54 protein-coding genes (2 of these 54 only partly in view) are annotated in these 56401 nt (G+C 64.2%); 11 read left to right on the top strand and 43 right to left on the bottom strand.

Annotated elements, in window-relative coordinates; genetic code table 11:
• On the top strand, positions 1-71 hold the final stretch of the coding sequence (locus ACTQZK_RS01035; protein WP_441898027.1) for a nucleoside hydrolase. 814 nt of this gene lie to the left of the window's left edge; the window shows 71 of its 885 coding nt (coding positions 815-885); the start codon falls outside the window, past its left edge; it ends in the stop codon at positions 69-71.
• Between the two features lie 33 nt (positions 72-104).
• Here ACTQZK_RS01035 and ACTQZK_RS01030 read toward each other — a convergent pair whose 3' ends face one another.
• From ACTQZK_RS01030 to ACTQZK_RS01010, 5 genes are all read right to left on the bottom strand, one after another.
• Positions 105-956, bottom strand: coding sequence for an ABC transporter ATP-binding protein (locus tag ACTQZK_RS01030; protein WP_441898026.1), 852 nt, complete (start codon positions 954-956; stop codon positions 105-107).
• 27 nt (positions 957-983) lie between these two features.
• Positions 984-1838 (bottom strand): ABC transporter permease, encoded by an 855-nt coding sequence (locus ACTQZK_RS01025; protein ID WP_441898024.1) that lies wholly within the window; start codon positions 1836-1838, stop codon positions 984-986.
• A 2-nt stretch (positions 1839-1840) separates the two neighbouring features.
• Complete coding sequence (locus ACTQZK_RS01020; protein ID WP_441898022.1) at positions 1841-2716, bottom strand: ABC transporter permease; 876 nt, start codon at positions 2714-2716, stop codon at positions 1841-1843.
• A gap of 5 nt (positions 2717-2721) precedes the next feature.
• Positions 2722-4014 (bottom strand): ABC transporter substrate-binding protein, encoded by a 1293-nt coding sequence (locus ACTQZK_RS01015; protein ID WP_216528585.1) that lies wholly within the window; start codon positions 4012-4014, stop codon positions 2722-2724.
• A gap of 139 nt (positions 4015-4153) precedes the next feature.
• Positions 4154-5185: a phosphotransferase family protein gene (locus ACTQZK_RS01010; RefSeq protein WP_441898019.1), complete on the bottom strand. Its 1032-nt coding sequence runs from the start codon at positions 5183-5185 to the stop codon at positions 4154-4156.
• 347 nt (positions 5186-5532) lie between these two features.
• Here ACTQZK_RS01010 and ACTQZK_RS01005 point away from each other — a divergent pair, with 347 nt between their 5' ends.
• Positions 5533-8277, top strand: a complete 2745-nt coding sequence (locus ACTQZK_RS01005) for a cation-translocating P-type ATPase (protein WP_441898017.1) — start codon at positions 5533-5535, stop codon at positions 8275-8277.
• Between the two features lie 40 nt (positions 8278-8317).
• Here ACTQZK_RS01005 and ACTQZK_RS01000 read toward each other — a convergent pair whose 3' ends face one another.
• Genes ACTQZK_RS01000 through ACTQZK_RS00990 form a run of 3 tightly spaced genes read right to left on the bottom strand, consistent with a single transcriptional unit; the run spans position 8318 to position 10741 of the window.
• Positions 8318-8686, bottom strand: a complete 369-nt coding sequence (locus ACTQZK_RS01000) for a hypothetical protein (protein ID WP_441898015.1) — start codon at positions 8684-8686, stop codon at positions 8318-8320.
• Between the two features lie 4 nt (positions 8687-8690).
• Complete coding sequence (locus ACTQZK_RS00995; protein ID WP_216528587.1) at positions 8691-9053, bottom strand: hypothetical protein; 363 nt, start codon at positions 9051-9053, stop codon at positions 8691-8693.
• On the bottom strand, positions 9050-10741 hold the full coding sequence (locus ACTQZK_RS00990; RefSeq protein WP_441898013.1) for an SGNH/GDSL hydrolase family protein: 1692 nt from the start codon (positions 10739-10741) through the stop codon (positions 9050-9052). The genes ACTQZK_RS00995 and ACTQZK_RS00990 overlap by 4 nt, the downstream gene beginning before the upstream one ends.
• 304 nt (positions 10742-11045) lie before the next feature.
• Here ACTQZK_RS00990 and ACTQZK_RS00985 point away from each other — a divergent pair, with 304 nt between their 5' ends.
• Positions 11046-11990: a MarR family winged helix-turn-helix transcriptional regulator gene (locus ACTQZK_RS00985; RefSeq protein WP_114565799.1), complete on the top strand. Its 945-nt coding sequence runs from the start codon at positions 11046-11048 to the stop codon at positions 11988-11990.
• Between the two features lie 33 nt (positions 11991-12023).
• On the opposite strand, the gene ACTQZK_RS00980 is transcribed toward ACTQZK_RS00985, so the two are convergent.
• From ACTQZK_RS00980 to ACTQZK_RS00965, 4 genes are read right to left on the bottom strand one after another with little or no spacing between them, the layout of a single operon-like run.
• The gene (locus ACTQZK_RS00980) at positions 12024-12749 is read right to left on the bottom strand and encodes a hypothetical protein (RefSeq protein ID WP_441898011.1); all 726 of its coding nucleotides are present in this window, start codon (positions 12747-12749) and stop codon (positions 12024-12026) included.
• A gap of 15 nt (positions 12750-12764) precedes the next feature.
• On the bottom strand, positions 12765-14621 hold the full coding sequence (locus ACTQZK_RS00975; RefSeq protein WP_114565801.1) for an FAD-dependent oxidoreductase: 1857 nt from the start codon (positions 14619-14621) through the stop codon (positions 12765-12767).
• A 13-nt stretch (positions 14622-14634) separates the two neighbouring features.
• Complete coding sequence (locus tag ACTQZK_RS00970; protein WP_216528591.1) at positions 14635-15126, bottom strand: FMN-binding protein; 492 nt, start codon at positions 15124-15126, stop codon at positions 14635-14637.
• A gap of 57 nt (positions 15127-15183) precedes the next feature.
• Complete coding sequence (locus tag ACTQZK_RS00965) at positions 15184-15753, bottom strand: cytochrome c3 family protein (RefSeq protein ID WP_441898008.1); 570 nt, start codon at positions 15751-15753, stop codon at positions 15184-15186.
• Between the two features lie 481 nt (positions 15754-16234).
• On the opposite strand from ACTQZK_RS00965, the gene ACTQZK_RS00960 reads away from it, so the two are divergent.
• Complete coding sequence (locus ACTQZK_RS00960) at positions 16235-16855, top strand: TetR/AcrR family transcriptional regulator (protein WP_114565805.1); 621 nt, start codon at positions 16235-16237, stop codon at positions 16853-16855.
• A gap of 78 nt (positions 16856-16933) precedes the next feature.
• The gene (locus tag ACTQZK_RS00955; RefSeq protein ID WP_441898006.1) at positions 16934-17929 is read left to right on the top strand and encodes a DUF5692 family protein; all 996 of its coding nucleotides are present in this window, start codon (positions 16934-16936) and stop codon (positions 17927-17929) included.
• Between the two features lie 341 nt (positions 17930-18270).
• Here the strand turns inward: ACTQZK_RS00955 and ppdK are convergent, their stop codons facing one another.
• The 9 genes from ppdK to rpsP all read right to left on the bottom strand — a co-directional run bounded on the left by ppdK (position 18271) and on the right by rpsP (position 27894).
• Positions 18271-21009: a pyruvate, phosphate dikinase gene (gene ppdK / locus ACTQZK_RS00950; RefSeq protein WP_114565808.1), complete on the bottom strand. Its 2739-nt coding sequence runs from the start codon at positions 21007-21009 to the stop codon at positions 18271-18273.
• 57 nt (positions 21010-21066) lie between these two features.
• Positions 21067-21951 (bottom strand): pyruvate, water dikinase regulatory protein, encoded by an 885-nt coding sequence (locus ACTQZK_RS00945; RefSeq protein WP_114565809.1) that lies wholly within the window; start codon positions 21949-21951, stop codon positions 21067-21069.
• Positions 21952-21955: 4 nt separating this feature from the next.
• Positions 21956-24046 (bottom strand): glycine--tRNA ligase subunit beta, encoded by a 2091-nt coding sequence (gene glyS, locus ACTQZK_RS00940; RefSeq protein WP_441898003.1) that lies wholly within the window; start codon positions 24044-24046, stop codon positions 21956-21958.
• On the bottom strand, positions 24043-25008 hold the full coding sequence (locus ACTQZK_RS00935) for a glycine--tRNA ligase subunit alpha (RefSeq protein ID WP_216528594.1): 966 nt from the start codon (positions 25006-25008) through the stop codon (positions 24043-24045). The genes glyS and ACTQZK_RS00935 overlap by 4 nt, the downstream gene beginning before the upstream one ends.
• Before the next feature lie 48 nt (positions 25009-25056).
• Positions 25057-25620: a signal peptidase I gene (gene lepB, locus ACTQZK_RS00930; RefSeq protein ID WP_216528595.1), complete on the bottom strand. Its 564-nt coding sequence runs from the start codon at positions 25618-25620 to the stop codon at positions 25057-25059.
• A gap of 483 nt (positions 25621-26103) precedes the next feature.
• On the bottom strand, positions 26104-26823 hold the full coding sequence (gene trmD / locus ACTQZK_RS00925; protein WP_441898000.1) for a tRNA (guanosine(37)-N1)-methyltransferase TrmD: 720 nt from the start codon (positions 26821-26823) through the stop codon (positions 26104-26106).
• A 43-nt stretch (positions 26824-26866) separates the two neighbouring features.
• Positions 26867-27388 (bottom strand): ribosome maturation factor RimM, encoded by a 522-nt coding sequence (locus ACTQZK_RS00920; RefSeq protein WP_441897998.1) that lies wholly within the window; start codon positions 27386-27388, stop codon positions 26867-26869.
• A complete protein-coding gene (locus ACTQZK_RS00915; RefSeq protein WP_114565815.1) occupies positions 27389-27643 on the bottom strand; it encodes a KH domain-containing protein in 255 nt (84 codons plus the stop codon).
• A 5-nt stretch (positions 27644-27648) separates the two neighbouring features.
• A complete protein-coding gene (rpsP, locus tag ACTQZK_RS00910; RefSeq protein WP_114565816.1) occupies positions 27649-27894 on the bottom strand; it encodes a 30S ribosomal protein S16 in 246 nt (81 codons plus the stop codon).
• Positions 27895-28284: 390 nt separating this feature from the next.
• On the opposite strand from rpsP, the gene ACTQZK_RS00905 reads away from it, so the two are divergent.
• Both ACTQZK_RS00905 and ACTQZK_RS00900 read left to right on the top strand, forming a co-directional pair.
• On the top strand, positions 28285-28608 hold the full coding sequence (locus ACTQZK_RS00905) for a DMT family transporter (RefSeq protein WP_441897996.1): 324 nt from the start codon (positions 28285-28287) through the stop codon (positions 28606-28608).
• A 25-nt stretch (positions 28609-28633) separates the two neighbouring features.
• Positions 28634-29359: a B3/B4 domain-containing protein gene (locus ACTQZK_RS00900; protein ID WP_216528598.1), complete on the top strand. Its 726-nt coding sequence runs from the start codon at positions 28634-28636 to the stop codon at positions 29357-29359.
• Positions 29360-29441: 82 nt separating this feature from the next.
• On the opposite strand, the gene ACTQZK_RS00895 is transcribed toward ACTQZK_RS00900, so the two are convergent.
• From ACTQZK_RS00895 to ACTQZK_RS00885, 3 genes are all read right to left on the bottom strand, one after another.
• On the bottom strand, positions 29442-29948 hold the full coding sequence (locus ACTQZK_RS00895) for a GNAT family N-acetyltransferase (RefSeq protein ID WP_216528599.1): 507 nt from the start codon (positions 29946-29948) through the stop codon (positions 29442-29444).
• A gap of 146 nt (positions 29949-30094) precedes the next feature.
• Positions 30095-31507, bottom strand: coding sequence for a signal recognition particle protein (ffh, locus tag ACTQZK_RS00890; RefSeq protein WP_114565820.1), 1413 nt, complete (start codon positions 31505-31507; stop codon positions 30095-30097).
• Between the two features lie 425 nt (positions 31508-31932).
• Entirely contained in the window at positions 31933-32268 is a 336-nt protein-coding gene (locus tag ACTQZK_RS00885) for a hypothetical protein (protein WP_441897993.1), read from the bottom strand.
• Positions 32269-32514: 246 nt separating this feature from the next.
• On the opposite strand from ACTQZK_RS00885, the gene ACTQZK_RS00880 reads away from it, so the two are divergent.
• Positions 32515-32730: a helix-turn-helix domain-containing protein gene (locus ACTQZK_RS00880; protein ID WP_441897992.1), complete on the top strand. Its 216-nt coding sequence runs from the start codon at positions 32515-32517 to the stop codon at positions 32728-32730.
• On the opposite strand, the gene ACTQZK_RS00875 is transcribed toward ACTQZK_RS00880, so the two are convergent.
• From ACTQZK_RS00875 to ACTQZK_RS00810, 14 genes are all read right to left on the bottom strand, one after another.
• Positions 32671-32877: a hypothetical protein gene (locus tag ACTQZK_RS00875; RefSeq protein WP_441898223.1), complete on the bottom strand. Its 207-nt coding sequence runs from the start codon at positions 32875-32877 to the stop codon at positions 32671-32673. The two genes, ACTQZK_RS00880 and ACTQZK_RS00875, sit on opposite strands and share 60 nt — an antisense overlap.
• A gap of 455 nt (positions 32878-33332) precedes the next feature.
• Entirely contained in the window at positions 33333-34253 is a 921-nt protein-coding gene (ftsY, locus tag ACTQZK_RS00870) for a signal recognition particle-docking protein FtsY (RefSeq protein ID WP_114565821.1), read from the bottom strand.
• Between the two features lie 286 nt (positions 34254-34539).
• Entirely contained in the window at positions 34540-38100 is a 3561-nt protein-coding gene (gene smc, locus ACTQZK_RS00865) for a chromosome segregation protein SMC (RefSeq protein ID WP_441897990.1), read from the bottom strand.
• 6 nt (positions 38101-38106) lie between these two features.
• Positions 38107-38952 (bottom strand): ribonuclease III, encoded by an 846-nt coding sequence (gene rnc, locus ACTQZK_RS00860; RefSeq protein ID WP_441898220.1) that lies wholly within the window; start codon positions 38950-38952, stop codon positions 38107-38109.
• A gap of 68 nt (positions 38953-39020) precedes the next feature.
• Positions 39021-40046, bottom strand: a complete 1026-nt coding sequence (gene plsX, locus ACTQZK_RS00855) for a phosphate acyltransferase PlsX (protein ID WP_216528601.1) — start codon at positions 40044-40046, stop codon at positions 39021-39023.
• A gap of 204 nt (positions 40047-40250) precedes the next feature.
• Positions 40251-40430 (bottom strand): 50S ribosomal protein L32, encoded by a 180-nt coding sequence (gene rpmF / locus ACTQZK_RS00850; protein WP_114565823.1) that lies wholly within the window; start codon positions 40428-40430, stop codon positions 40251-40253.
• A 256-nt stretch (positions 40431-40686) separates the two neighbouring features.
• A complete protein-coding gene (locus tag ACTQZK_RS00845; protein ID WP_441897988.1) occupies positions 40687-42537 on the bottom strand; it encodes an ABC transporter ATP-binding protein in 1851 nt (616 codons plus the stop codon).
• 119 nt (positions 42538-42656) lie between these two features.
• Positions 42657-43205, bottom strand: a complete 549-nt coding sequence (locus ACTQZK_RS00840) for a YceD family protein (protein WP_225749280.1) — start codon at positions 43203-43205, stop codon at positions 42657-42659.
• Complete coding sequence (locus tag ACTQZK_RS00835) at positions 43205-43678, bottom strand: ATPase (RefSeq protein WP_103265837.1); 474 nt, start codon at positions 43676-43678, stop codon at positions 43205-43207. The genes ACTQZK_RS00840 and ACTQZK_RS00835 overlap by 1 nt, the downstream gene beginning before the upstream one ends.
• Positions 43679-43841: 163 nt before the next feature.
• Entirely contained in the window at positions 43842-44324 is a 483-nt protein-coding gene (gene coaD, locus ACTQZK_RS00830; RefSeq protein ID WP_114565826.1) for a pantetheine-phosphate adenylyltransferase, read from the bottom strand.
• Between the two features lie 27 nt (positions 44325-44351).
• Positions 44352-44945, bottom strand: a complete 594-nt coding sequence (rsmD, locus tag ACTQZK_RS00825; RefSeq protein WP_418831755.1) for a 16S rRNA (guanine(966)-N(2))-methyltransferase RsmD — start codon at positions 44943-44945, stop codon at positions 44352-44354.
• A 1-nt stretch (position 44946) separates the two neighbouring features.
• The gene (locus ACTQZK_RS00820; protein ID WP_441897985.1) at positions 44947-47151 is read right to left on the bottom strand and encodes an ATP-dependent DNA helicase RecG; all 2205 of its coding nucleotides are present in this window, start codon (positions 47149-47151) and stop codon (positions 44947-44949) included.
• Positions 47144-48778: a DAK2 domain-containing protein gene (locus tag ACTQZK_RS00815; RefSeq protein ID WP_441897983.1), complete on the bottom strand. Its 1635-nt coding sequence runs from the start codon at positions 48776-48778 to the stop codon at positions 47144-47146. Before ACTQZK_RS00815 ends, ACTQZK_RS00820 begins: the two co-directional genes overlap by 8 nt.
• Before the next feature lie 86 nt (positions 48779-48864).
• Positions 48865-49212: an Asp23/Gls24 family envelope stress response protein gene (locus tag ACTQZK_RS00810; protein WP_114565830.1), complete on the bottom strand. Its 348-nt coding sequence runs from the start codon at positions 49210-49212 to the stop codon at positions 48865-48867.
• A gap of 219 nt (positions 49213-49431) precedes the next feature.
• On the opposite strand from ACTQZK_RS00810, the gene rpmB reads away from it, so the two are divergent.
• Positions 49432-49623 carry a 50S ribosomal protein L28 gene (gene rpmB / locus ACTQZK_RS00805; RefSeq protein ID WP_114565831.1) on the top strand — a complete coding sequence of 64 codons (192 nt, stop codon included), beginning with the start codon at positions 49432-49434 and terminating at the stop codon, positions 49621-49623.
• 129 nt (positions 49624-49752) lie between these two features.
• On the opposite strand, the gene ACTQZK_RS00800 is transcribed toward rpmB, so the two are convergent.
• Genes ACTQZK_RS00800 through rpe form a run of 5 tightly spaced genes read right to left on the bottom strand, consistent with a single transcriptional unit; the run spans position 49753 to position 54249 of the window.
• Positions 49753-50472, bottom strand: a complete 720-nt coding sequence (locus tag ACTQZK_RS00800) for a zinc ribbon domain-containing protein (protein WP_216528604.1) — start codon at positions 50470-50472, stop codon at positions 49753-49755.
• A 49-nt stretch (positions 50473-50521) separates the two neighbouring features.
• A complete protein-coding gene (locus ACTQZK_RS00795) occupies positions 50522-51427 on the bottom strand; it encodes a Nif3-like dinuclear metal center hexameric protein (protein ID WP_441897981.1) in 906 nt (301 codons plus the stop codon).
• Positions 51428-51472: 45 nt separating this feature from the next.
• Positions 51473-52282 (bottom strand): histidinol-phosphatase HisJ family protein, encoded by an 810-nt coding sequence (locus tag ACTQZK_RS00790; protein ID WP_114565834.1) that lies wholly within the window; start codon positions 52280-52282, stop codon positions 51473-51475.
• 52 nt (positions 52283-52334) lie between these two features.
• Positions 52335-53540 carry a cysteine desulfurase family protein gene (locus ACTQZK_RS00785; protein ID WP_216528605.1) on the bottom strand — a complete coding sequence of 402 codons (1206 nt, stop codon included), beginning with the start codon at positions 53538-53540 and terminating at the stop codon, positions 52335-52337.
• 4 nt (positions 53541-53544) lie between these two features.
• The gene (rpe, locus tag ACTQZK_RS00780) at positions 53545-54249 is read right to left on the bottom strand and encodes a ribulose-phosphate 3-epimerase (RefSeq protein ID WP_441897979.1); all 705 of its coding nucleotides are present in this window, start codon (positions 54247-54249) and stop codon (positions 53545-53547) included.
• A 211-nt stretch (positions 54250-54460) separates the two neighbouring features.
• On the opposite strand from rpe, the gene ACTQZK_RS00775 reads away from it, so the two are divergent.
• Positions 54461-54937: a methylated-DNA--[protein]-cysteine S-methyltransferase gene (locus tag ACTQZK_RS00775; protein WP_114565837.1), complete on the top strand. Its 477-nt coding sequence runs from the start codon at positions 54461-54463 to the stop codon at positions 54935-54937.
• Positions 54934-56401 carry the 5' portion of an NAD(P)H-hydrate epimerase gene (locus ACTQZK_RS00770; RefSeq protein WP_216528606.1) on the top strand. Its footprint extends 569 nt past the window's final position, so the window shows 1468 of its 2037 coding nt (coding positions 1-1468); its start codon is at positions 54934-54936; its stop codon lies beyond the right edge, outside the window. The genes ACTQZK_RS00775 and ACTQZK_RS00770 overlap by 4 nt, the downstream gene beginning before the upstream one ends.

Below are 56401 nucleotides of genomic sequence, written 5' to 3'. Positions count from 1 at the left end.
TCGATCCGGAGGCATTCAAGGAAAACGCTTTCCTCTCATGGGAAAGAGCCTTGGCGCGCCTGGGGTTGTAAGGGGGACGCCTTCCCTCGAGCGAGCGGCGCGGATCAATCCTTCATCACGGCATGCACGAAGGGCGCGCATCCGGCAACGCACACCAGCACGGCCGCACCGTCCGAAACATCCGGCGCGGGAATCGCGAGCCTTCCCGCGCGAAACGTGCCGTCGGACACCGTTCCTTCGATGGCCGACGATCCCCTGAAGCACCCCTCCACCGTCTCGTTCGCGGGCGCCAGCAAGACCTCCGAAGGAGGAGCGTCTTGCAGCACCCGGCCCTCGCTCACGTAGATCACCCGATCGCTCATGACCAGCGCCTCCTGCGCATCGTGCGTCACCATGACCGAGGTCATGTCGAAGCGCCGATGAAGCTCCAGGACAAGCGCGCGCATTTCGTCGCGCAGCTGCTCGTCAAGGCCGCTGAACGGCTCGTCCAGCAAAAGCACCCGAGGCTTGCCCGCCAGGGCGCGGGCCAACGCCACACGCTGCTGCTGCCCGCCCGAAAGCTGGTTCGTCCGCCGGTCGCCCATGCCCTCCAAGCGAACCGCCCGCAAAAGCTCTTCAGCCTCGCGGTGGCGCTGAGGCTTGGACGCCCCCTGCATCCTCAGCGCGAACGCCACGTTGTCGCGCACGCTCATGTTGGGAAACAGGCGAATATCCTGGAACACGATAGCTGCGCGGCGTTTATACGAGGGCAGGTCGTCAACGATTTCGCCGTCGAAGGAAACCGTTCCGCAATCCTGGGGCATCAGCCCCGAGACGATCTTCAGAATAGTCGATTTCCCTGCGCCCGACTCCCCCAGAAGCGACACGAACTCCCCGTTGGAAACCGAGAAGGAAACGTCGTCCAGTATCGACTTGCCTCCCAGGGAAAGCCCGATTCCATCAAGAGAAAGGTGCATGCAGACCTCCTGTAGCCCGTTGCCTTATCACCCGTACAGCTCGCCGTCCTCGCGCATACCGAACCGCCTCATCAGCCATTCGAAGAAAAGAAACACGGCGAACGTCGAAGCGATGAACACAAGCCCGTACGCCGCGGCAATGGTTCGATCGCCTCCCGAAAGGTAGGGAAACATTACCACGGCAAGCGTCCTCACCGCGCCGCCGCCGATCAGCAACGTGAGGAAGTACTGGGAAAACGACATGATGTACGCCATGGACAGCGACGACACGATACCCGGAAGCAAGGCCGGAAGGGTCACATGCCGCACCGCCTTCAACGGAGACGCCCCCAGCGCTTTGGCCGCGTCCTCGAGCCGCGTGCCCACCGCGTCGGTCATATCCATCATGATGACGGCGGAATACGGCAGCGCAACGATGGCGTGGGCCAAAACCACCCCCGGAACCGTTCGCGCGATGCCCGCCTTGATGAACAGCACCTGCACGCCCATGGCGAACACCGTCGTCGGTATGAGAAACGGCGTGACGAGCCCGAAACTGAACGCCTTGCGCCCCGCCCATTCGTAGCAGCTGACGGCGCGCGCCGCCAACGCTGCGACGAGCGTGGTCAGCACTGCCGCGGCCAAGGCGATGAGCACGCTTTGGACCATCATCGAAAGCCCCGTGTCGCGGCCCTCCGACAAAACCAGCTCCACGCCTCTTAGGGAAAACGATTGCGGCAGCAGGTGGGGCCAGGCCCAGCTGTCGGCGAAGGCCCACAGGGCCACCACCGCGATGGGCAGCAAGACGATCGCCGCGTGCATGGCGACGAACACCTTGGACAACCTGCCCTGCCGCGCTGCGTAAGCTCGCTTGCTTGGCTTCGGCGTGCCGATAGACGCCATGCTCACCGCTCCTTCCGCTCGCGTTGCACGATGGCGAAGTACGCGACGGCGAGCACCGTGCAGATCAGAGCCATCACGCCGTTCAACGCCATCGCGTAGCAGCGATTGAGGATGTCGGGATCTTGGAACTCTATGTAGGCGAGCACCGGAAGCGCCTTGGGAAGCGTCGGCCCGAGCAAGAACGGAACCTCGTAGGATCCGAACGCGAATGCGAACACCACCAAAAACGCCTTCGCCACCGCACCTTTGCACAAGGGCAGGGTCACCTCGAAAAACGATCGCAACGGCCCCGCGCCCAGCGTAGACGACGCCTCGCCGAGCGACGAGCTTATGTTCATCATGATGGAAGCCGTGCAAAACGCGACGAAAGGCACTTCCTTCCACAGGTACACCGCGATGATCCCCCAGCCCGACGAAGCGCCCACCACCGAAACGACGGATCCCGGATCTTGAGCCAGGCCGAGCCAGCACATGAGCCGCGGAACGAGGCCCGAGCCCGCGAACAGGCAGATCACCGCCAAGGCAACCAGAGCGTGCATGACCATCAGCGGCAGGCGAATGCCGACCAGCCGAACGAACCGGCCTGATCTGGCTCTCGTCATGAACCCGGCCAAAGCCACGCCGCCCACGACGGCCAGCACCGAGGACACCGCCGCTAGGTACAGGCTGTACGAAACGGAGTCCTTCAAGTCCGACCGAGCGAACACCTGCACGTAGTAATCCAAGGTGAAATCCGTGCGACCGAGAAACGGCATGATCCCGAACCCCTGCAGCACCCCGTTCGCCACCCCGTAAAAGAAGACGGCGAGCAGCACGGCCGCGGGAAGCGCAAGCACGTACGGAACCAACCGTCTTCTTATGGTACGGGACAGCGGCATGACGACTACTTCCCTACAACCTCGTCGAGCCACAGCTGCTCGATAAGGGGAACCACCGGACCTGCGGCCTCGGCAACGCGCGCGCCCAGCAGCTCGTCCAACGCAAGCTCGCTGCCCTTCAGCTCGATTCCCTCGAAGGCCGCCCGATCTTCAGCCGGCAGCTTCTCCATGTCGAGCACGCTGATGTTTCCCAGCTCCTTGTACTGGTCGAGCTGCATCTGCGGGCTCATGACCTCGTTGATGGCCACCAATGCCGCCGCCTTGTGGGGAGCGTTTTGCGCAATGGCCATGAAGTTCGTGTTGCCCACGGTTCCCGTGTCCAGCAGAAACGGCTTGACGGTCTTCGGAAGGGCCCCGTTGTCGACGTCGGACTGGGGGCTTCCGTAGCCCATGCCCAAAACCAGCTCGCCGTCGGCGAACATGGACCGGACCGTTGCGGAATCCGCCGGGAACGTTGCGCCCTGGTTCCACAAGTACGGGTTGAGCGAGCGCAGGTATTCCAGTCCGGGATCGACGATGGCCTTCACTTCTTCGGTCGTCGGGTCGGTCATGCGCGAGAGCTTTTCGAACTCGTCTTTGCCGACGACGCCCGCAATCAGGCACTCGATGAATCCCGTTCCCGTAAAATCGCCCGGCTGAGGATACGTCACCTTGCCGGGGTTCTCTTTGCAAAACGCCGTGAATTCCTGCAGGGTCCTCGGCGGGTTCGGATGGGAAGCCGAATCGATCCACAGATGCATCTGCGCTTTGGCGTACGGAGCCTCGAACCCTTCGGTAGGGCTGCCGAAGTCGTACGCGTTGTCGGCAGCGTCTTTGTCGCAGTACTCGTTGAAATTGGGAAGGTACTCGCAGAACGGGCCCCACAGGTACCCGTTCTTCTTCGTGGAGTAGAAGTTCTCGCCGTTGATCCAGATGAAGTCGATGGTCCCCTCGCTCACGCCTGCCTGCATCTCGCCCGAAAGCTGCGTGAGGATGTCGTTGATGTCCATGCCGACCAGGTCGAGCGTGATATCGTACCGCTCTTTCAGCCGCGGCGTTAGAACCTTCTCGATCCACGTGTTGCGAGGCTCGCTGCCGCCCCATCCGTACCAGGAAACCGTCTGGCCCTTCGCTTCTTCCAGGACCGCGTTCCAATCAGCGTAGTCGATCGAAGCTGCGGCGGCGCCCGCGTCGGATCCCCCGCCCGAAGCGCCCGAGCATCCCGCGAGCGCCCCGCCGCACGCGATCGTCAACCCCGCCGTCGCTCCCAACGCCAAGAAACGACGGCGAGAGTACATCTGCTGCGCAACCTTGTCCATACCGATTCCTTCCCCTTGTGCCATCATGATACGATCATGAGATTCATCAACCGTACACTAGTAGTATATATCTAATAGTAGATCATAGCTAGTATATGTGCGAACCAGATCGCTCAGCGGCGCGCATCGTGCAGCGCTCTTACGCGGACCGCTTCAAAAACGCTTGGCGTTTCAACTGCGCGAAGAAGCCGTCCGACAGATACGCTTGAATCTTGCGAAACGTCTTGTCGTTCTTCAAAGGCCGGTTGGGATCGTGGTATTCAACCTGCGCCATAGCGCACCAGGTAACGCCCCGCAAGCACGTGAGGGTAAGGTAAGCGAAGAACCGCTCGACGAACCCCTCCGTCGGGAAGCGCCCATCCACGGAATCGATGTAAGCGCGCACGAACAGATCGCGGCGCGCATCGTCGAACACGATATCGCTGTCCCAGAACGTCGTGGTGGGAGCCACGAAGAACGCCACGTCCTGCGCGGCGTCGCCCACGATCGGCTTTTCCCAGTCGACCACGTAGGCGAAGTTGCCCGCTTCGGGAATCAGGAAATGGGCCGCGATGCACTCGGTGTTCACGATGTGCGAGCGCATCGGGTCGCCCTCGTGCGCTTCCACCACGCGATCGCACGTTGCAAGAAGGTCCTCGATCTCGCGCGCCACGTGCGCATCGACGAACCTCGACCCGGCGTAAACCCGGTACATGCGCAGGCTCTCATCCCTGATCTCCGCCAACGGGTTTCTCGGCCTGATCAGCGTGCATTCGTCGGGAACGGCAACGCTGTGAATGTCGGCCAGGCTTTTCGCTGCCTTCGAAAGATCGTCGTCGCGCTCGAGATCGAGCAGGCGCCCCGCGCAGAACCCGATGACCTGAACGCCCCTGTCCACGACGCTTCGGGTCTCATCGACGTAGACCGCGCTCGGCGTGCGGCCGGATACGGCAAGGGCGCGCAGAGCGCCGTGCTCGTACGACGCCTGCTCCCGCAAGCCCAACTGGCTCGCATAGTTCATGCGCAGCACGTAGCGCGCGCCCGTCACCGGGTGGTCGAAGGCGAAATTCGCATTATGCTCCCCGTTTCCCAAAGGAATCGCGGCAAGCGAAGCGCCGCGAGGGATGTCCAGCGCCTCGCGCAGCGCATGCGACGCGCGAAGATAGCGGCAAGCTTCGTCCATTCCGTGCATTGCGCCCCCTAGCAAGCATGATCGGCAAGATATATATCAGACTATGTGATTTATTGGATACTGTCTAGTATTTGCATAGTTTATCTACCAAGGAGCATGGCGCTTGAGCGACAACCGGCATACGGCAGCCGAGCAAAGCTCCTTGGCAAGAATTCACCGGATTCGTCATTGTAGCGCACTGACCGTTGCGAAAAGACGATCATGCCCCTTGTTCGAGGATGGTAATGGTTCGGCTACCGGCAGATGACGGTTCGGCGAGCAACGAGCTTGCCCGATTATGGTGAACGAAACACCGCCGAACGATTCCCGACGGCCGCGAACCGCAACCGCCACGACGAAGGGGTCCTATGAGCAACCATCAACCACCGAAGCGCCGCGAGCAGCACAGCGCCGCTCGCATCCGCGCGCCCAAGAACGCCGAGGAACGTCAAAACGTCGCGCAGCACGCCTGGCACGCCATGTCGCGCGAACAGGCCATCAAGGAGCTCGACACCTTCCCCGACGGCCTGTCGCCCTCCACGGCGCATGACCGGTTGGCCGAATTCGGCCCGAACGAGCTCAACGCCAAGCCTCCGCGCACGTTGGCGAACATGGTGCGCGAGCAGCTGTCGGACCCCATGATCCTCATCCTCTTGACCGCAGCCGCGCTTTCCGCCCTGTTGCAGGAATGGGTCAAAGCCGGAATCATCGCGGCCATCGTGGTGGTCAACGCCGTCATCGGCATCGTGCAGGAGCAGAAAGCGCAATCGTCGCTGGAGGCGCTGCGCAGCCTGAGCGCGCCGGAAGCCCGCGTCATGCGCGGCGGCATCGAGACCGTCGTGCCTGCGCGCGACCTGGTGCCCGGAGACCTCGTGCTGCTCGGGGACGGCAGCATGGCCCCGGCCGACCTGAGGCTGACCAGCACGGCGGGACTGCGCATGCAAGAGGCTGCCTTAACCGGGGAATCGGTGCCGACGGACAAGAACGCCGCATCCGAAGCGCTTCCCGGAGCCCCCTTGGGAGATCGCGCCAACATGGCCTTCGCCACGGCCATCGTCACGGCGGGGCGCGGCGAAGGCGTGGTGGTGGCGACCGGCATGAACACCGAAGTGGGGCGCATCGCCGGCATGCTCGAGGAAAGCGACGGCCTGGACACGCCCATCAAGCGCAAGCTCGCCTCCTTCGGCAAGGGCCTCACCATCGTGGGCGTGGTAGCCGCGCTGGCCGTGATCGCCATCGGCCTAGCTTACGGGCGACCGCTCGCTCCCCTGTTGCTGCTGGCCGTGTCGCTGGCCATATCGGTGATACCGGAAAGCCTGCCTGCCACGGCAACCGTGACCATGGCGCTGGGAGTTCAGCGCATGGCGCAGCACGAAGCCCTGGTCAGGCGTTTGCCCGCCGTTGAAACGCTGGGCGGCGCCACCGTCATCTGCACGGACAAGACCGGCACGCTCACCGAGAACCGCATGAACGTGGTGCGCGTGGCCCTTGGGCCCGACCTTGCTCGAAAACGCCAGCTCGACCCCGAGCAAGCACGCGAGAAGCACGCCCGCCTCTTCGAGCACCTTGCGTTCACCGCCGTGCTCTGCAACGACGCGGTGCTCTCCCCTGCGGAATCGGAAGCCGTCGGCGACACGGTGATCGGAGACCCCACCGAAGGCGCGCTGCTCCTGCTCGCGCGCGACGGCGGCATCGATCCGGGAGAGCTGCGCGCCGCGTACCCGCGCCTTGCCGAACGCCCCTTCGATTCCGACCGCAAGCGCATGTCCACGGTGAACGACCGCGAGGGACAGGCCGTCGTGTCCGTGAAGGGCGCGCTCGATTCGATGCTGCCGCGTTGCGCCTACCTGCTTGACCAGGACGGCCCCCGTCCCCTTACCGACGAAGACCGCGAGCATGCCCTCGCGCTGGCCCAAACGCTCTCCGACGAGGCGTTGCGGGTGCTGGCCTTCGCAACCCGCGCGCTTGCGGGCGCGCCGGACGAAGACGACGACATCGAACGCGACCTGGTGCTGATCGGCATCGTGGGCATGATGGATCCGCCCCGACCGGACGTTCGGCACGCGGTCGAAACATGCCGAACCGCAGGCGTGCGCACCGTCATGATCACGGGAGACCACGCCGCCACGGCACGCGCCATCGGGCGCGACCTGGGCATCCATCGGCCGGGAGACCTCGTGGTTACGGGCGAGGAGCTCGACCGCATGGACGACGAGGCCCTTGACGAAGCCGTCAAGCACGCTTCGATATTCGCCCGCGTGTCGCCTTTGCACAAGCTGCGCATCGTGCGCGCGCTTCAGCATGGCGGCGAGGTCACCGCCATGACGGGCGACGGCGTGAACGACGCTCCCGCGCTCAAGGCCGCCGACATCGGCGTTGCCATGGGCATCACCGGAACCGACGTGGCCAAGGACGCTTCGGACATGATCCTCATGGACGACCGCTTCACCACCATCGTCTACGCGGTGCGCGAGGGCCGTCGCGTGTTCCGCAACATCCAGAAGGTGGTAGCGTTTCTGGTCGCCGACAACGTCGCCCAGATCATCGTGCTGCTGACGGCGCTTGCCCTCAACTGGAACGCCCCGCTGACCGCCGTCATGATCCTGTGGGTGAACCTGGCAACGGCGTCGCTTCCGGCGCTGGCCCTGGGCGTAGAGCCTGCCAGCCGCCACATCATGGAGCACCCGCCCATGCGCGCGAACAACCTGCTCGACGCAAAGCTCGCGCGCCGCGTGGGGTTCCAGGGCGTGTTCATCGCCGTCTTGGCCTTGACCGCGTTCGCTATCGGCCGCGAAGCGGAAGGGGACGCGCTCGGCTGCACCATGGCCTTCGGCACGCTGGCCTTCTCGCAGGTGCTGCGCGCGCTCAACCAGCGCTCCACCACCGACCCCGTTTGGGACCGCGGCGAAACGCGCAACCCGCAGCTTGCCTGGGCTGTGGGCGCAAGCTTCGCCCTCATGATGATCGTGCTGCTGGTGCCGCCCGTCATCGAGGCATTCGGCGGCACTTCCATGAACGCATGGCAGTGGGCGCTCGTCGGCGGCTTCGCCCTCCTTTCGGTCGTGCAGACCGAGATCGCGAAAACCATCGGCCGCTGGCGCGCAAAGAGCTAACCGCGCGGAGCAAGCTCGTCGACGGCGCCCTCGCGCAACGCTAGATGCGCGGCCCCAGCTGCGCGCGCGTTCGGCGGACTCCCAGGACGCCGAACGCGATGCCCGCAAGGGAGCACGCGAGGACGATCCACGGCCAGATGCCCGGCTCCACCACGCGGGGAACCGCAAGCACGACCCACGGCCCCAGCATGTCCATCACGGTGCCGAGGGCGAACGAATCGGCCGCGCGCACGAGGACGATCCAGGCGAGCGAGAACGCCGCCGCGCACGAGCAGGAGGCGATCAGCAGCCCGTAGCGCGCCCTCGCGCGCACGAGCAGGGCAACAGCGGCTGCGACCAGCAGCAACGCCATGACGATCCAGAGCACCTGGGCAATTGTGAGCAGCGTTCGGATAAGTTCGATGTCCACGGCCCTACCCCCTCTCGTCCAACGCGGTCGACACGCGCTCGACCGCATCCTGGGCGCGCTCCGCCGCATCCTGGGCCCGGTCGACGATACCCGCCGCACGTTCGGCGATGCCGCGCGCTTGCTCGAGCAGATCCTCGAGCGACTGGGCGCGCTCGACCGTCAGCTGCCCCACCGCCAGCAGATCGGGCACTGAGTAGGACACCTCGCGCCCGATAAGCTCCGCCACGGGGACCCGCGCCCACGGCGCCGCCATGCCCAGCGCCACGACCAGGCACAGCGCCGCCAGCAGGCGGTCGGGCGTGAGCGCGTCGCGAACGCGGCGCAGCACTGCGCGGGCGGTGTCCGCAGCGGTCGCCGGCCTGCTCATCGACGGTATCCTTCGCGCTTGCGGCGCGCCGCGCACGCTCCTAGAGCACCGGTCGCCATAAGGCATGCAACGACAGCGAGGGCTCCCGGAGCCCCGTCGCCCGTGGACGCGAGGCGCTGGGGAGCGGGCACGGGCTCGGTCGGCGCGGGAACGGGCACGATCGGCGCAGGATCGGGTACGACCGGAGCGGGATCGGGCGCACCCGGCGCGTAGGTCGCATCAACGACCCCGTTCACCAGCTCGGCGATGAGCGCATGGCCGTCATGGTTCGGATGCGGGTCGACGTTGAACGAGATCGAGCCGTCGGCGGCGCGCCCGATGGAGACGTTCGTCAAGCCGGGATTGTTGAACGGCTCGTACAGGTTCACGACGGCGTAGCCTTCCGTGTTCCGGACGAACGCCTCGTTCATGATCTCGATGTAGCGCGCGCCAGCGCTGCCGAGGTCAATGGACAGGAGCAGGTCGGGATCCACATGCGCGGCCAGCTTGGAGAACAGCGTGCGCACGTCGAGCACCTGGCCGTAGAACGGGTTGTACAACGTGGTCCAATACACCTGGGCGCGCGGCGCGCGGGCATGGACGGCATCCAAGATGGCCGGCTGGTTCGTCGTCGCGAACGTCTCGCAGGCGGCGAGCAGCTCAGGGTCGGCGACAAGGGCCGCGTTGATGCGCTCGATGGCGGCCGACACCTTCTCGAGCAGCTCTTTGACAGGGTCGGGGCGCACGGCGACGAGCGCGTCGCCCGCTTCCGAAACGAGCGCGTCGCCCGTGTCCACCGCCAGCGCGGCTGCGTCCGGACCCGCCGCACCTTCGTCGGCGATCGCCGCCTCTATCTGCGCTACATCCGCATCGCTTAGATCGCTGATGGGCTCGAGCGCCTCGGCGATGATCTCGATGAACCGCCCCAGCAGGTCGTTCGAGCCGATAGTCACGCTCACCGCGGTCGCATCGGCAAGCGCCGCGTCGTAGGCGCCCGCCTGCAGCGCGTCGAGCAGCTGCGTGCTCGTCCAGCCCGAGGCAGCCAGGTTGTCCGTCACCGACGGGCCGAACGCGTCGGCGAAGTGCGCGCCCACCAGCGACACGAACGCGTCGGAGGGCGTGGGTTCCTGATCGTAGCACTGGTCGCTGTTATCGTATTCGGACAGCGCGTAGCCGGCGGCGATGCTGTCGCCGAACGCCACGTACTTCGTGAGCAGCGGCGCGCAGGCTATGCGCTCCTTCGCGATGCCCGCGGCCGCAAGCCGTTCGACCATCTCCGCATTGCGCACGGTGAACGTCGTCGTGTCCGCGAGTCCTGCGAACGCGGCGGGGTCCACATCCACGACGCCCTCGATGTCGATGCGATCCACCGCGCCCGATGCGGCCGCCGCGCCGCTGAAGGCGCCCGCCGCGATGCCCTCCACCGCGTAGGTGGCGGGATCCTCCCACGCCTTCATCACCATGATGGAGGCGGGGACCGCGACGATGCCCGCAGCTCCCTCCGGCAGTCCGGCCAGCACGACCGCACCTTGCGCGGCACCCGCGTCGCGCACGATCGTGTACGACATGTCCATGCCCGACTTCTTGTGCACGACGGTGCCCCCCTCAGCCGCGATCGCCTGCAGCGGGCAGAGCGCGAGCACGAGCGTCGCCGCCAGGATTCCCGTCGCGATGCGGCGCGCACCCGGCATGATCGATCTTCCAGCCATTCCCTCGCTCCTTCTTCGAGTTCGGACGAATCGCTTGCGAATGCCGGTTCCGGCGTTGGGACGCCGTCTGATCAGCATTCCAGCGCATCAAGCGCCACTGCGACAGCATGAGTATGGCGTGCGCGCATGCGGCACGCAAGCGCGGTGGCAGGAAGCGGGGACCGACGGCACGAAAGCCGACGGTCGAGCGGCGAGCGGCGGCGCGTGGAGAGTTTGCGCGACCGAGCCGTCATCCTGCCATGCAACCCCGAGAAGGGCTACTATTGTTTCACTACTGAAACAATTACAACGAACGGGGAGCAGCATGGCCACCGCCGCGGGCGCGCACGACGAAGACGATCTGAAGCTCGATTCGACGTTCTTCGTCGCTTTCGACCTTACTCATCGCGCGCTCAAAAGCGGCCTGGCGCAAGCAAGCGACCTCAGCGTGACCCAGTACCGCGTGCTCGTGAAGCTTTTGGCCGCCCGGACGACGGGCGCAACCCAGTCGAGCCTCGGCAAGCTGCTCGCGCTCAAGCCCAACGTGGTGACCCAAGCTATGAACGTGCTCGTAGACGCCGGTTTTGCCACGCGAAGCGGCGGCAAGGCCGATGCGCGCGTGCGCACCGCGCGCATCACCGAGGCGGGCGTTCGCCATGTGGCCGAAGCGAACGAGGCCATCGTGGAGCGCCTGTACGCGCTGTTTCCAACCGAGGATGCGGTTCACCGCGCCATCCTTGAAGCGTCCATAGCCGCCGGCGCGAGCATCGACCCGCCGCTGGGCGGCGATGCGTCGTCGCGCTACGCTGCATCGCGCGCACTCGTATCGCTTGAACTGGTGAAACGCGGGATGGAAGACGCCCTGCGCACCGCATGCGGCGCGTCGCTCAGCGAATGTCGCGTGCTGCAGCGCCTTGGCGAGGTGAACGAGCCCTTGCGCATCGGCGACCTTGCCACGCAGCTGCAGATGACGCCCGTAGCCGTCGCGCGGGCGGTAGACGGACTTGTCGGGCATGCATGGGCGCAACGGCTGGCAAGCCCGCACGACCGCAAAGCCGTGTTCGCGGCCGCTACGCCTCAGGGCCTGCGCCAGCAGAAGATCATCGTGCGCACCATCGACCTCCTTGCGCGCACGCAGCTGTGGAGCCGCCTCGACGACCATCAGCGTCGCGCGCTCGCCCGCGCCTGGCGCGTCGTCATCGCCGACATGCAAGCGCGCAAGGAGGCCGAGCGCAAAGCAGCGCTCGGCCTCCTGCAACCTCTCGAGTAAGACGCCGGAGCCCGCCGGCGTCGCAGCGCCCGCCTACGCGCACGTCTTCTTCAGCAGCGCGGACGCGCCGAACAGCATTCCCAGGTTCACCACGACGTCGGCAGCAAGCCACATTCCCACGACGCCCACGTTGATGCTCGCCGCGTTGATGGCGGAAAACGTGCCCACCGTCAGCACCATGACCGCAAAGCCGCAGCCCGCCGTGGCCGCCACAAGGTTCCAACCTGCGCGCTTCTCGTTCCGAGCACGCGCCAGGCACGCGCATACCACCATCGACGCGGTGCCGAGCAGCGTGCCGATGAACGCAGCCCACACGACGAGCGCGGCTACCAGCACCGGCAGCGCCGGCAGCTTCGAGCTCATGGAATGCACTTGCACACCCGACAGGATTCCCGAAAGCACGACGAACAGGCACACGATGGCCGCAAGCGCCGTAGCCCAGCCCCACAGAAACGCGGTCACCGGTTTGCCAGCGCCCGGCACGCCGCGCGCGAACAGCAGGCCGTGCAACGCGACCCCGGCCGTGGACAGCACCATCGCAAGCGAGGCCAGGAACAGAAACGCCATGAAGGCCGATCCCGTCAGGATGGAGCACACCACGTCCAAGATGGGAACCCCGGAAGCCGATATGTAGTCGTAAGCTAGCGCGCCGGACAGGTCCATGGCGGCCAGACCGATCCTCCCGACAACTGCCACGGCCAGCGCCATCAGGAACAGCATCGCGTACGGACGGGCCATGCCCTTCAGTTGCTCTTTCATCTCGCATCCCCTCCCTTACGCGCCTGCGCCGGTCATCTCGTGCTCCACCGCAGAGGTGCCGCACAGGTATCCGCCGCAAAACGCCAGTCCGACGTCGCCCATGAGCGAACCCAGGATAGGGTCGCCCACGTAGCTGTTCTCGCCGCAAGCCCCTCCGGCGGTGTGCCACCCGGCGTACAGGCCCTCGATGGGCCGCCCATCGGTGCCCATAACCTGCATGTCCTCGTTGATCAGCAAGCCCGCTTTCGTGCCGTACAGGTTGCCGCCGATGCGGCACCCGTAGAACGGCGGCTCCTTGACGGCGTGCAGCCATTCGGGAGGCATCGGGTACAGGTAATCGTCCTCGCCCTTCTCGCAGCACGCGTTCCACTTTTCCACGGCCTCGGTCAGAACGCCTTCGGCCAACCCCAGATCGCGTTCGAGCTCTTCCAACGTGTCGCGCTTCTTCAACACGTCGGCGTCGATGGCGTCCTGCACGCCGTGGTGCCAGTCGCGGTAGTGCTCGGGCACCTTGTCGATCTGCTCAAGGTCGGGCGTGATGAGCTTGCGGCAATGCTCCTGCGCGAAGCCCGCCAGGTGATCCTCGTAGTTCGCGTCGAAGATGATGTAGGAGCGATGCCCCGGAGGCGTCATCTGGATGGTGGCCAGATCGCCCAAGGCGTAGATGGCGTTCGCGCCGTCCTCGGCCACGCGGCTGTCCAGGTAGCGCAAACGGTTGCCGCAGCGATCGATGGTCAGCCACGGCTGGCGCGACAGCTGCGTCATGCCGTCGTAGAGGAAGCGCGCCCACTGCCCGCCTTCGGCCTGCCAGTCCACGCCGCCGTCGAAGCTGGCGGAGCTGTTGAACCCGGACACGTCGGCACCCGCGCCCAACCCCATGCGGAAGCACTCGCCCGTTTCGCCGCCCACCAGGTAGCTTGACGCGCAGCCCATGGCCGCCGTGGGAATGTACTTCTCCAGAAGCGCCTTGTTGTTGCAGAAACCGCCCGCCGTGAGAATGACTGCGCGAGACGCGTGGATGTACACCTCGCGCTCGAAGTCCTCCTTGGCCACCAGGCCCACGATACGACCGCCCGCATCGCGCACGAGCGCCACCGCCGGGCACTGGAACTTGTACTCGACGCCCTTGCGCTGCCCGTAGCTGAACATGGCGTCCGTGGCGTCTTTCATCTTGAGCACGTGATGGTCGAGCGTCGAGTTCTTCGGCGCCACGTACACGGGAACCTCGCCCAAGCGCCACCGCACGCCGCAGTCCGCCATCCAGTCCAGACTCTTGCCGCCCTCGCAGGCAAGCTTGTAGATGAGCTTGGGATCGGCCGCATAGTGATACTCGTCCATGGCCCAATCGGTCAGGGCCTTCGGATCAAAAGGATAGGACGGGAAGGCGAAGCGCTTCTCGTCCTGCCCGCTGTAGCCGCCCAAGATCCCGCACATGCCGGCCGATTGTGCGTTGCCGCCGTGCAATCCCATGGCCTCGACGCAGATGGTCTTCGCGCCCAGCTCGGCTGCGCGCGCCGCCGCGTTCAGGCCGCCGCCGCCCGCGCCCACCACGCAGATATCGCATTCGTAGTCCCACTTCTGCGGCACCGCGCGCGGCGGAATGGGCGTTGCGTCGTCTGCGGGAAACGCTGCCGCGTTATGCTCGCGATACGTGCCGTCCTCCCACGAGGCGTTCGTCGCCGCGCTGTCGGGAACCTGAACGTTCTTCGACCCGTCGGCTGCCCAATCGCCGATGACTCCCGCCGGCACCGCATGCGCCGCGGCTGCGGGCATGACCGCCGCAGCCGCCGTGCCGCCCACGACCGCCGCCGCGCCCGTCAGGAACGCGCGGCGCGACATTCCCTCCGCGCTGCGTCCGTTATGCTCCTTCATCGCAATCCCCTCCCTAGTTTCCCGCAGAGACGGCAGCGCCTGCGCCTGTTTCCGCTTGCGCAAGGGCGTCCTCAACCGCCTGCTTGACGCCGGCAGTGGTGATGGTAGCCCCGCTCACAGCGTCGATGTCGGCGCCCTGCGCCGCGTCGATCAGGGCCGCGTACTTGCCGTCGCGGATGGCCTCAAAGCCGCCGACGCTTTGCGTTTCGCCTTCCTGCGTTGTTTCTATGCAGGTCAAGCGGTTGTCCTGAACCAAAAGCGTCACCGTCACCAAACCGTCCATGCCCTTGCCCGTGCCGGTGTACACGCCGTCGTGCAGCGTTCCTTCAGCCTTTTTCGCAGGATCGACCGTCACCTGCGCCGCCCACGGATCGTCCGTGCGCAGCGCCAGCTGCTCGGCGCTCGCCGCATCTTTCGATCCTGATCCCTCGAACCCCGCGCCGCACCCCGTAAGGCCCAGCGTCAGCGCCGCAGCGCATCCCGCAGCCACAGCCGTCTTCTTCATACGCACCCTCCTCGGTCTTCGGGAACGGCAATCGAAACCGCGTTCCCGGTCCAGCCCCTAACGCTTCGAAGCGTCGTTCCATCCGACGGGAATTTCGTAGTCATGGCAGGTATTGCAGTACATCTGGGAAGCTTCGTGGACGCCATGGCAGTTGCTGCAATCGATGGCCTCCCCCTGATGCGAGCGATGCGGGTTCACGCCCGCCCGGCCTCCCCAATCCTGCGTTGCGGCCACGGCGCTCTCCCAATCATGGCAACCGCTCTGCGCGCACATGCCCTTGTCGGCGGTGACGCCCGTCCGCGTGATGCGGCCCGCCTCGTCCGTTTCGAAATCGCCGGATACCCAGGCCACGCCTTCGGCCACCTGTTGATCGATCTTCGCCTCGTGGCATTCCAGACAGGTCGCGTTCGCTCGCTCGTGCGCGTTCGCCAGCAGCGTTTCGTCGTGATAGTAGCCCTCCACGTACGCGTCCATCGGATCGTGGCAGATCGCGTTACAGAAGCCGGGCTGCTCGTGCCACACCCAAAAGCCCCCTCCCGCGGCAACCGCCGTAATCGCGACCACCGCCGCCACGATCGGCCATTTCCTCTTTTCGGAGCGCTTCTCGCTCGGCTCGTTTCCCTCCATGGCCCCTCCTTTTCCCTTTAGTTCATTGTTGTATCTTTTTCGTTTCACTAATGAACTTTATGGAGCGCATGCTAGCATCTTTGCGAGCGCGGCGAAACCCGCCGTTGACGAGCGGAATCGTTTCGTCAACGAAAGCGGCGGGGACGCGGGGCGCTTGCGGCAATGCGGCGGTCGCGCCGTACGACGCCCCTTCCGCGTAACCGATACGCCGCATAGCGCGCTCTCCCATGCAGCGCCCCTTCCGTGCAGGGCGCGCACCATGCAACTCGCACGCTCACGACGCTCTCTCCCATGCAGCGCGCCTTCCGCGCTGGCTCCTTCCGCAGGCGGGCCTTATTGACGCTTTGCGAAAAGTGTTAATTGACGATCCGTCAATGATGGGCGTATGCTGCGCTCATCAGGGGATCGACACCATCGCCTTTGCAAGCGGCTTAGCGAAAGCAGGCAAGCGCGAAGAACGACCGTCGGCAAGGAGGGAACCATGGGCACCGCGAACGACAAGGCGGCACGAAGCGCGCCGTCGGCTACGCGCCGCGCGGACATCGTGGCAGCCGCTCGGGCGCTCTACGAAGAGCGCGGGCTCTCCAAAACGTCCGTCCAGGACATTACGGATCGCGTGGGCGTAACGCGCTCGCTGTTCTATCACTACTTCCCCGACAAGGAGGCTGTGACGTCGGCGGTGCTTGACGACTACGTTGCCGATTTCATCGAAGCCACCCATTATTGGAACGCCCAGCGACGCACGGGCGACATCGAGCACGCCCTTTCGAGCGTGGTCAAGCTCATGCGCCTAGGCGTGTTCGAGCACGACGCCTTCCGCCGTTCGCTCGCCTCGCGCGAGAACGCGGCGCTCTACATCGACTTCGTGAACCGCGTGGCCGACCGCATAGCCACCTACATTGTAGAGACCACGGTGCAGGACTACAGCGCGCGCCATCGCGTGCGCATCGACCACGTCTACGAAACGTTCTACGTCCTTATCTTGGGAATCGTGGGCTACCTGCGAACGCACCCCGACGCTGACGACGAAGTGCTGAAAGACCTTATCGTGCAAACGCTCCACATGGACAGAGGGCGTCCCGAAACCGACGATACCGAATAGCGCCAAGCGGCGCGTATACCGGAAGAAACAGGTCGAAAGGCGACCTGTGCGAAGCATACCCGAAAGAAGGAGGGTTCCATGTTGTTCCAAGTGTACGGCGAGAACGCCGTGTACCAATGGCTCGGCTGGGCGATGGTGTTCATCTGCCTGATCCTGGTCAACGAAGTGGCGCGTCGTTCCAAGGCGGGAGGCGTGTTCTGCTTCCTGATCCTGCCCGCAGGGCTGACGGCGTACTTCATCGCCATCACCATCGGCGCCATGTCAGGCGCTCAGTGGTCGCTCGACAACCCCACGCATCTGTACATGAACAGCTGGTTCCACTACGCGAAGCTGTACGCGGCAACCATCGGCTGCATCGGCTTCATGGCACTCAAGTACAAGTGGGGAAAGATCGGCAAGTCGCATTGGTTCAAGTGCTTCCCGTTCGTCATCGTGGCCATCAACATTCTGATCGCCGTGGTGAGCGACTTCGAAAGCGCCATTCGCGCCTGGGGCACCACGTGGGTGTCCACCGAGGGCGTCACGCTCTACGGCGGCTGGCACAACGTGTTCAACGGCATCGCGGGCATCTTGAACATCTTCGTCATGACCGGTTGGTTCGGCATCTACGTGTCCAAGAAGAAGCAGGACATGCTGTGGCCTGACATGACCTGGGTGTTCATCATCTCCTACGACATCTGGAACTTCTGCTACACCTACAACTGCCTGCCCACGCACTCCTGGTACTGCGGCCTGGCGCTGCTTCTGGCCCCCACCGTGGCGGCGATGCTGTGGAACAAGGGCGGCTGGATCCAGAACCGCGCGTTCACGCTGGCCATCTGGTGCATGTTCGCGCAGTGCTTCCCGCTGTTCCTGGACGACAGCGTGTTCGCCGTGCAGTCCGTGAACGACCCGAACGTGAACCTCGTCGTATCGGTGCTGGCGCTGGCGGCCAACGTGGCCGCGCTGGGGTACGTGGCGTACCGCAGCAAGAAGCTTGGCAGAAACCCCTACACCAACGAGATCTTCGTGGGAACGAAGGACTACGAGCAAGCCATGGCTCGTCGCGAGGACGCTCCTGCTCAGACGGCGTAGCGCCTGGCATATCGCAAGGCTTGCAACCGACAGCCTACATGCATCTTGCTTGAAGAACGGCCTGGGAATCCGGGCCGTTCTTCTTTGCACCCCGGCGTCTCTCGCGCGCAATCCCCTCCCCCGTCACCGCAACCGCCGCCGGGATCCGGGCCCCGGCGCGCGAGGCGCGATCCCCCTCCGCAACGCTCGAGCCCGGACGCGGGTTTACCAAGCAGGCCCCGCATTGCTCGAGTCCAAACGCGAGGCCGCCAAGAAGGCGCGCGCTACTCCCTCTCCCACGCAGAAGGACCCGCAACACGTTCGCTGCGGGTCCTTCGAGCATGCACGCTATTTGACGACGCTTACTTGTCGCGCGCGTCGCCCATCTTCTCGGCAAGGGCGGCCTGGCCAGCGGCCAAGCGAGCCAGCGGCACGCGATACGGCGAGCAGCTGACGTAGTCCAGCCCGATCTTGTGGAACATCTTCACGGAGTCGGGATCGCCGCCGTGTTCGCCGCATACGCCGCACACGATGTCGGGATTGCCCTTGTGGCCCAGCTCGACGCCCATCTCGACCAGCTTGGCAACGCCCGGATCGATGGTGGCGAAGGGGTTGTACGGCAGCAGGCGCTCGGCCAGGTACTGCGGAACGAACTCGGCCTCCACGTCGTCGCGGCTGAAGCCGAACGTCGTCTGGGTCAGGTCGTTCGTACCGAAGCTGAAGAAGTCCGCCTGCGTGGCGATCTCGTCAGCGGTAACGGCAGCGCGCGGCAGCTCGATCATGGTGCCCACGGGGATGTCCAGCTCGATGCCCTGCTCGGCGGCAACCTCGGCGATGGCCTCCTCGGCCACGCGACGCAGCTTCTCCAGCTCGGGCAGCACGGACACCAGCGGGATCATGATCTCGGGCTTCGGATCCAGGCCGCGCTTCTTGAGCTCGGCGCATGCCGTGGCGATGGCGCGCACCTGCATGACCGGCAGGATGGGATACACGATGCCCAAACGGCAGCCGCGCAGGCCCAGCATGGGGTTGGCCTCGCTCATCGAGTCGATCTGCTCCATGAGCTTGCGCTTCTCGGCGATAGTCGCCTTGTCGCCGCCGGTAGCCTCCAGCTTGGCGATCTCCACGTCAAGGGCGCGCGGGCTTTCCAGGAACTCGTGCAGCGGCGGATCGAGCAGGCGCACGATAACCGGCAGCCCGTCCATGGCTTCGAACATGCCCAGGAAGTCGCCCGTTTGAGCAGCCAGAAGATCGTTCACGGCCTTCTCGCGCACGGCTTCGTCCTCGTTCAGGATGAAGGTCTGGATGATCTGCTTGCGATCGCCCAGGAACATGTGCTCGGTACGGCACAGGCCGATGCCCGCAGCACCGAAACCGCGGGACAGCTCGGCGTCCTCGGGGTTGTCGGCATTGGCGCGCACGCCCAGCGTGCGGAACTCGTCAGCCCACTCCAGGATGGTGTCCAGGTCGCCGGTAAGCTCGGGAAGCACCAGGTCGACAGCGCCCAGCACCACGATGCCCGACGTGCCGTCGATGGAGATCATGTCGCCCTCGTTGATGACGACGTCGGTGCCCACCACGATAGCCTGCTTCTTCTCGGCATCGATGCGCAGCGCCTCCACGCCGCACACGCACGGAGTGCCCATGCCGCGCGCGATAACGGCAGCATGAGAGGTCTTGCCGCCGTGCGAGGTCAAGATGCCCTCGGCAGCGATCATGCCGGCCAGGTCGTCGGGGTTGGTCTCCCAGCGAACCAGCACGCACTTGCGACCAGCCTCGGAAACCTCGACGGCGTCCACGGCCGAGAACACGGCTTCGCCCACGGCAGCGCCCGGAGAGGCGTTCAGGCCGCGAGCCAGCACGTCGTAGTCGGCGCTCTTGTCGAACTGCGGGTGCAGCAGCTGATCGAGCTGGTCGGGATCGACGCGCATGACGGCCTCCTCCTTCGAGATGAGGCCCTCCTTCTCCATCTCGATGGCGATGTGCAGCGCGGCGGCGGCGGTGCGCTTGCCCACGCGGGTCTGCAGCATCCACAGCTTGCCCTGCTCGATGGTGAACTCGATGTCGCACATGTCGCGGAAGTGGTTCTCCAGCGTCACGAACACTTCCTCCAGCTCGCGACCGGCCTCTTCCAGGCCCGCGACCTCTTTGAGCTCGGCGATGGGGCTCGTGTTGCGGATGCCCGCCACCACGTCCTCGCCCTGGGCGTTCACCAGGTAGTCGCCGTAGAATTCCTTGTCGCCGTTAGCGGGGTTGCGCGTGAACGCGACGCCCGTGGCGGAGGTGTTGCCCTTGTTGCCGAACACCATGGACTGCACGTTGACGGCGGTGCCCAGGTCGTCGGCGATCTTGTTCTGCTTGCGGTACAGCGTGGCGCGCGGGTTGTTCCAGCTGCCGAACACGGCTTCGATGGCAAGCTGCAACTGGGCCATGGGGTCCTGCGGGAACTGCATCGCGCCGTCCACCACGAGGCTCGGATAAGCTTCGGCGGAAACGTTCTCGGCGAAGATCTGCTTGAACTCGGCCACGAGCTCCTGCAGGTCCTCGGCGGTCAGGTCGGTGTCGGACGCCACGCCGCGCAGGTTCTTCATGGCGGTGATGGCGTTCTCGAACAGGTCGCCGTCCAGGCCCATGACCACGCCGGAGAACATCTGGATGAAGCGACGGTAGGAGTCCCATGCGAAGCGCGGGTTCTCGGTCTGCTTGATCAGGCCGTTGATGGACTGGTCGTTCAGGCCCAGGTTCAGCACGGTGTCCATCATGCCCGGCATGGACATGGGAGCGCCGGAGCGAACGGAGACGAGCAGCGGATCCTCGGCATCGCCGATCTTCTTGCCCATGCGGGTCTCAAGATCCTCGCGGTACTCGCGGATGGTGTCGAGCGCGCCTTCGGGCCAGGTGTTGCCGGCATTGGCGTACTCCATGCACGTCTGGCACGTGATGGTGAATCCCGGAGGTACGGGCAGACCGATGTTGGCCATTTCAGCAAGGTTCGCGCCCTTGCCGCCGAGGATCGCCTTCATGTTGGTATTGCCCTCGGTCACGTTGTTGCCCTGAGCGTCCTTGCCGAACGCATAGACTCGCTTGACTTCTTCAGTCACTTTTTCTCCTTAACCCGAAGTGCTTTTCGTTACCGTTTCGAACCTTGAGTCACAGGTCTAGCCCATCATATCAGCCGATGGCGGATGAACGCGCTCATAGTAGCGCAAAATCTCTTGAGCGGTTTCCTCAACGGCTCGATTTTCGGTGTGAATGACAATGCAGCCGAGTTTGCGCATCAGGGCGCGCGCCTTCTCCAGATCCTGGTAGACAAACTCGGGATCGGCGTAGCGCGAAGCCACCCCGCCGGCACGGCCGAGCCTTCTCTGGCGGATGCTCACCAGCACTTCCGCCGTGGTCATAAGCCCGAACAGCCGGGTGCGCTCCACATCGAAGATCTCCTTCGGCGGCTCCGTCGAGGGATCGAGCGGAATGTTCGCCACCTTGTAGCCCTGCTGCGAAAGGTAGATGGACGTCGGCGTTTTCGACGAGCGGGACACGCCCAAAAGCACGATGTCCGCCTGCGCGATCTCCTGCGGGTTTCGGCCGTCGTCGTGAGCGATGGTGAACTCGATGGCCTCGATCCGCCTGAAGTAGTACTGGTCGGCCACGTGCACGCTGCCCGGCGTCGTGGACGGGGCGAGCCCCGTCATGCGCGCGATAGCCCCCACGGCGCTCGTCATAAGGTCGACGGCCACTACGTCGTCGCGCGAGGCGGCGTACTCCGCCAGCCTGCGCGACAAGCCGGCGTCCACCAGCGTGTAGAAGACCAGGATACGGCCGTCGCCCGTGCGCTGCCGGTGGAAAGCGCTGTGCTCGTCGATGAACGCCTCGATCTCCTCGAACGTGCGCGCCTTCGGCAGCACCTCGATGATGGGATTCGTGACGCCGAACTGGGCGGCGGCCGCACGGGCCACCGCCTGAGCCGTCAAGCCCACCGAGTCGCTTACCACATGGATGGTGGGCAGCGGCGTCGCGTTCTCATGAACGATGAAATCGCCCATGGCGCTACTTGGCCGACTTCGCCATCTTGCCGAAGTCCGCCACGTGGGCAAACACGGCCACGAAGCGGTTCAGCAAGCGCAGGCGGTTCTCGCGCACCGCCTGGTCCTCGTCCATGATCATGACGTCCTCGAAGAAGGCGTCGATCGGCGCGCGCAGAGCCGAAAGCGCGGCGAGCGCGGCGGCGTAGTCGTCGGCGGCGAGCGCCTCGGACACGCGCGCGGCGGCCTCGTCGGTTGCGGACAGGAGCGCGCGCTCCGCGTCGGCCGCCAGGGCCTCGTCCACGTCGGCGCCCAGCTTCGCGTCGCGCAGGTTGTTGGCGCGAGCGTACGCGACGGCCAGGTTGTCGAACGCGTCGGGCGCGTTGGTGCGGGCCGCTTCGAGCGCGCGGGTGCGGGCGATAATCTGCGCCGGCTCCTCCACACCCGTGGCCAGCACGGCGTCAACGGCGTCGGGCGAGCAGCCGCCGTCGCGCAGCATGACCTTCGTGCGCGTGACGAAGAAGTCCGACACCTCGGCGCGAACCGCGTCCCGATCGAACGCCACGCCGGCCGCCTGGTAGGTGGACAGCGCCGCATCGACGGCCGCCGCCAGGGAAACGGGCAGCCCCGCCTCGAGCATGGCAACGATGCCGATGGCGCTGCGGCGCAGGGCGAACGGATCGGACGAGCCGGTCGGACCCTGGCCTACCGCGAACAGGCCGCAGATGGTGTCCAGCTTGTCGGCGGTCGCCACGATCTTGCCCACGTTGGACGCGGGCGGCTCATCGCCGGAGAAACGCGGACGATAGTGGTCGGCGATGGCGCGTGCCACCTGGTCGCTTTCGTTCGCGGCCTCGGCGTAGTACGACCCCATCACGCCCTGGACGCTGGTGAACTCCACCACGGCGTTCGTCACCAGGTCGGCCTTGGCCAGATACGCGGCGCGCTCGGCGTCGGCGGCGTCGGCTTCGGAAAGCCGCGAGTCGCAAGCCAGGTGCTTCGCCAGCGCCACGATGCGGTCGGTCTTCGCCTTCATGGTGCCGAGCGTTTCCTGGAACACCACTTCGTCCAGACGATCGACGTATGCCTCAAGCGGGCGCTTGAGGTCTTCTTCGTAGAAGAACTTGGCGTCGGACAGGCGGGCGCGCACCACGCGCTCGTTGCCGTCGATGATGGTGGAAGCATGCGCCGGGTCGCCGTTGCTCACCACGATGAAGTTGTTGGTCAGCTTGTCGTTCGCATCGTACAGCGGGAAGTAGCGCTGATGCATGAGCATGGCGTCGACGATGATCTCCTCGGGCACGCGCAGGAACTCCTCGTCGAAGGTTCCCACCAGCACGGTCGGCTGCTCGCAGAGGTTCGTGACCTCCAGCAGGGTCTTCTCAGGCAGCTCGGCGCGAGCGCCCGTCTGCGCCTCGGCCTGCGCCACGCCGACGCGAATGACCTGCTCGCGAGCCTGTTCGCTCGTCACCACATGCGCAGCCTCGACAACGTTCAGCAGGTCGGCGGCCGTGGCCACCTCGTGCGGGCCGGGCGCCAGGAAGCGATGGCCGCGCGTCAGGTTGCCGGCCGTCAAGCCCGCGAAGGAAACGGGGATCACGCGCTCGTCCAGCATGGCCACAAGCCAGCGCACCGGGCGCGAGAAGTACTCGCTCGTGGTGCCCCAGCGGCAGGACTTCGGCCACGAGATGCCCTCGATCACGCCCTCCAGCACGCCGGGCAGCAGCTCGGCCACGTCGCGCGCGGGAACGCTTCTCGCAGCGAACACGTACTCCACGCCGTTCTCCTCGCGGCGCTCGAGCGCTTCGACGTCGACGCCCTTGCCGCGCGCGAAACCGGCGGCGGCCTTCGTCGGGTTGCCTTCGGCGTCGAACGCGATCTTAGCGGACGGACCGCGGAACACCTCGTCAAGGGCCTCGGTTGTATCGGCCACGTCGGACACCATCGCGATCAGGCGGCGAGGCGTGGTGTAGATGGCCACGTCGCCATGCGGTATGCGCACTTCGTCGAGCGCGGCCGGGACCAGCTTCTCAAGCTGAAGCGTTGCCTTGTGCAGATCGAACGCCGGAATCTCCTCGGTGCCGATCTCGAATGCGAGCGTATGCAGGGTGCTCATCGTGCCTCCTCCTTTCCTGCCTCGACGTCTTCGGCGGGCTTGATGCCCACCACGTGCTCCATGTAGCTTGCGCACACGGCCTTCGCCAGCGTGCGAACGCGCAGGATGTAGGCCATGCGCTCGGTTGCGGAGATCACGCCGCGCGCGTCGAGCAGGTTGAAGGTATGGCAGCACTTGAGCACGCTGTCGTAAGCGGGCAGCGGCAAGTCGGCCTCGAGCGTGCGCTTGCACTCGGCTTCGCGCTCGTTGAACTCCTGGAACAGGAAGTCGGTGTCGGCCACTTCGAAGTTGAACTTGGAGTACTGGCGCTCGTTTTCCAGGTACACGTCGCCGTACGTGAACGTCACCCCGTCGGCTCCCCGGCTCCACACGATGTCGAACATGCTGTCCACGCCCTGCACGAACATGGTCAAGCGCTCCAGGCCGTAGGCGATCTCCACCGGAACCGGGCTGCACTCGAAGCCGCCGACCTGCTGGAAGTAGGTGAACTGGGTCACCTCCATGCCGTCGATCCACACCTCCCAGCCAAGGCCCCAGGCGCCCAGCGTCGGGCTTTCCCAGTCGTCTTCCACGAAGCGGACGTCGTGCGCGTCCACGTCGATGCCGATGGCGCGCAGGCTGCCTAGGTACAGGTCCTGGATGTTGTCGGGCGAGGGCTTCATGAGCACCTGGAACTGGAAGTAGTGCTGGGTGCGGTTGGGATTCTCGCCGTAGCGGCCATCGGTAGGACGGCGGCTGCCCTGCACGTAAGCCGTGCGCCACGTGTCGGGTCCCAACGAGCGAAGCGTGGTAGCGGGCGCGTTCGTGCCGGCGCCCACCTCGTTGTCGTAAGGCTGCAGGATAACGCAGCCCGCGTTTGCCCAGTAGCGCTGCAGGTTCATGATGACGTCCTGGAACGTCGGCGGCAGCTGATCGGCAGCCCCCTGCTGCTGCGCCAAAGCGTTTGCAGTTTCGGTTGACATGGCTCTCCTTGTCCTCGTACGGAATCCCTCAGTGTGTTCGAACGCCCGCTATTCCAGCAGGCCGAAATTGCTCAAAGGCCAGTACACCAGCGCCCCCCGACCCGTAACCGAGCTGACCGGCACGGCGCCGAAGAAACGCGAGTCCTGCGAGTTGGTCCTATTGTCGCCCATCACCCAGATGAAGCCCTGCGGAACCGTGTAGGGATAGGTGACATCGCTTGCCAGCGGATACGACGGCAAGCCGTTGGTGTAAGGTTCGGAAAGCGCCCTGCCGTCCACGTAGACCAGGCCGCTGTCGTCGATGGTGACCGTCTGCCCGCCCACGGCGATGCAGCGCTTGATCAGGACGCGCCCGGGGATCTCGGGGTCTTGGAACGTCACGATGTCACCCGGCGCAGGCTCGCGGAAATAGTAGCTCACCTTTTCGGAGAACACCATGTCCCCCGTCATGATGGTCTCTTCCATGGAGCCGGAAGGAATCTCGTACGGCTGGAACACGTAGGTCCTTAGCAACCACGACAGCCCGAAAACGAAGGCCACCATGATGACCAGGCTGAAAAACGACCTGAGTATGCTCGGACGCTGACGATCGGCGTGCTGACCGGAATTCATGAAGCCTGCTTATCCTTTCGATGCGGGCGCGCGGCGCCCGAATGAGATCACGAGTGCCTATGATAGCGCGTCCGAGCGACCCGCCCGACCCGTTCGACAAAGTTTGCAGAAAAATCCCGATCACCGGGCGAAAGAGGGCGAAAGAGCAAAAGCCGCAGCAAGGCGAAGCCCCCGAGCTGCCGGGCGAACGCGGCGCGCGCACGAAAAACCGCCTTCGCTGGCAGGTTTTGACGGTTAGAGGTCGTCGATGGACCCCTTGTTTTCGCCAGCAATCAAGCCGCTTTGCATTCCACCAGGTCAGAGCATTGCGAAGACAAAACCGAACGTTCGAAGGAAACCAGCGGGCCGGCCAAACGACCTCAAACCGTCAAAAGCTGCCACGGAACGTGATTTTTCGTGCGCTGAGCGAGAATCGGCCGGTCGCGACGCGGCAAAGGCCAGCCAGGCCGCGGAGCAGCAAGGCGACTGCCCGCCTTCGCCGCCTTACAGGGCGTCGAGAAACTTCCGATCTTCGGAAGACAAGTCCACGGCATCGAGCAAGTCGGGGCGCAAGCGATAGGTGCGCTCCAGGCTGCATTCGCGACGCCAGCGAGCCACGGCTGCGTGGTTTCCCGACAAAAGAACCGGCGGGACCTCCATACCGCGAAACGAAGCCGGACGCGTGTACTGGGGATATTCCAAAAGGCCGTCGGCGAAGCTCTCGCCGAGAGCGCCCGTCTCGGCTCCCAGCACGCCCGGAACCTTGCGCACCACGGCGTCGATGACCACCATGGACGCCAGCTCGCCGCTCGTGAGCACGTAATCGCCCAGCGATATCACGCGATCAGCCAGCGTGTAGGCGCGCTCGTCGATGCCTTCGTAATGGCCGCACACGAACACCAGACGGTCTTCCTGCGCCAACTCGCACGCCAGCGCGTCGTCGAAAGGAGCCCCATGCGGGCTCAAAAAAATCGTGCAGGGGCGCGCAGGATGCTTGGCTACGATGTCATCGTGCGCCTCGAAGATGGGCTCGCATTTCATGACCAGCCCGTCGCCGCCGCCGTACGGGTCGTCGTCGGTAGTGCGATGCCTGTCGTGCGTCCAATCCCGCAGGTCGTGCGCCTTGAATTCCAGTAGGCCCTTCTCCTGCGCGATGCGCATCATGGAAGACCCCATAACGGAATCGTACATGGACGGAAACGTCGAGAGCGTCTCGATGATCACGGAAGGGTCCTTTCAGGCAAACGGAAAGCGCCGCGCAAGGACGCTACAGATCGAGCAAGCCGTCGGGCAAGGCCACGTCGATGCGGCGGGCATCGTCGTCGAAACCCACAACGAAGGCATCTACCAACGGGATGAGCGCCGATCCGCTCCCGTCCGCTCGGGCAACCGAAAGAAGCGTTTGGCCGGGATTCTCGAGCACGTCCTCCACAACGCCCACGTACCCGATGCAAGCATCGTGCACCTCGTAGCCCGCAAGGTCGTCGTCAACCGCGACCAGCGCATTTTCAGGCAGATCAGCCCGTCGAACCAGGCAATGACACCCAGCCAGCAGCTCTGCCGTGTCGATGCTGTGCACGCCTTCGAATGTGACCAGGTACGCGTCTTTCCCCTCGTGCTTCACGCTTTCCACGATACCGCGACGCGGCCCGTCATGCCGAGGCGGAACGAACGCCACCTCCAGGCCTTCGGACAGCAAAAAGGGAAGACCCGGCACGCTGCGCGCGACGAGCCCTCCCGATAAGGTTTTTGTTCGAGCCAGTTCGGCTACGTTAACCCATGCACGCATTTAATCGAGAAGTTCCACTTCGACATGCGTGTTCGTACGAGAAGCAGCAGCACGGGCAAGGGTGCGGATAGCCTTGATGACACGACCCTGGCGGCCGATCACCTTGCCAGCGTCCTCTTCATGCACGCGCACCTCGACGAGGATCGTTCCGTCCTCCGCGTTGCTCGCCGTGATCTCGAGATCGTCTTCGAACTCGATAAGCGGACGTACAACGGATTCAACCAGACCGACGATGTCTTCCGTCTGCTCGGCCATAGGATTTACGCGTTCTCGCGGGCGCGCCTGATCAGCGAAGCGACCGTGTCGGTCGGCTGTGCGCCGTTCTTGATCCACTGGTCAACCTTGTCCATGTCAAAAGACACCATGGCAGGCTCGGAGCAGGGATTGTAACGACCCACTTCCTCGATGAACTTACCGTCGCGCGGGCAGCGCGAATCGGCAACGACGATGCGGTAGTACGGACGCTTCTTGGCGCCGTGACGGGCCAGGCGAATTTTAACTGCCATGAAGATGAACTCCTTTTGCTTCTTACATACGATTCATGCCTCAACACCGTCATTACGGTGTAGGGAAAACAGCAATTGCTTATGATACGGCGAAACTACCGGTTTGACAAGCGGATTACCAAGCCGAATTTTAAGCGTTTCAGGCCAAACGCGCAAAGCGAGGTGCAATCGTCCTCGAAAAGCCCACGTTTGAGCGCGTCCGACATGTGCGCGGCAACCGTCGCAATGGCGGAATGAGCGCACTTGACTCGCCCAACGCAGTGTAGTATTCTGCCAAACCAATCAAATAGGATATCTGCCGCCGGGTAGATCAAGACGCGAGCATGCGCACTTTCATCAGTAGGCCTGAGAAGATGAAAGAGGCGGCATGCTTTTTTATTGGGAGGAATTATGAACTGGGCTATCTTGATCATTGCCGGACTGTTCGAAACGTTCTGGGCATACGAGCTCAAGCTTTCGGAAGGGTTCACGAAGCTTGTCCCTAGCCTGCTTACCGTTGGCGGCATGATCATCAGCTTCGGGCTTTTGTCGCACGCGCTCAAAACGCTGCCGCTCAGCATCGGGTACGCGGTATGGACGGGAATCGGCATGGTCGGGGCGGCCGTCCTGGGCATGGTAGTGCTCAAGGAGCCGGCAAGCGCGCCTAAGATCATCTGCATCGCGTTGATTGCCGTGGGAATCATCGGCCTCAACCTTACGACGCACGAAGGATAGCAGCGACGACACGAAGGAGAAGAACATGAAGAGATTCATCGCCGAAGACTCGTTTTGGAACCTGTTTCCCAAGTCCGCCATCGGCATCATCGTCGTTCGCGGCATGAAAAGCGCAAGCGACGTGCCCGCCGACGATGCCGCCGAAATCTCGAGGCTGCTGCGCGACGCGAACGAGCAGGCGAACGCCTACCTGACCAGCAACGTGATTTCCGAAAACGAGCCCGTCAAGGTATGGCGCGAAGCGTACCGGCAGTTCAAAACGAAGAAGGGCGCGCGCTGCTCGATCGAGAACCTGCTCAAGCGCGTGCTGAAGGGCAATCCTGTAGGGTCCATCACGCCCTCGGTCGACATCTACAACGCCGTTTCCCTCAAGTACGCCCTGCCCGTCGGCGGCGAGGACATCGACTCGCTCGTCGGCGACTTCCGCCTGGGCATCACCGAAGGAGGCGACGCGTTCACGCCTATCGGAGAGGACGGCGACGACCCCACGCTGCCGGGCGAGCTGTGCTACCGCGACAACATCGGAGCCGTATGCCGCTGCTTCAACTGGCGCGACGGGCAGCGCACGGCGCTTTCGGACGATTCGAGCAATGCGATCCTCGTCGTGGAGTGCTTGGAACCCGAACGGCGCGAAACGCTGGAAACCGCGCTTGACGAGTTCGCCGCCCTCATGGAGCGACACCTAGGCGCAACCGTAACGACGCGCACCGTGATCGACCGCGAGCATCCGGAAATCGTCATTGCCGAGTAACTGCGAAAGAGCGTCTTGCGCCATCCGGCAAACCGACGGCGCAAGACGCTGGGAACAGCCTAGACCAGGCTGCGAACTAGCCTCAGCAGCCGCGGTTTTCGCGTGCGGTGCTCTTGTAGAAGATATGCACGTCCTCGTAGGCGCCCATGAAGTTGACGAAGCCCCCGGGAATGGTGCCGACGCGCGTGAAGCCCATATCCTCGTACAGGTGAATGGCCCCCTCGTTGCTTGCCACCACCGCGTTGAACTGCAGGCCTTGAAAGCCCTTCTTTGCCGCCTGCTCGAGCGAATCCGCTACAAGCGCACGGCCGAGCCCGACGCCGCGCGCGCTTGACGCTACCGCATAGCTGGCGTTGGCAATGTGCGCGCATCGACCCACGTTGTTCGGATAAAGGATGTACAAGCCGAACAGCTTCGAGTCGATGGCAGCCACCGTCGTCAGAGCCTGCGCGGCGAAAAACTCGCGCGCCGTATCGATCGTAAGCGGCTCGATCTGCGGAAACGCTTCCCCGCCTTCGACCACTTCGTTCCACACCTTGATCATGCCCGGAAGATCCTCTTCACGATACGGGCGTATCTCGAGCGCCATGGCGCGCCTCCTGTCGTTTATCGCCGTCAACCTGCGCGGAGCGAACGCGCCGCGCAGGCAAGTATAGCAGAGGCCGGCACCCGCCCGAAAGCAACCGGCAACCGTCGGCAAACGAAGATCCGCCGGCAGTCGCCGGCGGAATCATGCTACTGCCCCATCATGTCCTGGAGCTTTTTGATATCGGACATGCTCATGCCGCCCATGCCGGGTATCCCTCGACGTCGACGGCCCTTCTTGCCCTTCTTTCCCTTTCGACCGCCTTGCATCTCCTCCATGGCGGGCATCATTTTCTTCATCATCTTCTTCGTCTCGTTGAACTTCTTCATAAGCTGATTCACGTCCGAGACGGTGACGCCCGCACCCGCCGCGATGCGCGCGCGACGGCTCCCGTTCAGGAGGTCGGGCTTTTCGCGCTCCGCTTTCGTCATGGAGTTGATGATGATCTCCATGTGGTCGAAGGCGCCCTCGTCCACCTGGCCGGAGGCCATGGCCTTGTCACCGCCCGGCAATGCGCTGATCAGCTTCGAGACGCCGCCCATCTTGCGTACCTGGCGGTTCATTTCGATGAAGTCGTTCAGGTTGAGCTGCGCCTTCATCATGCGCTCGGCGGACTCGGCCTCGATCTCCTCCTGCTGCACCGCCACGGCGCTTTCAATGAGGCTGACCACGTCGCCCATGCCCAGGATGCGCTTCGCCATGCGGTCAGGATGGAACTCGTCAAGCGAATCGGGCTTCTCGCCCGAGCTGATGAACTTGATGGGCTTGCCGGTGACCTGCTTGATCGACAGCGCGCCGCCGCCGCGGGCGTCACCGTCCATCTTCGACATGATCACGCCGTCGAAATCAACCCGCTCAGCGAACGCGCTGGCCACGTTCACCACGTCCTGGCCGGTCATGGCGTCCACCACCATGAGGATTTGATCGGGCTTGACCGCGCGCTTGATGGCCTCGGCCTCGTCCATCATCTCGTCATCGACGTGCAAGCGGCCCGCCGTGTCGACGATGACCACGTCGCGCAGGTTGTCGATGGCGTCCTGCACGCCCTCAGTCGCGATCTTCACGGGATCCTGCCCGTCGCCGCGGTACACGCGCACGCCGATCTCGCCGCCGAGCGTTTCCAGCTGATCGGCCGCAGCGGGACGGTACACGTCGCAGGCAACCAGCAACGGAGAGTGGTTCTCTTGCTTCAAGCGGTACGCCAGCTTCGCGGCCGCGGTGGTCTTGCCGGAGCCCTGCAAGCCCACCAGCATGATCACGTTGGGTATGCGGCTCGACAGCACCAACTTGGAGTCCGTGCGCCCCAGAAGTCCGGTCAGCTCGTCCAAAACGATCTTGATGACGTTTTGAGCAGGCGTGAGCGAGTCAAGCACCTCTGCGGTCAGGCAGCGTTCCTTCGTGTTCGCAACGAAAGCCTTGACCACCTTGAAGTTGACGTCCGCTTCCAGAAGCGCCATGCGGATCTCGCGCATGGCGCCGTTGATGTCGTCCTCGGTCAGGCGGCCCTTGCCGCGCAGACCGGAAAATATGCCTTGAAGGCGTTCGGAGAGGTTTTCGAGCATGGTCGGTAGGCTCCTCGTCGTATGCGTCGATTAAGCGTAGTGGTTCGAATTATACGACAGCATTCCCGCTCCGACCACAAACACACAAGCAATCCGACCGCGTATTAGAAGTACCCGCATCTCTCGGCGGCAACGTCGTCGACGACGTCAATATTGCGCTGGACATGATGAGCGGCCCGTTCGACGAATTCGCTCGAAAGCGAAGGGCTCGCCGACAGAGCTCGTTGAAAGGCTCTCTCTGATCCACCCCCGACGAACCCTTCACCAGGCAGTTCGATCCGTCGATTTGCTCCCATCGCTTTTCCAGCGCACCTGGCGTAGAACTGTCGGGGGTTCGCACGAGTTAATTACGAAAATCCCCTTATCATGGTCATGCCCCTTTGGTAAAGTCGCACCTCATTCGAGATGCTTTCGAGAAGCGCTCTCTAGGAAAGAATCCCGGGGACCATAGACCGCGCACAATCAAGACAAAGTGTGCGAGAGTAGTAACTCGAGTAGACCTTGCCGAAAAACCAATTGCCACAGTTGTCGCAAAAATGCATATTCATCAGTACAACAAAACCGCCTACAAAAAGAGCAGCTACAATCGCTCTCCTCATGTATTTCTCTTTATCGGAATCCTGCACGCTTCCATCGGAAAGAGGCAGTGAAGCCGCTTTTCTGCTTCGAACAAATGCGTATATGGCATAAGCCGCAAGCACTAAGGTGAACAGCGGTAGCATTGCGAGAAATTCCGGAAACCCCATACCCATTATTTTCATCATTCTCACCTTTCATCATCGAAGCTAATATGACTTGCAATAGCAAGTCATATTAGCTTCGCATATTCCAACAGAAGCACAAGAATCGCCTTCTTTCATCCGATCACTTAGCCATAGCGCGCCCCCGCACGCTCTCTCCCAAAAAATCACGATCATTCAGCATTATTCAGCAGGTTTAGCACTCGTTGCTCTTGGTGACTTGCTTTCACAAGCCACCAAGAGCAACGAGCCACATACCCTGAACTCATGAATACGGATACTCGCAGAATCATATTGGGCAGAACTATACGGAAGTTGCGCGAGGAGCAGCATCTTTCCCAACGTCGATTCGCGCTCATGGTCGACACCAACCAAACGCATCTGTGGCAAATCGAATCTGGCCGAGTGAACGTCGGAATCGATCTACTGTGCAGAATCGCCGATGGTCTCGGCACCGACGTCAAAAGCCTCATCGATTTCTAGCAGCAGCGCAATACCCGAAAGCCGCCCCTTGGAACTGGCGACAAGATCGCAAGCGGCCACCGCGCGTGCGATTCTTCCCTTAATGTTGCGTTCGGAGGACGCTTTGGGGGATGATCTTCGATAGGGGTATGCATATTGCCTGGTCACAGGTATTCTCCGTTAGCGGACGAGTCTCAACATGCGCTCGAACGCAACATTAAGGGAAGAATCGCACGACAAGCAAGCTACTCCATAGTAAACGCCACCCGGACCGGCTCTGCTACGTCGAGCAGTTCAAGCACGGGGACATGGACCGCAGGAACCTGCCCTTCGAGCACGAAGCGCACGACCCATCGGGAGATCGGGACCTCATAGCGTACTGGACCAGGCAGTATCCTCGCAATATCGAGGATGGGTCAGTATAGAGCCTGGAAGAATTAGGGCGCGCATGGGGGAACTGCAGCAATTCCGAGCGCGCGGAAGGCCGTATCTTGGCCGCATCCGAAAACGCGACCAAGGCTTTACCAACGAAGCGACCGCAAGCGCACGCTCGGCACCTGATTCTTTCGTCGCAGGTGCCGATTCACGCCCAAACTTGCGAACCCTCCCGCCCGGCCGCTCTGCTAGCTTCGTTCGTCGAACTCGCCGACGAGGGCGCGCGCGAAATCGTGGGCATCGAACTCCTTGAGGTCGTCAAGCCCCTCCCCTACGCCGATCTTGAGCACGGGAAGGTTCAGCTCGTGAGACACCGCGAGCGCGATGCCGCCCTTGGCCGTGCCGTCCAGCTTCGTGACGATCACGCCGTCCAGATCGAGCGCGCGATCGAACTCGCGCGCCTGCTGCAGGCCGTTCTGCCCGGTGGTCGCATCGGTCACGAGCACCGTGTACACGGGCATGTTCGCGCGCTTGCGCACCACGTTCACCACTTTCTCGAGCTCGCGCATGAGGTCGGCCGACGTATGCAGGCGCCCGGCGGTATCGACCAGCACCAGGTCGGCACCCTCCTGCTCGGCGCGCTCGATGGTGTCGTAGCACACGCTGGCAGGATCGCTGCCGCGCTCGCGCGTGCACACGGGCACGTCCGCGCGGCGCGCCCACACCTCCAGCTGCTCGATAGCCGCCGCGCGAAACGTGTCGGCGCTGCCTAGAAGAACCTTGCGCCCCTCGTCGGTGGCCGCTTTGGCGATCTTGCCCACCGTGGTGGTCTTGCCAGTGCCGTTGATGCCCACGAACAAGACGATGGCTTCGCCGCCGCCGAACACGTCCTGGCCGCCTTCCGCAAACGTGCTGGCAATCTGGTCGTTCAGCAGGTCGAGCACGGCGTACGCGTCGGGCAGCGCCTTGCGGGTGGCCTGGTCGCGCAGGTTCTCCACGATCTCGGACGCGGCAGCGCCGCCGATGTCGGCCAGGATGAGCGTTTCCTCCAGGCCGTCCCAAAACTCTTCGTCCAAATCCGGGCCGCGGTCGAGCAGAACGTTCATCTGCTCCTTGAACTTGTCGCGCGAACGGCTCAGCCCTTCGCTGATCCTATTGAAAAATCCCATGTCGGGCTCCTTTCTCAGCAACTTGAACAGTGTAGCTCAAAAAAAGCCCCCCGTCAGCGACGCAGATTCCCCTGAAGCCCGCACCCCGCAAACATCGCGCCCGTCCCATCCCCTGGCTCCCTCGCAGACAGAAGCGAACCGCCCTGCACCACGCACAACGCCTGCAAAGGAGCCGGGCGGCGGTGCCCACCAAGCGAGTTCCGCACGAGTCGAACCGCCCAGCGGGCTGTTCGCGCGAGCTCAGGATTGTTCGAGCGGCTGGGCACCGCCGCCCGGCGCCCGAAGGCTATTCGGCATGGCGCAGAGCGTTCTCGAGCTTCTGGCTGACCACCTTCGTCACGCCGTCGGCCTGCATGGACACGCCGAACAGCACGTCGGCCATCTCCATAGTGCGACGCTGGTGCGTGATCATGATGAGCTGCGTGGAGTCGCGCAGCGATTCCAGGTACGCCGTCAAGCGACGCAGGTTCGAATCGTCCAGCGCGGCCTCCACCTCGTCCAGGATGTAGAACGGCGTCGTGCGGATGCGGTACACCGCGAACAGGAGCGCAAGCGCCGTGAGCGATTTCTCCCCGCCGCTCATGAGCATCATCTTCGTAATGCGCTTTCCGCGCGGCTGCGCGGTCACCTCCACGCCCGTGGCCTCCAGATCATCCGGATCAACCAAGGTCAAATGAGCCGAACCGCCCGGGAAGAGCACGGCGAATATCTCCTGGAAGTTCTTGTCGACTGCTTCGTAGGTGCGAATGAAGTCCTCTTTCATGCGTGCATCGATAACGCGGACGATCTTGGAAAGCGACCGGCGGGCGCCGTCCAGGTCGGCCAACTGCGCAGCCAGGTAGTCGTAGCGGCTCTTGAGCTGCTCGTACTCTTCGGCGGCATCCGGGTTGATGGTACCCATGTTGGCGATGCGACGACGCAGCTTGAAAGCGGCATCCTCGGTTGCCCCCCGGTCCTCGAGCTCGGGGGTCTCGAGCGCGCGATCGAGCGGCACGCCGCAATCGTGGACGATGGCGTTGACCGCGCCTTCCACCTGAACCTCCAGGCGGCCCTTCTCCACGCGAGCCTCGGACAGGCGGGCGTTCGCGGCATCGAAGGCATCATGCGCAGCTCGCGCCGCTGCGCGAGCCTCGTTGACCGCAGCGTGCAGGCCAGCCGACGAATCCTGTGCAGCCGTCGCCGCTTCCTCCAGATCGCGCGTCCAGCGGCGAGCGCTCGCGGTAAGCTCCTCGAACAGCGCAAGCAAAGGCTCGATGCGCTTTTGAGCCACCGTTTTGCGCACAAGGGAATCGCGCGCTTCCGCATCGCTTGCATCGACGGCTTCCAGATCGCGCGTTCTCGCGTCCACCATGCGCGACGTGTACGTTTCGCGTTCGGACAGTGTTGCCGCCTTGAGCTTCGCTTCCGAAAGCGAATCGCGCAGCTGCGCCGCAAGCTTGCGCAGGGGAACCACCGTATCCTGCGCCTCCTGGAGCTTCGCCGCGCCCTCGTCCAGGCTTTTCTTCAACTGAGCCAGACGCTGCTCGAGCGCCTCCACCGAAGGGCGAGCCTCGGCAACGGTGCGCTCGGCCTGCGCTCGCTGGCCCTCGATATCGGAGAACTCACGGCGCACCGAAGCCAGCTTCTCCTCGGCTCGTCGGGCGTCTGCGCGCGCCGCGTCGGTCTTGCCTCGCAGCTCGGCCAACTGCTGCGACAGCTTCAAGCTGTCGGCCTGCGCGCTGCGCAGCGTTTCCTCGGCAGCCTGAGTGCGCTTTTCCGAAGCGGCGCGCGTCTCCTCGGCAGCCGACAACCGAGCGCGCAGCTCATCGGCGCGTCGAGCGCGCGCGAGAACGCCCTCGGCATCCTCGACCGTCGCCGAACCAACCGTCACCTTCCCGTTCGGCCATACGACGCACCCGTCCGTCGTGACGAAACGAGCACCAGAGAGGTCGCGCGCATGAGCCGCGAACGCATCTTCCCGGCTATCGCACACCACCACATCGCCCAGAAGCGCCTCGACCGCGCGAGACGCCTCCTCGGGATACGAGAGATCGTCCACCAAGGCACGGCCGAGCCCCGCTTGCGCAGCAGCGCGCGCAGGCGCCGACGTCGTCTGCTTCCCCGCGCGGGAAACGAGCACGACCTCGCCCTGCTCGTCGCAAGACAGAAGAGCAGCCGCAACCGCGCTCGCGCGAACCTCGTCGTCCACCAACAGCGCCGACACGTCCGCGCCCAGCAAGCGCTCCACCAGCGCCTCGGCACCGGCGGGCGCGCGCACCGCGCGGGCGATCGGCTCGATCCCCGCCTCCAGTTCGTCGGCATGGTCCAGCAGCCATGCGAGCGCCGGCCCCGAGGCCGCTGCGGCGCGCTCAAGTTCCTCAAGACCCTTGATCTCCGAAGACAGCAGGGTTGCGGCCTCTCGCGCCTGATCAAGCTCCGCGCGCGCCGATTCGCGTGCAACCAAAGCCTCGCCAACCTTCGCGCGCGCAGCAGCTTCCCGCTCGGTCAACGCAGCCAGTTCGGCTTCGGCCTGCGCGGCGGCTTCGGCCTGCGCGGCGGCTTCGGCCTGCGCACGGCCCAACTGAAGTTCCAGCTCCTTGCCGTGGCCTTCAATCAACTTCACATGGGCAAGCCCGCTTGCCAAAGCCTCCTGCGTCTCGGAAAGCTCACGGCGCGCCTGCTCTTGCGCGCGCTCGTCAGAGCGCTTGGCCTTCTCGATATCCTCGAGCTCGCGCTCGAGGTCTCGCCTGCGTTTGGCGTTTTGAGCCTGCTCCTCGGTCAACCGGGCAACGGCCGCATCGGCAGCCTCGCGACTTGCGCGAACCTCGGCCAACTGCGCCGCCGCCTGCGCACGGTCCGCTTCCGCCTGAGCGCGCTTGACCTTGTTCGATTCCAGCGTAACGCGCAGGTCGGCTTCGTAGCTTTGCGCCGCGCGGCGCTTCTCGTGCAGCAAAAGCACCGCGCCGTCGAACCGCTCGACAGCCGAAGACGCGCGCCGATGCCGACGGGCCAGGTCTCCCGCGTCCACACTTTCGCGCCGAATCTTCTCCTGCAGCTCTTCCGCATGTGCCTCGGCCTTGCCGATGGCAGCCCGCTTCTCTTCAAGCTCGGCCTGAAGAGCCTGCTCGCGGGTTTGCGCGCCGTCCCATGCTCGGCGCAGCGTGCGCAGGTCGTCAACGGCCAGCGACAAGCTCAAATCGGACAGCTCGGCCGCCAGCCCCTGATAGGTGCGGGCGCGTTTCGCCTTGCGCTCGAGCGGACCCAGCTGACGCTCCACCTCGGCTGCAACGTCCTTTACGCGCGCCAGGTGGGCGTCCATGGCCGCCAGCTTGCGCTCGCTTTTCGCCTTGCGCTGCTTGTGCTTGAGAACGCCAGCCGCCTCTTCGATGAGCGCGCGGCGGTCCTCCGGCTTCGATTGCAGAATGGAATCCAGGCTTCCCTGGGAGATGATGGAATGCGTGCCCGTGCCCAACCCCGAATCGTGCAGGATGTCGAGCACGTCCATGCGCCGCGCGACCGTGCCGTTGATCAGGTACTCGCTCTCGCCAGAGCGGTACATGCGCCGCGTGATGGCCACCTCGCTGTAATCGACCGGAAGCGTGCCGTCCGAATTGTCCAGCACCAGGTCCACTTCCGCAACGCCCACGCTCTTGCGCGCCGAGGACCCCGCGAAGATCACGTCCTCCATGGCCTGTCCGCGCAGGTGCTTGGCATTGCGCTCGCCCAGCACCCACAGCACGGCATCGGAAATGTTGGACTTTCCCGATCCGTTCGGGCCGACCACGGCAGTGATGCCCGGCTCCATGGCCAGGACGCTGCGGTCGGCGAACGACTTGAACCCTTTGAGGACCAGTGACTTCAAGTGCATGTGAGGCTACCCTTGCTTGCGCTGCTTCGCGCGCTCTCGTTCGGACTTCTTGCGGGCCTTCTGCTCGGCGCGTGCGGCAGCCTTCTCTTCCTTGGCCTGCTTGGCTGCGGCGGCTTTCTCCGCGCGCACGCCCTCGTCGACGCCCAGGCCGAAGAACTCGCCCAAACGAGCGAGCGTGCTTTTGGCAGCCTGGCTCTCGGCTTCCTTCTTCGTGCGCCCGGTGCCGCGGGCAAGCCCCTGCGACCCGGCGAACACCTGCGCCACGAACGTGCGGTCATGCGGCGGCCCCTGCGTTTCCACCAGCTTGTACGTAGGCGTGATGCCGTCTTCTTGCAGCTTTTCCTGCAGCGCGCTCTTCGGGTTCTCCGGCTCTTTCGCCATGTCAACCGACATGCGCGGAATAAGCGTTTCGCGCACGAAGCTCACGGCAGCGCCCATGCCGCCGTCCAGAAACAGCGCAGCCACCACGGCCTCGTACACGTTCTCGAGCGCAGAATGCAGTCCGCGCCGACCCGTTCCCGTCTCGGAAGACCCGAACACGATCACGTCCGTGAACCCCAGGCGCTCGGCTACCTCCGACAAGCTCGCGCCCGAGACGAGAGCCACCTTGATGCGCGTCAAGCCGCCTTCGTCCAGGTCGTGAAAGCGATCGAACGCGATAGTGGCCACGATGGCGCCCAAAATGCTGTCGCCCAAAAACTCGAGCCGCTCGTAGGAGTACTTGACGGCCTTGCCTTCGGTAGCCGAAGGGTGGGTTACAGCCGAAAGGAGCAGTTGCTCTTGATTGAACCGGTATCCCAGGATGCTCTGAGCCCGATCAAGCTTGCCGCGCTGCTCGTCGGTCAGCATCATGGGAGTTTCGAACCTCTTGTCAAGATTTGAAACCGAAGGCTCGTTGGAATCGAACAGGTTCTCAAGCGTCATTCTTGACCGCCGTTTCCCGGAGCGCCCGCCTGGACGCCCGTAGCCGTCTGCGCGATTATATCCGTAATGCCCGCACGTACGAAGTTCGCCGTGGTCAGAACGCCGCTCTTTACCGCATAGGCGTTCGACGAGCCATGCCCCACGATGCATGCGCCCTTCACGCCAAGAAGCGGCGCGCCGCCGTACGTATCGGGACTGACCTGCGCCATAAGCTGCTTCAAGCCGCCCTTGATGGTCAAGGCGCCCAGCTTGGTAACCGGCGTCGCCATCATGACGTCCTTGAGCGTTTTGAACAGCACCTTGGACGTGCCCTCGATGGTCTTCAAGCACACGTTGCCCGTGAAGCCGTCGGTGACGATCACGTCGTAGGTGGCGGCCAGGATGTCGCCGCCTTCAGCGTTGCCCGCGAAGTTGGAAAGCTGCTCTTTCAGCAGCTCGTGAGCCTCCTGGGCGAACTGGGACCCCTTCGTGTCCTCCTCGCCGATGTTCAGCAGGGCGGCGCGAGGGTTCTCGATCCCGAGGATCTTCTCGGCATACACCGACGCCATGCGGCCGAACTGCACCAGGTATTCCGGCTTGCAGTCCGCATTCGCCCCCACGTCGCACATGACCACGGGACGAACCGGCGACGGGATGACCGTCGCAAGCGCGGGGCGCGCTATGCCTTTGATGCGGCCCATGACCAACGTCCCGGCCGCCAGGCAGGCCCCCGTAGAGCCCGCAGAGAAAAACCCTTGCGCCGCGCCCTCTTTCACCAGGCGGCAACCCACCACGATAGACGAGCCCTTCTTCTTGCGCACGGCGTTTGCCGGATGCTCGGCCATGCCGATAACCTCGGTGGTAGGCTGAGCTACGCAACGCTCGTGCTGAGAGGCGAAGGGCTCGACCACCTCGGCCGGACCGCACAGGATAACGGTCAGGTCGGAATCGGTCGATAGCGCATCGGCAACGCCTTCGAGCACGACGGCCGGAGCGTTGTCGCCCCCCATGGCGTCGACGGTGATGGTAACTTTATCGGGCATGGTGTCCTCGCATTCCTCGGTGGAGTCGCGTGGACGCATGCGTCCGACCGCAATCGCGCGAGCGGGCGCATGCGCGCAGCGCATAGCTTCCTTCAACAGTATAGACGAACATGCAAAAAAGCCTCCCGGCTCGTCACGCAAAAAGCGTGATGTGCGGGGAGGCTTGTCAAGGCGCGGACGTAAGCGCTCGCGCGCAGGAGACGGTTAGTCCGTCTCGATGACCTCGCGGTTCTTGTAGAAGCCGCAGTTCGGGCACACGCGGTGCGGAAGCTTGGCTTCGCCGCACTGGGGGCACACGGAGCGGGAAGGCGCCGCGATCTTGTCGTTGGTGCTGCGACGGGCATGAGTGCGGGCACGGCCCATTTTGCGCTTAGGTACTGCCATGATCTCTATCTCCTTGCTTTTTGCCGAGCGGTACGCTCGCTCGCTTTCGCTTAGTAAACACGCGAAGTGGTATGGTACCAAAGGTTTGTGGGTCCCGCAAGGGTCCTGCGAGGTCATTTTTGCAAACGGCATGCAGGATTCATAAACCACTGGCACTTTCACGACAAACGCATCGTTGATCATAGCGCAAAACCAGCCTTACGTGCTCGAAAAGCGCCAAGATGCGAGAGAAGAGCACGCGCGCAGGAAGCTGAACCTAGGAGGCTCCGAACTGCATGCGGTAGTAAGCGGCGTACGTGCCGCCCAAAGCCAGCAAGTCCTCATGGGTGCCCAGCTCCGCCACGCGCCCGTCGTCCACCACGGCGATGAAGTCCGCCCCGCGAATGGTGGACAGGCGATGCGCGATGATGAGCGTGGTGCGTCCGGCCGACAGCTCGTCGAGCGAGCGCTGCACGGCGCGCTCGCTCTCGTTGTCAAGGGCGCTCGTGGCTTCGTCCAAGATGAGAATGCTCGGGTCGCGCAGAAACACCCGCGCGATGGCGATGCGCTGCTTTTGGCCGCCGGACAAGCGAGCTCCGCGCTCGCCCACGAACGTATCGTAGCCGTCGGGCAGGCTCTCAACGAACTCGTGGATGTTCGCGCGCCGTGCGGCCTCTTCTATCTCCGACGCCGTCGCATCGGGCCGTCCGTACGCAATGTTCTCGGAAATGCTGCCGCCGAACAGGTACACGTCCTGCTGCACGATGCCGATCGCCTCGCGAAGCGACGATGCCGTAATCGCACGGATGTCGATGCCGTCGACTTCGACCGAACCGGACTGGGGATCGTAGAACCGAGGGAGCAGCGAACATGCGGTGGTCTTCCCGCCGCCCGAAGGCCCTACCAACGCCACGGTGGCGCCTGCAGGCACGGCCAGGTCGAACCCCCGCAGAACGTCGCGCCTACCATCGTAGCTGAACCGCACGTCGCGATAGCGAACCGCTCCCCGCGCACGCGCGCCGCACGTTCCCGCCTCGCCGCAAGCGGCCGTGTCGAAGCCGTGCGCCGTCCGGGCAACGCGCAGGTCCAAGGCCCCCGGCGCATCCTGGATGTCGGGCCGCACGGCCAGAACCTCCATGAACCGGCGAAAGCCGGCGTAGCCCTTCTGGAACGTCTCCACGAAGTTGATCAGCTGCTCGATAGGAGAAATGAAGATGCCGATGTACAAAGCGTAGATGGCCAGATCCGTCACCGCCAGTTCGCCCTGAGCCACGAAGTACCCGCCGCCCACTACGGTAACCGCGTACAACACGCCGATGAACAGCGAGTTCACGGCATGGAACGACCCCATGAACCGGTACGAGCTTTCCTTGGTCCCCACGAACCGATCGTTCACGCGGCTGAACTTGCCGATCTCCACGGACTCGTTTCCAAACGACTTCACCACGCGAATGCCGCCGAGGGAATCCTGCAATCGAGCATTGATGTCGGCCATTTTCTTGCGGTTCTCGGTGAAGATGAGGCGTTTGCGGTAGTTGCGCCATGCGGCGTAGGCAGCCAGCAAGACGGTCGCTCCCAACATGATGGCGGTCAGCGGCACGTTGATGAAGAACAGCAGCGCGAACGATCCCACGATCTTCAGGATGCAGATGAACAGGTTCTCCGGCCCGTGATGAGCCAGCTCCGACACGTCGAACAGGTCGGTTACCAGCTTGCTCATCATCTCGCCGGTATTGTTGCGGTCGTAATAGCCGAAGCTCAAGCGTTGATACTGCTTGAACAGGTCCATGCGCATGTCCGCCTCCATGCGCACGCCCATGATGTGGCCCCAGCTGGTGATGAAGTACTGGCACGCCGTGCGCACCGAGTACAATGCGGCGAACAGAAGGGTGATCCACCCGAGCGATGTCAAAACAACGTCGGCCGATCTGGTGAAAAAGTCCCTGGTAAAGAAGTTCAAAAGCTGAGGAAACGCCAGATCGACCGCTGCGAGCACAGTGGCGCACGCCAAGTCGAAGAAGAACAGGAACTTATACGGCTTGTAGTAGCTTGCGAATCGGGCGAACACCGTGCGCGCAGAGACCTTCGGGTCGCTTTGAGGTTTGGTCGTAGTATCCATACCGCCCATTGTAGCGCTCCTGACGCGCGCAGCATAAGACAACGGGGTCAATGTCTCGTGTTCGGCAACAAGCCGGAAAACGGATCACTGACCCCGTTGCATCGTCCCATCGAAACCAAAGGGGGAATTCACTTCTCCTCGAAGGGGAAATCTTTCAGGACGGCGAAGGGGTTCGGCGGCACGTCGTCTTCGTCGGATGCCGGCTCGCAACCGCAGGGACCTTCGTTGAGGTTCGCTCCGCAGGTTGAGCACAGGCCCTTGCACTCGTCGTCGCACAACGGCACCAGCGGAAACTCCAGCAACAGCGCAGCCGTGGCAAGCGGTTCGACGTCGATGACCTTGTCTTCGGACAGCACGTCGAATTCGTCCTCGTCCATATCCTCGGGCGCGGCTTCCTCGGAATTCAGCAGGAAATAGCCCTCTATCTCGCCCGTAACGGGAAACGCGATGGTCTCGAGGCAGCGGGCGCACGCCGTTTTGGCCTCGCCCTCCACCGTGCCGGTCACCAGCAGGGCGTCACCTGTGTTGGATATATCGATCTGCCAGCTCAAAGGAGCCGAGAAGTCGTACAGATCAGGGCCCGACTTGACGACGGGCACCGTAAGCTCGCCTTCGAAATGAGCGCTTTCGGCAGGCGTGAAAAGCTCAAGGGGTACGTGGATGCGCGTCGCGTCCATTAGCGCCCCGAAGCAAGAGAGTTGGCGTTCAAGCGATCGCGGCAACGGCGCACGTTGCCCAACAGCGTATCGAGGCTCTGCTCGACGTGGCCGAACACCTCGTCGGCGTAATCTTCGGCACCGGCGCGGGTCTGACGCTCCAGCTCGCGCGCATCGGCGAGCACCTGATCGGCCTGCTGCTGGGAGATGCGAACGATCTCCTGCTCGCTGGCGATGGTCATAGCCTGGCTGCGTGCATCCTCGATCATGCGGTTGGCCTCGGCCTCTGCGTCATCGAGCAGGCTTTGCCGCTCGCGTACGATCTGACGAGCCTGAGCGAACTCGCTCGGGAACGTGTCGCGAATTTCATCCATGATCTCGAACGCCGCGGCGATGTCAACCTGGCGCATGTTGCCTTTGCCGAAAACCGGCTTAGAGTCCTCAAGCAGAATCGAGAGCTCTTCTAACAGCCCCAAGACTCCTGTTTCGTCCATGATTGTCCTTCCACCCTGGCGTGCTGCGTTTCATCTGCGTTGGCGCGCACGGGCACCATCGCGCGCATGCGTCGCAATATTCTAGCACGTATGGTCGGGAAACCGACTTCCAATGCACAAAGCAAGCACATTTCACCCGGTCGGAACGTACGTTACAGTTCCCTTACGCGTCGCCGAACTTCTTCAGCAACGCCTCGTGCACGCAGGGGGGAACGAACTGCTCCACCTTGCCGTGCAGGCTGGCTATCTCGCGAACGATGGACGACGAGAGATACATGTACTGCGGAGGCGACATGATGAACAGCGTTTCAAGCTCTTGGTTCAACTGATAGTTGAGGGCCGTCATCTGGAACTCGTACTCGAAGTCGGTAATAGCGCGCAAGCCTTTCACGACCACGGTCGCATCCATCTTGGCAGCGAACTCGACCAGCAGATCGTCGAAGGGCTCTACGCGCACGTTGGGCAGATGGCTGGTGGCCTTGCGCACCAGCTCGACGCGTTCCTCCAGCGTGAACAGGGGCTGCTTTTTCGGCGACGCCGCCACGGCCACGATGATCTCGTCCACCAGCTGGGCTGCGCGGGTTATGACGTCAAGATGCCCGCTCGTGATAGGGTCGAAGGTTCCGGGCGTCAATGCACGTTTCATGAATGGGTCACGTTTCCTCTCGTTTGGTCACACAGTGCGGCTGGACTCGTCAAGCAGCAGCACGTCCACGACAGTATCGCCGTACTTCTTTCGCTGCGCAAGGGACAAATCGCGCGCTTTTGCCGCTTCGTCCACCAACGAAACCGAAGCGGCGTCGTGCTCGTACACCACCAGGGCGTCCTGCGCAAGCGCGCCGCGCAGCCTGAGCGCCGCCACCAAATCCAGGACAGCCTCCGCCTGGTAGGCGTACGGAGGATCCAGGAACACGAGATCGAACGGGGGACGCGCATACGTCGGGGGCTCCTTGAGCACGTCCGCACGGTGAATGCGCGCGTCGCGCGGCTCAAGCCCCAGCGTTTTGGCGTTCGCGCACAGCGCGCGCATGGCCTCGCCGCCGCACTCGTAGAAATGGGCGCATCGCGCGCCGCGCGACAGCGCCTCGAACCCCAGCGCGCCCGATCCCGCGAACGCGTCGAGCACGACCGCTCCCTCGAAACCTCCGCGTGCGCTGTTCACCACGCTCATCATGGATTCCCGAACCCGGTCGGTGGTGGGGCGGGTGCCCTCCCCTTTCGGCGCCTTGAGCGTGCGCCCGCGGTACTCGCCTGCAATGATTCTCATGCTATCCTCCCTGCACGGCATGCTCGCCCGCGAACATGCGCCTCATCTCGCGCGCGAGCGGGCGATGCGCCGCATCCTCGAGCGCCGGGTCCTCGTCTATGATCGCGGCCGCATCGGCATGCGCCGCCTCGATGATCTTGCCGTCCCGCACCACGTTCACCAGCTTGAGGCCGCTCGCGCCGTGCTGACGGTTGCCCAGGATATCGCCTTCGCGACGAAGCGACAAGTCGTAGCTGGCAAGCTCGAAGCCGTCGTCGGTGCGCTCCATGGCCGCCAGGCGCGTGAGCGCTGCGTCCGATTTGGAAGCCGAGATCAAGTGAACCTGCGCCGCAAGGCGGCCGCGCCCCACGCGTCCGCGCAGCTGATGCAGCTGCGAAAGGCCGAAGCGATCGGCGTCCTCCACGATCATGATCGTGGCGTTGGGAACGTCCACGCCCACCTCTATGACCGTAGTAGCCACGAGAACCTGCGTCTCCCCTGACCGGAAGCGGTCCATGACGGCCTGCTTCTCCGCAGAGCGCATGCGCCCATGCAGAAGCTCCACGTTCCAGTCGGCGAACACGGTCGCTTGCAAGTAGGTTGCCTCTTTCGCAGCGGCGGCCACGTCGTCTCCGGCCAGGTCGTCGTCGCTTTCGATGCTGATGGCGGCGTACTCGTACGCCTCTTCGTCGGCCTCGCGGCGACGCCCGCCCGATCCCCCGTCGGATGCTTTCGCGTCCCGCTCCTCGCCGCTCTGCCCGATAAGCGGGCACACCACGTACACCTGCTCGCCGCGCGAAAGCGCTTCGCGCGCGGCGTCGTAAGCGTGGCCGCGATCGGCCTTTTGATGCACGAACGTGGTCCGCTGCGCCGTGTCGTTCGGCCGCTGCTTGATATAGGACAGCGTCAAGCCGCCGAACAGCGCCAGCGCAAGGGTGCGCGGGATGGGCGTGGCCGTAAGGAACAAGGCGTCGGGCGCATCGCCTTTCGACAGCAACTTCGCGCGCTGCTCCACGCCGAAGCGCTGCTGCTCGTCGATCACCACAAGGCTCAGGCGCTTCGGAGCCACGTCGTCCTCTAAAAGGGCATGCGTTCCGATAAGCACGTCCAACGAGCCCTCCGCGAGCCGTTGCAGGATCGCCTCGCGCTCCGCAGCGGACGTCGATCCGGTCAAGACGTCCCACGACACGCCCGCAGCGTCAAGCAAAGGTCCGAGGCTTTTCCCATGTTGACGGGCAAGCACCTCGGTAGGCGCCATGAGCAGCGCTTGCGCTTGGGTGTCGGCCGCCGCCGCCAGCGCGAACGCGGCCACGACGGTCTTGCCGGTGCCCACGTCGCCCAACAGCATGTGGTTGGCGACCGTCGGCGCGGCCAGCTGCCCCAAGATGTCCGCCTTCGCCCGCTTCTGCTCCGCCGTCAACTCGAAGGGCAGCGCGGCGGCAAGCGCGCCTATCCGAAGACCGTCCGTCCGATGGCGCACAGCCTGGCGACCGGCGCTGCGCTCACGGCCCTGACTCATGAGCATGAGCTCCAGGAACAGCAGTTCCTCGTAGACCAAGCGGCGCCGCGCCTCGGCAACCTCCTCCATCGAATGGGGGGCATGGATGCTCGATAATGCAACGCCCCTGCTCATCAAGCGGTATTTCGCTCGAATCTCAAGAGGAAGCGGATCGTACAGGCCCGCGCACGCGTCAAGCGCGTTGCCGACGAGCCGACGCATCCATGCAGCCGACACCTTCTCGCACGCCGGATGCACGGGAATGATCATGCCCTCCGCCGCATTGGGGCCTTCAAGGACTTCAAGGTACGGGTTGGTCATGCGCTTGAAGCCGTAGTTGAACTCCAGCTTCCCCGCCACCGCAATCCTCATGCCGGGCTTGACCTGGTCCATGAGCCACGGTTGCCGAAAGCACGTCACCATGAGCAGCCCCGTGGAATCCACGAGCGAGATCTCCACCAAGGAAAGCCGGGGCTTGGGACGCTTGAGCTTGATCTCGTGGACCGATCCCTCGATGGTGCAGGAACTGCCGATGACCGCCGAGGCCACCGTCTCTTTGGCGGATAGGTCGACGTACCTGCGCGGGAAATGGGTCACCAGGTCCCGCACCGTGCGAATGCCGAGCCCCGCCAGCGCCTTGGCGCGACCGGGGCTCACCAAACGGACGCGCTCGACGGATTCGTCGAGCGCGAGAGTGGCTGCAAGTCTGTCGGGCTGGCCGTTACTCAACGGACATCACGATGGGATACAGGGGCTGGTCGCCGCGATGGGCGTCGATCTCAAGATCCTCGTGGGCCTCTTCGATGCGCGCCACCAAAGCGTCGAACGCATCGTCGTCGATGTCCTCGCCCGCCAGGATGGTCAGCGTGTCCGCGTCGTCGGCGTCCATGACGGACAAAAGCGCCATGACAACCTCCTCGGTCGAAGAACCGACGGACTCGATGGAGCCGTCGGCGATGCCGATGGCGTCGCCTTCCTTGATGGGATTGTCGTGCGCATCCTTGGAATCCTTGATGGCGGTAGTGACCTCGCCGGTCTTCACGTCGGCGTACGCCTCGGTCATGGACTCGACGTTGTCGTCCAAGCTGGCGTCCTCGTCGAAGCCGAACAGAGCCGCAAACGCTTCGGGCACGCTGCGCGTCGGAACCACGGCGCACGGCTTGTCAGCCAGCTCGCAGGCGCTCTGGGCCGCCATGATGATGTTCTTGTTGTTCGGCAAGAAGATCACGGCGTCGGCGTTGACCTCGCCCGCAGCGTCCAAAAGGTCCTTCGTGGACGGGTTCATGGTCTGCCCGCCGGAAACAACCACGTCGACGCCCAAGCTCTTGAGTATCTTCGCGTTGCCCTCGCCCGCGGCAACCGCCACGAAGCCGAGCGGCTTGGAAACGGCGGCTTCCTCGGCAGCCAGCGCGTCGGTGCGCGCCGCGCTCTGAAGCTGCATGTTGTGGATATGCACCTCGGAGATCTGGGAATCGTGCGTCAAGAACCAGCCGAGCACCTCGTCGGGACGGTTGGAGTGCACGTGCACCTTGAAGTTGGGGTGCATGCCCACCATCAGGTCGCAGTCGCCCATCGTGGGCAGAAACTCGCGCGCGGCGTCCACGTCGACCGTATCCGAATGCACCAAGAACTCGGTGCAGTAGCGAAACGCCGAGCCCTCCCAGTCGTTGACCTGCTCGATCTCGACCTTCGGCGCGGCGTTGCGGGCGAAGGCCAGCTCGTCGCGCAGCGGACCCTCCTTGCCGGTCAGCGCGGCCACGAACGCGTCGAAGAAGATGGCCAGGCCGAAGCCGCCGGCGTCCACCACGCCGTTCTCCTTGAGAACGGGAAGCAGGTCGGGCGTGCGCTGCACGGAAGCGTAGGCTTCCTCCACCACGGCGGCCAGCGCTTCGTCGCACGAGAGCTTCTTCTTGCGCGCGCGCTTGGCGGCGGAGGCCGAGTCCTTCAGCACCGTGAGGATGGTTCCCTCGACCGGCTTGCGCACAGCCTGGAAGGCCACTTCCTGGGACTTGGAGAACGCTGCTTCGATGCTGTCGGCGTTCAGCTCGTCGTGCCCAACGCTGCCCTCGCACAGACCGCGCAAAATTTGCGAGGTGATGACACCGGAGTTACCGCGAGCGCCCATGAGCGCGCCGGTCGTGATCGCCTTGCGAATTTCCGCGCCGCTGGCCCCGATGGGAAGCGCGGCAAGGTTCTCGACAACCGTCTCGAGCGTCAGCGACATGTTCGTGCCGGTGTCTCCGTCGGGCACGGGAAAGACGTTGAGACGGTTGATCTCGTCTTTGCGCTCGCTCAAGGTCTTGCTCGCCGCCGCAATGGCGTTGAGCAGGTCGTTCGCGGTATAGGATTCTGACATGGTGGTTCTATTCTCCTTCAAATTAGCCCGCCGCGCGCGTCGTCCTCGCGCGGTGCGCAGCGGTTCGTCAAAGACAGGCGGCGGTGCTACTTGCGCACCTTCACGCCCTGCACGTGCACCTCTACCCCGTCGAGCGGGACGCGAGCGTACTCGGTCAAGGCGAACGTTACCTGGTCGATGAGGTTCTGCGACACCGTGTTGATGTTCGTGCCGTATTCGATGACCACGTACAGTTCGACGTGCACGCCGCCGTCGGTCGCGGTCACCACCACGCCGCGACGAAGCCGGGAGGCCGGAAGTATCTTCGCGATGCCGTCGGCAGCGGAGGGCGCAGCCATGCCGACCACGCCGTAGCATTCGAGCGCGGCATTGCCGACCATATCGGCCAAGACATCGTTGGCAACATGGAGGTTGCCAGGTATCGTATCGTTCATGGCGTTCCTTTCCGAGCGCGGACGGACCGCGCGCTGCAAAACCTGCTTCAGCAGTATAGCGCAAGGCCTTGCGCCCGTGCGACGTGCCCAATTGCAACTGAAAGTATATTACACGAAAAATTCTTGTGGCCGTTTGAGTTTATGTGCTATAGTGTGAAGGCTTTTTTGTCATCAACGGCTTGCGCCGACGAGCAACCAACGTACATGGAGTGATGAACGATGTCGAAGATTTGTGAAGTTTGCGGTAAGGCTCCCGTGGCGGGTCGCAGCATTAGCCACTCGCACCGCGTGAGCAATCGCTGGTTCCGTCCGAACGTGCAGAAGATCACGATCAAGGACAACAAGGGCCGTGTCCGCAAGGCCAACGTGTGCACGAAGTGCATGAAGGCCGGCAAGGTCGAGCGCGCGTAAGTTCGCGCTTCGCGCGACCGCTCGTCGCGCATGCATCGAGTAAAAAAGCCCGCATCGCTGCGGGCTTTTTCTCGTTGGGCAGCACGCTCGACGGCGAAAGCCCTGGCTCGGATCCGAATCGGAACCGATCTACTCTAAGATGAGCAGACGGCCGCAATGGGGGCATGCGGCCATGTTTCCCTGCGCGCGCATGTCGATGAGCCGGCCGTGCTCGATTCCCATGCGGCACGCCCCGCAGTTGGACCCCTGCAAGCGCGCGACCGCAACGCCACCCGTACGGGAAAGCGTTTTCGCGTACGCCTCGAACAGCTCCTCCGGCAACGCCGCCGCCAACGATGCGCGCTCGGCCTCCAATCGGGCAAGGCCGTCCTTGAGCGCCCCGCCTTCCTTCACGAACACCTGGGTAGCCGCTGCTTCCTGGGAATCGATGTCGGCAAGCGCTTTCTCCACCTGGGCTTGCACGGCCTCTATCTTCGCCAGCTCTTCGCCTACGGAGGTCAGTTCGCCTTCCAGGAAGTTGCGGCGCTTCGCGAAGCCGTTGAGCTCCTTCGTCCGAGCCTCGACGGCACGGTAGTCTCCGCGCGCACCGTCGATCTCGCCTTGGACCTTGCGCTGCTTCTCGGCCAAGGACGCGTCCTCGTCGGTGATGCGCGCGAGTTTCGCGTCGGCTTCGGCATGGAGCGCATCGAGCTGCGCGCGCTTCTGGTCGACCGCCTTGCGCTTGGTTCGCGCGTCAAGGATGATGCGACGCTGGGGAAGCTCTTCAAGCTGCTTTCGCGCGCGCATGGCCTCCAAATCGATATGCTGCATTTGGAGCAGCGTTGCAAGATCATCGGTATCTACATGCATGCGTTTCCTTTGTCTGCGTCTCAGCGCCGCGCACGCGACGTTGCGACCATTATACCCGTACCGTTTCGGGGTACGTCCAGTTATCCCGTTGATCGACCATCATCACAAGCTCATCGGGAATGCCCGCGCTTTTGACGGCCGCCGCAAGCACCGGCACAAGCGGAAGCTCGCTGGTGTCGTGCCCCAGCTCGATCACGCCCAAGCCCGCCTGGGAAAGGTCGAGCGCTTCGTGGTACTTGATCTCGCCGCACACCAAGCAGTCGGCCTGGGCGCGCAAGGCAGCGCGGCCCACGTCGCCGGTTGCGCCGGTGCAGGTGACCACGCGATCCAAGTCGCGCGAGAAATCGCCCCATACGCGAGGAGCGCGCGCGAACACCGAAGTACAGCGCGCGGCCAGCTGGCCCAGGGTGAGCGCATCGCCTTCGCCAAGCCCGCACACCTGCCCGTATCCCTTGCCCTGAGCTCCGGGGATAGGCAGCAAGACGCGATGGAACACCAGGCTCAACATGCCCGGAAGCACGCAGCGGGCACGCGGGCTCACGTCGAGGGCCGTATGGTAGGACATGATCGCCACGCCGCGCTCCACCGCGCGCCACACGCCCGCGCCCGAGCACGCCGCCACCGACGATGCCGGCTTGAAGGAGTCCGGCGGAGCAAGAAACGCCGGATGGTGCGTCACCAGCACGTTCGCTCCGGCGTCGGCCGCAGCGTCGATGGCCGCCACCGTGGGATCGAGGGCAACGGCCACCCCGGTCACCACGCGCGCGGGATCCCCCACCGTCATGCCGGTGCAGTCCCACGACTCGGCGTCCGCGGGCGGGAACTCGGCAAGAAGGGCGCGCTCGAGCGCGCCGATCGTAAGGGTTGCCACCGGCTTAGAAAGCGGGCCGGACGCACGGCAGGCGAGGCCCTTCTGCTTCTTACCGTCCTTTTGGTTCTTCTTAGCTGCAACCATGACGCTGCTCCTTTGCTCGAATTGCAAGAAACGACTGCATCCAGATTACTCGATGGGTATTTCGCGACGGTCCCCGTCGGCTGTCGGCACCGTAACCGTTCTGTAACCGGCTCGGGCCATGAGGCGGTACGCCTGCTCGATATCGCGCGCAACGTTTTGGGGCTTGTGCGCGTCGGTGCCCACAGTGCACGGAACGCCCGCGCGGCAGAATGCCTCGAGCAACGCAGGCGCGGGGAACATCTCTTTGCAGGCGTAGTACGAACCCGACGTGTTCACCTCGATCATGCGGCCCGCTGCCGCGCACGCCTGCGCAGCCTGCTCGTAAAGCGGCTGCGGGTCGAAGCTGGGATAGAACCCGAACTTCTTGGCCAGATCGGGATGGGACATCACGTGGAACGGCATGGTCGACGACACGGCCTCGCACCACACCTCGAAGTAGCGCCGCCAAATGGCGTCCGCGCCCACCTCGTCCCAGCGACCGCGCTGGGCGGGGTCGTCGAACGGCCAGCGATCCACGAAGTGCACCGACCCCAGCACCAGGTCGAACGGCGCGAAATCGTCTTCGGAAAGCACGCGGTCCTCGTCGTCGCCCAACCAGTCCAGCTCGCAGCCCGCGATGATCTCCATCTCCGGATGGGCTGCGCGGGCGGCCTCGATGGCGGCCAGGTACTCGCCCACCCGATCAGCGGGCATGGCCAGGTAGCTCTGCGGATCGAACGCATCGGTCAGCGGAAAGTGCTCCGTCACGGCGATGGTGGAAATGCCTGCCGCCGCAGCCGCGGACACCAGCTCCTCCACCGTGCCCTCCCCGTGGTTCGTAAAGCACGTATGCGTATGCGTGGTAACGAGTTCCATGCTGTTCACAAGCTCCTTAATGCGATCGGGTTCGAAAACCCGGAGGGTCGTATCAGTTCCAATCCAGGCTTTTGCGCATCGCTTCGACGAACGCGTCGACGTCCGCTTCGGTGGTGTAGCGGCCCATCGACACGCGCAGCGCGCCATGAGCGCGATCGGCGTCGATTCCCAAAGAGCGCAGCACGTGGCTCGGCTCGAGGGAATGCGACGAGCACGCCGAGCCGCCCGACACGCCGAAGCCCTGTATGTCCAAGCGCAGGATGAGGGTTTCGCTCTCAAGTCCGTCTACCAGCACGTGCACGATGTTGGGCAGAAACGCGTCGTCGCCCGGCTCGACCTGAACCGTAGCGCACACGCCCTCCAGAGTCCCAAGGCAAGCGTACAGCTTGTCGCGCAGCGCCCGCAAGCGCGCCGCCTCGGTCTGCCATTCGGGCTGCACCGCGCGCACGGCCGCGGCGAACCCTGCCGCAGCGGCGACGTTCTGCGTGCCGCTGCGCCGACCGCTTTCCTGTCCGCCGCCCGTCTGGTAGGGTTCGAACGGCGTGCGGGTTTTCAGGTACAAAGCGCCGATCCCCTTAGGGCCGCCCACCTTGTGCGCGGAAAACGAAGCGGCGTCGACGCCCCACGCCTCCAGGTTCACGAACGTCTTGCCCAGCGCCTGCACGGCGTCGGTATGGAAGAGCGCGCCTGCTGCATGCGCGATGCGCGCAAGGTCGGCTATCGGCTGGATGCTGCCCACCTCGCTGTTCGCCGCCTGCACGGAAACGAGCACCGTGTCCTGGTCGAGCGCGCGCTCAAGCGCCTCGACCTCGATGAACCCTTGGCGGTTCGGCGCGAGTTTGGTAACGCGAAAGCCCTCCGCCTCCAGGCGCTTCGCCGGAGCCAGCACGGCGTCGTGCTCCACTGCCGTGACGATCACGTGAAGCGCAGCCGACCCCTTGCCCGCGCGCCTGCGCGCGTCGGCGGCCGCATGCGCCAACCCCACGAGAGCGGCGTTGTCCGCTTCCGTGGCGCCCGAGGTGATCACGATCTCGTCAGGCCGGCGCGCGCCCAAATCGGCAGCGAGCGACCTGCGCGCGTCCTCGAGCGCTTTGAACGCCGCGCGTCCGGGGGCGTGGAGCGAGTTGGCGTTGCCTCCCACGGCAAGGTTGGCGCGTCCGGGAACCTGGTAGGGTGCCATGGCCGCCGCAGCCTCTTCGCACAGGGGCGCCGTAGCCGCGTAGTCCAGGTACACGTAGTCTTCGGGCACCGAGCGCATGAACCTACGCCCCCTTCGCGGCAAGGGCGGCCGCGCGCGCCTCTTCGGCGACGGCGGTGATATCGGCGATGGCCTGCGCGGGGTCCTCGGCCCCGCACACGGCGTTGCCGCACACCAGGACGTCGGCGCCGGCCGCCGCCACCAGCGGAGCCGTTTTCAAGCCTATCCCGCCGTCCACCTGCACAAGCGGGGAAACGCCCAGCGCGCGCGCCATCTCCACCACGCGCTCGACTTTCTTCTCGCTGCTTTCGATGTAGCTTTGGCCTGAAAAGCCCGGCTCCACGCTCATGATGAGGACCATGTCCAGATCGGCGAGAACCGGCGCCAGCGCGCCGGTGGGCGTGTTCGGCTTCAAGCTGACCGCGGCCTTCGCGCCGCCCGCATGGATGGCTGCCACGGCGCGCGACAGCTCGTCGGCCCCTAGCGCTTCGGCGTGGACGGTCACGATGTCCGCGCCCGCGTCGAGGAACCACGGCAGCTGCTCGAGCGGGTTCGAGATCATGAGGTGAACGTCCAACGGCAGCTCGGTCGCGCGCTTGAGCTGCTTGAGCACGGGCACTCCCATGGTCAGGTTCGGGACGAAATGCCCGTCCATGACGTCTACGTGCACGTATCCCGCACCGGCTTTCTCCAAGAGCGCCACATCGCGCCCCAAGTTCATGAAATCGGCTGATAGGATGGACGGTGCGATCTTCACCGGTTCGAACATGGCTGCGTTCCTTCCTCGTCGCTTGCTGCCGTCATTCTAGCGCAACCGACGCGCGCACGCTTGCAACCGACGCGCGGCAGGCGAAAAACAACACGCAGCCGCAAGCTGCGTCGACCTCTTGCGCGATTCCTTGGTTGCCGAACCGTAACATCGAGGATCGTCCGAGCGGGACTGCATTATAATGAGGCGAAACCGACCGGAAGAAGGCAAGATGGCTTCAAGCACCGGGATGTACTTCGCGTACCGCACCCCGCACGGACCCATCACCATACGCACGAGCGACCGCGGCGTCACGCACGTGGCGTTCGGCGACGTGGCCCTGCCCGGCGTTCGTCATCCCAGCCAGCTTGCCACCCGCACGGCCAACGAGCTTTTGGAGTACTTCGCCGGAAAGCGCACCTTCTTCGACATCCCGATCGACGCCGAGGGAAGCGCGTTTCAGCGCGCCGTATGGTCCGAGCTTGCCCGCATCCCCTACGGAGCATCGCGCACGACGGCCGAAGTGGCCGCGCTCATGGGGAAGCCGGGCTCCTACCGATCGGTCGGGACGGCGGTCAAGAAGAACCCGCTTGCCATCTTGGTTCCCGACCACCGCGTGGTGGGAAGCGACGGCCGCCCGGTCGGCGCCGATGCATCCGCGCGTCTCAAGAGGGCGCTGCTCGACATGGAACGGAAACGCCTGACGTGAGCACGTACGCTTCGAACATCATCTTCGCGGCCACCGCATTCCCGCTGGCCGCCTTCCTGATCACGCTGCCTTACCTTATCTACCAGTACCGACGATTCGGCTCGATTCCCTGGCTGAGGACCCTTGTCGTGTACTCGTTCGTTTTCTACTTGATGTGCGCGTACGTTCTTGTACTGCTCCCGCTGCCGGCCGACCGCTCCGCCGTGGTCCCCTACGCCGCCGCGCCCCAACTGGCTCCCTTCAACTTCCTGCGGCAGTTCTTGGCGCATACCGCGTTCTCGCCCGCCGACCCGGCCTCGTGGATCGCCGCGATACGCAGCCCTTACATCTACGAGGCGCTGTTCAACGTGTTGCTGCTGGTGCCCCTTGGCATGTACCTGCGCTACTATTTCCGCCGCACGTGGTGGCAGACCTTGCTCATCGGCTTCGCCGTGACGCTGTCGTTCGAGCTTTCGCAGCTCACGGGCCTTTGGGGTTTGTACGAGCACCCGTACCGACTGTTCGACGTGGACGACCTGATCACGAACACGCTGGGCGCTATGACGGGGTTTTGGCTGGTCGCCCCGCTCATGCGCGCGTTGCCCGATATCCGTCTTGTCAACGAGGAGGCGCGCCAAGCCGGGTTGCACGCCGGAGCCCTGCGGCGCGCGCTTTCGTTCGCGATGGACTTCGCGCTGGCGCTCGCATCGACCTCGGCTTGCATGTTCGCGCTGCGCAGCACGGGCGTCCTTGCCGCCGTCGCCGCGCCCGGCGCAGACGACGGCGTTGCGGCGGCCATCCTGACGTGCGCCTGCCTGGTGGTGTTCGGCGCGATCCCCGTGTTCGCCCACGGCCAGACGCCAGCTCAAAAGCTCTTGCGGCTGCGCGTTGTGCGTCCCGACGCCTCCCCTGCCCGCTGGTATCAGTACGCAGCGCGCTACGGCCTGCTGTTCCTGTTCGCAGCGCTCCCGCTGTTCGCGTTGCTGCTGGTCATCGGTGCGGGCGCGTCGCAAGGCGGAGAGGCTGGAGCGGTCGGCAGATTCGTTGCCGCACAGCGCGGGTACTTCACGGGCGCCTGGGCCGCGCTCATGCTGGCATGGGCGATCTCGCTTGTCATGAGGGCAAGGCACGCCGTGCGCGCAGGCACCCCCTTCGTCATGCTCAACGGATTGATGAGCAACACGCGCGTCATGACCGAGCAGGGCGTTGAGATCGAGCGCGAGCGGCGGCGCGCGCTGAACGTGGCCGACGTGGCGCGGCTCGAGCAGATGATAGCCGAAGACGGCACGCCCCTTTCCGCGCTCATGGAGCAAGCGGGGATCGCCGTGGCGGAAGCGGTGCGCGATTGGGCGCCCGATCCGGTTCCCGTTGCGGTCTTGGCGGGATCGGGCAACAACGGCGGCGACGGATGGGTTGCGGCGCAAGCGCTTGCGGAAGCCGGGTACCCCGTGACGTTGATAGCGCCCGACCTGGCAGAGCGTCTGC

Origin of the sequence: Paraeggerthella sp. LCP19S3_G8 (genome assembly GCF_052119225.1) — a bacterium.
Taxonomy (GTDB): Bacteria; Actinomycetota; Coriobacteriia; order Coriobacteriales; family Eggerthellaceae; genus Paraeggerthella; species Paraeggerthella hominis.
The sequence above is the reverse complement of the archived record's forward strand: the minus strand, read 5'-3'. Positions and strand labels throughout refer to the sequence as shown.

Bases quoted from the DNA above. Each gene is read 5' to 3' on its own strand.
- ACTQZK_RS01030 (WP_441898026.1), bottom strand. From the start codon at position 956: ATGCACCTTTCTCTTGATGGAATCGGGCTTTCCCTGGGAGGCAAGTCG.
- ACTQZK_RS01025 (WP_441898024.1), bottom strand. From the start codon at position 1,838: ATGGCGTCTATCGGCACGCCGAAGCCAAGCAAGCGAGCTTACGCAGCG.
- ACTQZK_RS01020 (WP_441898022.1), bottom strand. From the start codon at position 2,716: ATGCCGCTGTCCCGTACCATAAGAAGACGGTTGGTTCCGTACGTGCTT.
- ACTQZK_RS01015 (WP_216528585.1), bottom strand. From the start codon at position 4,014: ATGGACAAGGTTGCGCAGCAGATGTACTCTCGCCGTCGTTTCTTGGCG.
- ACTQZK_RS01010 (WP_441898019.1), bottom strand. From the start codon at position 5,185: ATGCACGGAATGGACGAAGCTTGCCGCTATCTTCGCGCGTCGCATGCG.
- ACTQZK_RS01005 (WP_441898017.1), top strand. From the start codon at position 5,533: ATGAGCAACCATCAACCACCGAAGCGCCGCGAGCAGCACAGCGCCGCT.
- ACTQZK_RS00995 (WP_216528587.1), bottom strand. From the start codon at position 9,053: ATGAGCAGGCCGGCGACCGCTGCGGACACCGCCCGCGCAGTGCTGCGC.
- ACTQZK_RS00990 (WP_441898013.1), bottom strand. From the start codon at position 10,741: ATGGCTGGAAGATCGATCATGCCGGGTGCGCGCCGCATCGCGACGGGA.
- ACTQZK_RS00985 (WP_114565799.1), top strand. From the start codon at position 11,046: ATGGCCACCGCCGCGGGCGCGCACGACGAAGACGATCTGAAGCTCGAT.
- ACTQZK_RS00980 (WP_441898011.1), bottom strand. From the start codon at position 12,749: ATGAAAGAGCAACTGAAGGGCATGGCCCGTCCGTACGCGATGCTGTTC.
- ACTQZK_RS00975 (WP_114565801.1), bottom strand. From the start codon at position 14,621: ATGAAGGAGCATAACGGACGCAGCGCGGAGGGAATGTCGCGCCGCGCG.
- ACTQZK_RS00970 (WP_216528591.1), bottom strand. From the start codon at position 15,126: ATGAAGAAGACGGCTGTGGCTGCGGGATGCGCTGCGGCGCTGACGCTG.
- ACTQZK_RS00965 (WP_441898008.1), bottom strand. From the start codon at position 15,753: ATGGAGGGAAACGAGCCGAGCGAGAAGCGCTCCGAAAAGAGGAAATGG.
- ACTQZK_RS00960 (WP_114565805.1), top strand. From the start codon at position 16,235: ATGGGCACCGCGAACGACAAGGCGGCACGAAGCGCGCCGTCGGCTACG.
- ACTQZK_RS00955 (WP_441898006.1), top strand. From the start codon at position 16,934: ATGTTGTTCCAAGTGTACGGCGAGAACGCCGTGTACCAATGGCTCGGC.
- ACTQZK_RS00945 (WP_114565809.1), bottom strand. From the start codon at position 21,951: ATGGGCGATTTCATCGTTCATGAGAACGCGACGCCGCTGCCCACCATC.
- glyS (WP_441898003.1), bottom strand. From the start codon at position 24,046: ATGAGCACCCTGCATACGCTCGCATTCGAGATCGGCACCGAGGAGATT.
- ACTQZK_RS00935 (WP_216528594.1), bottom strand. From the start codon at position 25,008: ATGTCAACCGAAACTGCAAACGCTTTGGCGCAGCAGCAGGGGGCTGCC.
- lepB (WP_216528595.1), bottom strand. From the start codon at position 25,620: ATGAATTCCGGTCAGCACGCCGATCGTCAGCGTCCGAGCATACTCAGG.
- ACTQZK_RS00920 (WP_441897998.1), bottom strand. From the start codon at position 27,388: ATGCGTGCATGGGTTAACGTAGCCGAACTGGCTCGAACAAAAACCTTA.
- ACTQZK_RS00915 (WP_114565815.1), bottom strand. From the start codon at position 27,643: ATGGCCGAGCAGACGGAAGACATCGTCGGTCTGGTTGAATCCGTTGTA.
- rpsP (WP_114565816.1), bottom strand. From the start codon at position 27,894: ATGGCAGTTAAAATTCGCCTGGCCCGTCACGGCGCCAAGAAGCGTCCG.
- ACTQZK_RS00905 (WP_441897996.1), top strand. From the start codon at position 28,285: ATGAACTGGGCTATCTTGATCATTGCCGGACTGTTCGAAACGTTCTGG.
- ACTQZK_RS00900 (WP_216528598.1), top strand. From the start codon at position 28,634: ATGAAGAGATTCATCGCCGAAGACTCGTTTTGGAACCTGTTTCCCAAG.
- ACTQZK_RS00895 (WP_216528599.1), bottom strand. From the start codon at position 29,948: ATGGCGCTCGAGATACGCCCGTATCGTGAAGAGGATCTTCCGGGCATG.
- ffh (WP_114565820.1), bottom strand. From the start codon at position 31,507: ATGCTCGAAAACCTCTCCGAACGCCTTCAAGGCATATTTTCCGGTCTG.
- ACTQZK_RS00885 (WP_441897993.1), bottom strand. From the start codon at position 32,268: ATGAAAATAATGGGTATGGGGTTTCCGGAATTTCTCGCAATGCTACCG.
- ACTQZK_RS00880 (WP_441897992.1), top strand. From the start codon at position 32,515: ATGAATACGGATACTCGCAGAATCATATTGGGCAGAACTATACGGAAG.
- ftsY (WP_114565821.1), bottom strand. From the start codon at position 34,253: ATGGGATTTTTCAATAGGATCAGCGAAGGGCTGAGCCGTTCGCGCGAC.
- smc (WP_441897990.1), bottom strand. From the start codon at position 38,100: ATGCACTTGAAGTCACTGGTCCTCAAAGGGTTCAAGTCGTTCGCCGAC.
- rnc (WP_441898220.1), bottom strand. From the start codon at position 38,952: ATGATGCTGACCGACGAGCAGCGCGGCAAGCTTGATCGGGCTCAGAGC.
- plsX (WP_216528601.1), bottom strand. From the start codon at position 40,046: ATGCCCGATAAAGTTACCATCACCGTCGACGCCATGGGGGGCGACAAC.
- rpmF (WP_114565823.1), bottom strand. From the start codon at position 40,430: ATGGCAGTACCTAAGCGCAAAATGGGCCGTGCCCGCACTCATGCCCGT.
- ACTQZK_RS00845 (WP_441897988.1), bottom strand. From the start codon at position 42,537: ATGGGCGGTATGGATACTACGACCAAACCTCAAAGCGACCCGAAGGTC.
- ACTQZK_RS00840 (WP_225749280.1), bottom strand. From the start codon at position 43,205: ATGGACGCGACGCGCATCCACGTACCCCTTGAGCTTTTCACGCCTGCC.
- ACTQZK_RS00835 (WP_103265837.1), bottom strand. From the start codon at position 43,678: ATGGACGAAACAGGAGTCTTGGGGCTGTTAGAAGAGCTCTCGATTCTG.
- coaD (WP_114565826.1), bottom strand. From the start codon at position 44,324: ATGAAACGTGCATTGACGCCCGGAACCTTCGACCCTATCACGAGCGGG.
- rsmD (WP_418831755.1), bottom strand. From the start codon at position 44,945: ATGAGAATCATTGCAGGCGAGTACCGCGGGCGCACGCTCAAGGCGCCG.
- ACTQZK_RS00815 (WP_441897983.1), bottom strand. From the start codon at position 48,778: ATGTCAGAATCCTATACCGCGAACGACCTGCTCAACGCCATTGCGGCG.
- ACTQZK_RS00810 (WP_114565830.1), bottom strand. From the start codon at position 49,212: ATGAACGATACGATACCTGGCAACCTCCATGTTGCCAACGATGTCTTG.
- rpmB (WP_114565831.1), top strand. From the start codon at position 49,432: ATGTCGAAGATTTGTGAAGTTTGCGGTAAGGCTCCCGTGGCGGGTCGC.
- ACTQZK_RS00800 (WP_216528604.1), bottom strand. From the start codon at position 50,472: ATGCATGTAGATACCGATGATCTTGCAACGCTGCTCCAAATGCAGCAT.
- ACTQZK_RS00795 (WP_441897981.1), bottom strand. From the start codon at position 51,427: ATGGTTGCAGCTAAGAAGAACCAAAAGGACGGTAAGAAGCAGAAGGGC.
- ACTQZK_RS00790 (WP_114565834.1), bottom strand. From the start codon at position 52,282: ATGGAACTCGTTACCACGCATACGCATACGTGCTTTACGAACCACGGG.
- ACTQZK_RS00785 (WP_216528605.1), bottom strand. From the start codon at position 53,540: ATGCGCTCGGTGCCCGAAGACTACGTGTACCTGGACTACGCGGCTACG.
- rpe (WP_441897979.1), bottom strand. From the start codon at position 54,249: ATGTTCGAACCGGTGAAGATCGCACCGTCCATCCTATCAGCCGATTTC.
- ACTQZK_RS00775 (WP_114565837.1), top strand. From the start codon at position 54,461: ATGGCTTCAAGCACCGGGATGTACTTCGCGTACCGCACCCCGCACGGA.